This is a genomic window from Synechococcus sp. PCC 7502 (assembly GCF_000317085.1).
Taxonomy (GTDB): Bacteria; Cyanobacteriota; Cyanobacteriia; order Pseudanabaenales; family Pseudanabaenaceae; genus PCC-7502.
In genome coordinates, this window is record NC_019702.1 from 1 (window position 1) to 57671 (window position 57671).

Annotated in this window: 57 protein-coding genes (1 of these 57 running past the window's edge); 23 read left to right on the forward strand and 34 right to left on the reverse strand. The window is 41.2% G+C overall.

Annotated elements, in window-relative coordinates; genetic code table 11:
* The first annotated feature begins 242 nt into the window (after positions 1 to 242).
* Complete coding sequence (gene dnaA / locus SYN7502_RS00005) at positions 243 to 1637, forward strand: chromosomal replication initiator protein DnaA (RefSeq protein WP_015166835.1); 1395 nt, start codon at positions 243 to 245, stop codon at positions 1635 to 1637.
* 20 nt (positions 1638 to 1657) lie between these two features.
* Here the strand turns inward: dnaA and SYN7502_RS00010 are convergent, their stop codons facing one another.
* The 9 genes from SYN7502_RS00010 to SYN7502_RS00050 form a co-directional block, all read right to left on the reverse strand.
* Complete coding sequence (locus tag SYN7502_RS00010) at positions 1658 to 2848, reverse strand: Coenzyme F420 hydrogenase/dehydrogenase, beta subunit C-terminal domain (RefSeq protein ID WP_015166836.1); 1191 nt, start codon at positions 2846 to 2848, stop codon at positions 1658 to 1660.
* 108 nt (positions 2849 to 2956) lie between these two features.
* Positions 2957 to 3595 (reverse strand): glycerol-3-phosphate 1-O-acyltransferase PlsY, encoded by a 639-nt coding sequence (gene plsY, locus SYN7502_RS00015; protein ID WP_015166837.1) that lies wholly within the window; start codon positions 3593 to 3595, stop codon positions 2957 to 2959.
* Positions 3596 to 3624: 29 nt separating this feature from the next.
* Positions 3625 to 4644, reverse strand: coding sequence for a DUF3086 domain-containing protein (locus SYN7502_RS00020; protein ID WP_015166838.1), 1020 nt, complete (start codon positions 4642 to 4644; stop codon positions 3625 to 3627).
* A 115-nt stretch (positions 4645 to 4759) separates the two neighbouring features.
* Complete coding sequence (locus SYN7502_RS00025) at positions 4760 to 5683, reverse strand: NAD(+) kinase (RefSeq protein ID WP_015166839.1); 924 nt, start codon at positions 5681 to 5683, stop codon at positions 4760 to 4762.
* Positions 5684 to 5882: 199 nt separating this feature from the next.
* Positions 5883 to 6356, reverse strand: a complete 474-nt coding sequence (locus SYN7502_RS00030) for a hypothetical protein (protein WP_015166840.1) — start codon at positions 6354 to 6356, stop codon at positions 5883 to 5885.
* 2 nt (positions 6357 to 6358) lie between these two features.
* Positions 6359 to 8869, reverse strand: coding sequence for an HAD-IC family P-type ATPase (locus SYN7502_RS00035; RefSeq protein WP_015166841.1), 2511 nt, complete (start codon positions 8867 to 8869; stop codon positions 6359 to 6361).
* A gap of 67 nt (positions 8870 to 8936) precedes the next feature.
* Positions 8937 to 9356, reverse strand: coding sequence for a hypothetical protein (locus SYN7502_RS00040; protein WP_015166842.1), 420 nt, complete (start codon positions 9354 to 9356; stop codon positions 8937 to 8939).
* A gap of 93 nt (positions 9357 to 9449) precedes the next feature.
* Complete coding sequence (gene lpxC / locus SYN7502_RS00045) at positions 9450 to 10283, reverse strand: UDP-3-O-acyl-N-acetylglucosamine deacetylase (protein WP_015166843.1); 834 nt, start codon at positions 10281 to 10283, stop codon at positions 9450 to 9452.
* A gap of 26 nt (positions 10284 to 10309) precedes the next feature.
* Positions 10310 to 11995, reverse strand: coding sequence for a DUF6930 domain-containing protein (locus SYN7502_RS00050; protein WP_015166844.1), 1686 nt, complete (start codon positions 11993 to 11995; stop codon positions 10310 to 10312).
* A gap of 190 nt (positions 11996 to 12185) precedes the next feature.
* Here SYN7502_RS00050 and SYN7502_RS00055 point away from each other — a divergent pair, with 190 nt between their 5' ends.
* The gene (locus tag SYN7502_RS00055; protein WP_015166845.1) at positions 12186 to 12380 is read left to right on the forward strand and encodes a hypothetical protein; all 195 of its coding nucleotides are present in this window, start codon (positions 12186 to 12188) and stop codon (positions 12378 to 12380) included.
* 98 nt (positions 12381 to 12478) lie between these two features.
* The gene (locus SYN7502_RS00060) at positions 12479 to 12988 is read left to right on the forward strand and encodes a Tic20 family protein (protein ID WP_015166846.1); all 510 of its coding nucleotides are present in this window, start codon (positions 12479 to 12481) and stop codon (positions 12986 to 12988) included.
* Here the strand turns inward: SYN7502_RS00060 and SYN7502_RS00065 are convergent.
* The 3 genes from SYN7502_RS00065 to SYN7502_RS00075 form a co-directional block, all read right to left on the reverse strand.
* Entirely contained in the window at positions 12985 to 13968 is a 984-nt protein-coding gene (locus tag SYN7502_RS00065; RefSeq protein WP_015166847.1) for an ABC transporter permease, read from the reverse strand. The two genes, SYN7502_RS00060 and SYN7502_RS00065, sit on opposite strands and share 4 nt — an antisense overlap.
* The gene (purD, locus tag SYN7502_RS00070) at positions 13965 to 15263 is read right to left on the reverse strand and encodes a phosphoribosylamine--glycine ligase (RefSeq protein ID WP_015166848.1); all 1299 of its coding nucleotides are present in this window, start codon (positions 15261 to 15263) and stop codon (positions 13965 to 13967) included. Before purD ends, SYN7502_RS00065 begins: the two co-directional genes overlap by 4 nt.
* A gap of 71 nt (positions 15264 to 15334) precedes the next feature.
* Complete coding sequence (locus SYN7502_RS00075) at positions 15335 to 15625, reverse strand: hypothetical protein (protein WP_015166849.1); 291 nt, start codon at positions 15623 to 15625, stop codon at positions 15335 to 15337.
* Between the two features lie 385 nt (positions 15626 to 16010).
* Here SYN7502_RS00075 and leuS point away from each other — a divergent pair, with 385 nt between their 5' ends.
* The 4 genes from leuS to SYN7502_RS00095 are packed head-to-tail and all read left to right on the forward strand — an operon-like array spanning position 16011 to position 21371.
* The gene (gene leuS, locus SYN7502_RS00080) at positions 16011 to 18575 is read left to right on the forward strand and encodes a leucine--tRNA ligase (RefSeq protein ID WP_015166850.1); all 2565 of its coding nucleotides are present in this window, start codon (positions 16011 to 16013) and stop codon (positions 18573 to 18575) included.
* On the forward strand, positions 18572 to 19438 hold the full coding sequence (locus SYN7502_RS00085) for a hypothetical protein (protein WP_015166851.1): 867 nt from the start codon (positions 18572 to 18574) through the stop codon (positions 19436 to 19438). The genes leuS and SYN7502_RS00085 overlap by 4 nt, the downstream gene beginning before the upstream one ends.
* 5 nt (positions 19439 to 19443) lie before the next feature.
* Positions 19444 to 20763 (forward strand): helix-hairpin-helix domain-containing protein, encoded by a 1320-nt coding sequence (locus SYN7502_RS00090; RefSeq protein WP_015166852.1) that lies wholly within the window; start codon positions 19444 to 19446, stop codon positions 20761 to 20763.
* Positions 20760 to 21371, forward strand: coding sequence for a molybdenum cofactor guanylyltransferase (locus SYN7502_RS00095; RefSeq protein WP_015166853.1), 612 nt, complete (start codon positions 20760 to 20762; stop codon positions 21369 to 21371). The genes SYN7502_RS00090 and SYN7502_RS00095 overlap by 4 nt, the downstream gene beginning before the upstream one ends.
* Positions 21372 to 21473: 102 nt before the next feature.
* On the opposite strand, the gene pstB is transcribed toward SYN7502_RS00095, so the two are convergent.
* The 6 genes from pstB to SYN7502_RS00125 form a co-directional block, all read right to left on the reverse strand.
* Positions 21474 to 22331 carry a phosphate ABC transporter ATP-binding protein PstB gene (gene pstB / locus SYN7502_RS00100; RefSeq protein ID WP_015166854.1) on the reverse strand — a complete coding sequence of 286 codons (858 nt, stop codon included), beginning with the start codon at positions 22329 to 22331 and terminating at the stop codon, positions 21474 to 21476.
* A gap of 16 nt (positions 22332 to 22347) precedes the next feature.
* Positions 22348 to 23244 carry a phosphate ABC transporter permease PstA gene (gene pstA, locus SYN7502_RS00105; protein ID WP_015166855.1) on the reverse strand — a complete coding sequence of 299 codons (897 nt, stop codon included), beginning with the start codon at positions 23242 to 23244 and terminating at the stop codon, positions 22348 to 22350.
* An 11-nt stretch (positions 23245 to 23255) separates the two neighbouring features.
* A complete protein-coding gene (pstC, locus tag SYN7502_RS00110; protein ID WP_015166856.1) occupies positions 23256 to 24230 on the reverse strand; it encodes a phosphate ABC transporter permease subunit PstC in 975 nt (324 codons plus the stop codon).
* Positions 24231 to 24305: 75 nt separating this feature from the next.
* A complete protein-coding gene (gene pstS / locus SYN7502_RS00115) occupies positions 24306 to 25487 on the reverse strand; it encodes a phosphate ABC transporter substrate-binding protein PstS (RefSeq protein WP_246828946.1) in 1182 nt (393 codons plus the stop codon).
* A gap of 115 nt (positions 25488 to 25602) precedes the next feature.
* Positions 25603 to 26460, reverse strand: a complete 858-nt coding sequence (gene minC / locus SYN7502_RS00120; protein WP_015166858.1) for a septum site-determining protein MinC — start codon at positions 26458 to 26460, stop codon at positions 25603 to 25605.
* Positions 26461 to 26473: 13 nt separating this feature from the next.
* Entirely contained in the window at positions 26474 to 28960 is a 2487-nt protein-coding gene (locus tag SYN7502_RS00125) for an ATP-dependent Clp protease ATP-binding subunit (RefSeq protein WP_015166859.1), read from the reverse strand.
* A 590-nt stretch (positions 28961 to 29550) separates the two neighbouring features.
* On the opposite strand from SYN7502_RS00125, the gene SYN7502_RS00130 reads away from it, so the two are divergent.
* The 4 genes from SYN7502_RS00130 to SYN7502_RS00145 all read left to right on the forward strand — a co-directional run bounded on the left by SYN7502_RS00130 (position 29551) and on the right by SYN7502_RS00145 (position 35921).
* Positions 29551 to 30600 (forward strand): tetratricopeptide repeat protein, encoded by a 1050-nt coding sequence (locus SYN7502_RS00130; RefSeq protein WP_015166860.1) that lies wholly within the window; start codon positions 29551 to 29553, stop codon positions 30598 to 30600.
* Positions 30601 to 30629: 29 nt separating this feature from the next.
* Positions 30630 to 32819 (forward strand): sensor domain-containing protein, encoded by a 2190-nt coding sequence (locus SYN7502_RS18010; RefSeq protein WP_015166861.1) that lies wholly within the window; start codon positions 30630 to 30632, stop codon positions 32817 to 32819.
* Between the two features lie 259 nt (positions 32820 to 33078).
* The gene (locus SYN7502_RS00140; RefSeq protein ID WP_015166862.1) at positions 33079 to 34710 is read left to right on the forward strand and encodes a bifunctional metallophosphatase/5'-nucleotidase; all 1632 of its coding nucleotides are present in this window, start codon (positions 33079 to 33081) and stop codon (positions 34708 to 34710) included.
* Between the two features lie 20 nt (positions 34711 to 34730).
* Positions 34731 to 35921 (forward strand): glycoside hydrolase family 10-like protein, encoded by a 1191-nt coding sequence (locus SYN7502_RS00145; protein ID WP_015166863.1) that lies wholly within the window; start codon positions 34731 to 34733, stop codon positions 35919 to 35921.
* A gap of 8 nt (positions 35922 to 35929) precedes the next feature.
* Here SYN7502_RS00145 and SYN7502_RS00150 read toward each other — a convergent pair whose 3' ends face one another.
* Together SYN7502_RS00150 and thiO are read right to left on the reverse strand one after the other, a co-directional pair.
* A complete protein-coding gene (locus tag SYN7502_RS00150; protein ID WP_015166864.1) occupies positions 35930 to 36499 on the reverse strand; it encodes a TMEM175 family protein in 570 nt (189 codons plus the stop codon).
* Positions 36500 to 36572: 73 nt separating this feature from the next.
* Positions 36573 to 37583: a glycine oxidase ThiO gene (gene thiO, locus SYN7502_RS00155; RefSeq protein ID WP_015166865.1), complete on the reverse strand. Its 1011-nt coding sequence runs from the start codon at positions 37581 to 37583 to the stop codon at positions 36573 to 36575.
* A 125-nt stretch (positions 37584 to 37708) separates the two neighbouring features.
* Here thiO and lepB point away from each other — a divergent pair, with 125 nt between their 5' ends.
* Positions 37709 to 38302 carry a signal peptidase I gene (gene lepB / locus SYN7502_RS00160; RefSeq protein WP_015166866.1) on the forward strand — a complete coding sequence of 198 codons (594 nt, stop codon included), beginning with the start codon at positions 37709 to 37711 and terminating at the stop codon, positions 38300 to 38302.
* Here lepB and SYN7502_RS00165 read toward each other — a convergent pair.
* Together SYN7502_RS00165 and SYN7502_RS00170 are read right to left on the reverse strand one after the other, a co-directional pair.
* Entirely contained in the window at positions 38299 to 38958 is a 660-nt protein-coding gene (locus tag SYN7502_RS00165; protein WP_015166867.1) for a HEAT repeat domain-containing protein, read from the reverse strand. The genes lepB and SYN7502_RS00165 overlap by 4 nt on opposite strands.
* Before the next feature lie 26 nt (positions 38959 to 38984).
* The gene (locus tag SYN7502_RS00170; RefSeq protein ID WP_015166868.1) at positions 38985 to 39185 is read right to left on the reverse strand and encodes a hypothetical protein; all 201 of its coding nucleotides are present in this window, start codon (positions 39183 to 39185) and stop codon (positions 38985 to 38987) included.
* 136 nt (positions 39186 to 39321) lie between these two features.
* Between SYN7502_RS00170 and SYN7502_RS00175 the strand changes: the two genes are divergently transcribed.
* Positions 39322 to 39705, forward strand: a complete 384-nt coding sequence (locus tag SYN7502_RS00175) for a DUF3119 family protein (RefSeq protein WP_144050149.1) — start codon at positions 39322 to 39324, stop codon at positions 39703 to 39705.
* A 6-nt stretch (positions 39706 to 39711) separates the two neighbouring features.
* Here SYN7502_RS00175 and egtC read toward each other — a convergent pair whose 3' ends face one another.
* The 6 genes from egtC to SYN7502_RS00205 all read right to left on the reverse strand — a co-directional run bounded on the left by egtC (position 39712) and on the right by SYN7502_RS00205 (position 45330).
* Entirely contained in the window at positions 39712 to 40485 is a 774-nt protein-coding gene (gene egtC, locus SYN7502_RS00180) for an ergothioneine biosynthesis protein EgtC (RefSeq protein WP_015166870.1), read from the reverse strand.
* A gap of 9 nt (positions 40486 to 40494) precedes the next feature.
* On the reverse strand, positions 40495 to 41049 hold the full coding sequence (locus tag SYN7502_RS00185; protein ID WP_015166871.1) for a shikimate kinase: 555 nt from the start codon (positions 41047 to 41049) through the stop codon (positions 40495 to 40497).
* A 44-nt stretch (positions 41050 to 41093) separates the two neighbouring features.
* Positions 41094 to 41432, reverse strand: a complete 339-nt coding sequence (locus tag SYN7502_RS00190; protein ID WP_015166872.1) for a hypothetical protein — start codon at positions 41430 to 41432, stop codon at positions 41094 to 41096.
* Positions 41433 to 41618: 186 nt separating this feature from the next.
* The gene (locus SYN7502_RS00195; protein WP_015166873.1) at positions 41619 to 42623 is read right to left on the reverse strand and encodes an RNA polymerase sigma factor, RpoD/SigA family; all 1005 of its coding nucleotides are present in this window, start codon (positions 42621 to 42623) and stop codon (positions 41619 to 41621) included.
* 585 nt (positions 42624 to 43208) lie between these two features.
* Positions 43209 to 44048: a photosystem I biogenesis protein BtpA gene (gene btpA / locus SYN7502_RS00200; protein ID WP_015166874.1), complete on the reverse strand. Its 840-nt coding sequence runs from the start codon at positions 44046 to 44048 to the stop codon at positions 43209 to 43211.
* A 208-nt stretch (positions 44049 to 44256) separates the two neighbouring features.
* Positions 44257 to 45330: an isocitrate/isopropylmalate dehydrogenase family protein gene (locus SYN7502_RS00205; RefSeq protein WP_015166875.1), complete on the reverse strand. Its 1074-nt coding sequence runs from the start codon at positions 45328 to 45330 to the stop codon at positions 44257 to 44259.
* Positions 45331 to 45487: 157 nt separating this feature from the next.
* Here SYN7502_RS00205 and SYN7502_RS00210 point away from each other — a divergent pair, with 157 nt between their 5' ends.
* The gene (locus tag SYN7502_RS00210; protein WP_015166876.1) at positions 45488 to 45790 is read left to right on the forward strand and encodes a DUF6825 family protein; all 303 of its coding nucleotides are present in this window, start codon (positions 45488 to 45490) and stop codon (positions 45788 to 45790) included.
* A 14-nt stretch (positions 45791 to 45804) separates the two neighbouring features.
* On the opposite strand, the gene SYN7502_RS00215 is transcribed toward SYN7502_RS00210, so the two are convergent.
* Together SYN7502_RS00215 and xth are read right to left on the reverse strand one after the other, a co-directional pair.
* A complete protein-coding gene (locus SYN7502_RS00215) occupies positions 45805 to 46542 on the reverse strand; it encodes an NnrU family protein (RefSeq protein WP_015166877.1) in 738 nt (245 codons plus the stop codon).
* Between the two features lie 67 nt (positions 46543 to 46609).
* Complete coding sequence (gene xth / locus SYN7502_RS00220; RefSeq protein WP_015166878.1) at positions 46610 to 47395, reverse strand: exodeoxyribonuclease III; 786 nt, start codon at positions 47393 to 47395, stop codon at positions 46610 to 46612.
* Between the two features lie 180 nt (positions 47396 to 47575).
* On the opposite strand from xth, the gene SYN7502_RS00225 reads away from it, so the two are divergent.
* Together SYN7502_RS00225 and SYN7502_RS00230 are read left to right on the forward strand one after the other, a co-directional pair.
* On the forward strand, positions 47576 to 49891 hold the full coding sequence (locus tag SYN7502_RS00225; RefSeq protein ID WP_246828947.1) for a SpoIIE family protein phosphatase: 2316 nt from the start codon (positions 47576 to 47578) through the stop codon (positions 49889 to 49891).
* Between the two features lie 96 nt (positions 49892 to 49987).
* A complete protein-coding gene (locus SYN7502_RS00230; protein ID WP_015166880.1) occupies positions 49988 to 50332 on the forward strand; it encodes a hypothetical protein in 345 nt (114 codons plus the stop codon).
* On the opposite strand, the gene SYN7502_RS00235 is transcribed toward SYN7502_RS00230, so the two are convergent.
* Complete coding sequence (locus tag SYN7502_RS00235; protein WP_015166881.1) at positions 50325 to 51386, reverse strand: late competence development ComFB family protein; 1062 nt, start codon at positions 51384 to 51386, stop codon at positions 50325 to 50327. The genes SYN7502_RS00230 and SYN7502_RS00235 overlap by 8 nt on opposite strands.
* Before the next feature lie 166 nt (positions 51387 to 51552).
* On the opposite strand from SYN7502_RS00235, the gene SYN7502_RS00240 reads away from it, so the two are divergent.
* From SYN7502_RS00240 to rdgB, 3 genes are all read left to right on the forward strand, one after another.
* Positions 51553 to 52449 carry a hypothetical protein gene (locus tag SYN7502_RS00240; RefSeq protein WP_015166882.1) on the forward strand — a complete coding sequence of 299 codons (897 nt, stop codon included), beginning with the start codon at positions 51553 to 51555 and terminating at the stop codon, positions 52447 to 52449.
* Positions 52450 to 52496: 47 nt separating this feature from the next.
* Positions 52497 to 52799 carry a DUF3288 family protein gene (locus SYN7502_RS00245; protein ID WP_015166883.1) on the forward strand — a complete coding sequence of 101 codons (303 nt, stop codon included), beginning with the start codon at positions 52497 to 52499 and terminating at the stop codon, positions 52797 to 52799.
* 65 nt (positions 52800 to 52864) lie between these two features.
* The gene (gene rdgB / locus SYN7502_RS00250) at positions 52865 to 53485 is read left to right on the forward strand and encodes an RdgB/HAM1 family non-canonical purine NTP pyrophosphatase (RefSeq protein WP_015166884.1); all 621 of its coding nucleotides are present in this window, start codon (positions 52865 to 52867) and stop codon (positions 53483 to 53485) included.
* On the opposite strand, the gene SYN7502_RS00255 is transcribed toward rdgB, so the two are convergent.
* A complete protein-coding gene (locus SYN7502_RS00255) occupies positions 53468 to 54298 on the reverse strand; it encodes a DUF1003 domain-containing protein (protein WP_015166885.1) in 831 nt (276 codons plus the stop codon). The two genes, rdgB and SYN7502_RS00255, sit on opposite strands and share 18 nt — an antisense overlap.
* 195 nt (positions 54299 to 54493) lie before the next feature.
* Between SYN7502_RS00255 and SYN7502_RS00260 the strand changes: the two genes are divergently transcribed.
* Together SYN7502_RS00260 and SYN7502_RS00265 are read left to right on the forward strand one after the other, a co-directional pair.
* Entirely contained in the window at positions 54494 to 54733 is a 240-nt protein-coding gene (locus tag SYN7502_RS00260) for a hypothetical protein (protein WP_015166886.1), read from the forward strand.
* Positions 54730 to 55179: an HNH endonuclease gene (locus SYN7502_RS00265; RefSeq protein ID WP_015166887.1), complete on the forward strand. Its 450-nt coding sequence runs from the start codon at positions 54730 to 54732 to the stop codon at positions 55177 to 55179. The genes SYN7502_RS00260 and SYN7502_RS00265 overlap by 4 nt, the downstream gene beginning before the upstream one ends.
* An 18-nt stretch (positions 55180 to 55197) precedes the next feature.
* On the opposite strand, the gene SYN7502_RS00270 is transcribed toward SYN7502_RS00265, so the two are convergent.
* A complete protein-coding gene (locus SYN7502_RS00270) occupies positions 55198 to 55656 on the reverse strand; it encodes a CRR6 family NdhI maturation factor (protein WP_015166888.1) in 459 nt (152 codons plus the stop codon).
* Positions 55657 to 55748: 92 nt separating this feature from the next.
* On the opposite strand from SYN7502_RS00270, the gene SYN7502_RS00275 reads away from it, so the two are divergent.
* Both SYN7502_RS00275 and SYN7502_RS00280 read left to right on the forward strand, forming a co-directional pair.
* Entirely contained in the window at positions 55749 to 56393 is a 645-nt protein-coding gene (locus tag SYN7502_RS00275) for a pseudouridine synthase (RefSeq protein ID WP_015166889.1), read from the forward strand.
* Positions 56394 to 56509: 116 nt separating this feature from the next.
* Entirely contained in the window at positions 56510 to 57502 is a 993-nt protein-coding gene (locus tag SYN7502_RS00280) for a FecR family protein (protein WP_015166890.1), read from the forward strand.
* 20 nt (positions 57503 to 57522) lie between these two features.
* On the opposite strand, the gene SYN7502_RS18015 is transcribed toward SYN7502_RS00280, so the two are convergent.
* On the reverse strand, positions 57523 to 57671 hold the end of the coding sequence (locus SYN7502_RS18015) for a hypothetical protein (RefSeq protein ID WP_015166891.1). The gene runs 595 nt beyond the window's last position; 149 of the gene's 744 nt are visible here — the last part of the coding sequence; its start codon lies beyond the right edge, outside the window — the gene reads right to left on this strand; its stop codon occupies positions 57523 to 57525.

Sequence of the window (57671 nt, forward strand, 5' to 3'; positions counted from 1 at the left end):
TTAGATATAGACAGAAGTTTGCTATATTGCGTTAGATATTTAGTCTAAAATAAAGTTAGAAATTACCTAAATGGGTATTAATCCCATATTTAAGGGCAAAATCATCAAATAAAGTCATTTTTAATACTATTCAAGATTAAATTGTCAAGTTATTAATATGTACCATTATCTTGAGTACGATTATCTACAGTAAGTGCTAGTATTAATCTCCCATGAATCTTATTTGTTTAAGCTAAACCCCTGTGGATATTTCAGTTGAAACCCTATGGACAATGGTGCTTGAGCTATTACAGTCTCAACTTAGCCATCCCACCTTTGAAGCTTGGATTAAAACTGCCACGGCTGAGGAGCTAACCACAGAACGTTTGGTAATCCGCACGCCCCATCCCTTTGCGCGTAATTGGCTCATAAAGTACTACCTACCCAGTATCAGTACCTCGGTGGCAGAAATTTTGGGTTACCCCGTTGAGGTGCAAATCCTATCATCCCAAGCCAATGTCAATTTAGAGCTAGAAAAAGAAGAAGAGCCTAGTGCCGAGATCGCTAATTCTATTAATCAAGTAGTTAGTTCAGAAGCGATCGCCCCCCGTCACAATCATAATCTTAATCCTAAGTATGTATTTTCTCGATTTGTAGTTGGCTCTGCCAGTCGCATGGCTCATGCCGCAGCTTTAGCCGTAGCAGAATCCCCCGGACGAGAGTTTAATCCTTTATTTTTGTGTGGTGGTGTGGGCTTGGGCAAAACCCATTTAATGCAGGCGATCGCCCACTATCGTTTAGAAATAGTTCCCGATGCCAAAATTGCCTATGTTTCCACAGAACAGTTTACAAATGATTTAATTACAGCAATTCGTAAAGATGCGATGCAGGCATTTCGGGAAAATTACCGTGATGTGGATATGATTCTAGTCGATGACATTCAGTTTATTGAAGGTAAAGAATATACCCAAGAGGAATTTTTCCATACCTTTAATGCCCTATATGAAAAAGGTAAGCAAATTATTATTGCTAGCGATCGTCCCCCCACTCAAATTCCCCGCTTACAAGAGCGATTGTCATCTCGGTTTTCCATGGGGCTAATTGCTGATATTCAAGTCCCAGATTTAGAAACTCGCACGGCAATTTTACAAAAAAAAGCTGAATATGAAAATCTGCGCATCCCCTCCGAGGTCTTGCATTATATTGCTGCCAGCTACACCTCTAATGTGCGTGAACTGGAAGGTGCATTAGTTAGGGCTGTCGCCTATATTTCCATCTCGGGTTTACCCATGACCATTGAAAATGTAGCACCAGTTTTAAATCCGCCCAAAGAGCCATTGGAAATTTCTCCAGAATTAGTCCTAAGTGTGGTTGCTGATTTCATGGATGTGGAACTTTCCGAACTTCAGGGTAGCTCTAGGCGGCGAGAAGTGAGTCAGGCGCGGCAAGTGGCAATGTATTTAATGCGTCAACATACTAGCCTCAGTTTGCCTAAAATTGGTTTTGCCTTGGGTGGGAAAGACCATACAACGGTAATGTATAGCTGTGAAAAAATTACTAAACTCCAAGCCAAAGATGCTGATACTGCCCAATTATTAAGGGAACTGAGCGATCGCATTTATTTAATCGCCCAATCGGACAATAGCAAAGCGGTTTAATTTTCTAATGCTTGGGTATTCTAATTTTTAGGTAACTTGTACTGAGCAATAATGCGTTTAGCAAACTCTGGAACATGAGCCTCTAATTTTTGCGGGTAGTTGCGCTTGGTATAAAGATAATTGCGGATGAAGTGGGAATCGATGGAAAAACGACCATACTCTAACCCCTTGGGTCCAATTTTATTGACAACAAAGTTAATAATCGAGGCAACCCACATGGGTAAGGTTGTGGCATTATCGTAAGCGGCTATACCCTGTTGAACGGCACTATGGCGATCGCCACTGGACATAACAGGTTGAGATTCTAGTTGTGACTGCACAGACTCTAGCATTTCTTTACCCGTATCATTTCTTACCACAATCCACTGCCAACCAAAGGGTGCGCCCATATAGCCCACTACTAAATCGGCTAGAGAATTTACATAATCAAAACAGGTCATACAGGAAGGGGCAAATACATCCTTAAGTTCTTTCGTATTCAAACCAAAAAATGGCACCATTTCCGTTGAGCCGTCTTCATGTTTGAAATGCACATTAAAATCCTGCATAAACTCATAACTAACCACCGTACTGGGCGATCGGCTAGTGGTGTCGAGAAATTTCTGTAATCCTGCCCGATTGACATTATCTACACAGGGGGTTCCCAAAACGTAAAGTTTTTCCAGTCCCAATTGTTTTTCTACAGTGCGTAGTGCTTGAATCTGACAACCCACACCAATTACTAGTAATCTTTTCATGCCCGATCTCTCCACCAGTTCTAATACAGATAAATTGGGTGAAAGGGTGGGTTTGTTTACTCTAGCAGCAAGGATTTCCTCTGGAGTGGTAGCAATTATGGGTTTAGGGGTAAAGCGATCGCTATCACTGGCTTGGACACAAACTACACCTTCGACTTTTCCCGAAGTCAGCATTTCTATGGCAATACTAGAGACAATTCCCGTCCATTGCGCCCCAGCGATCGGATCAGTTTTACGGGCTGCTATCATCTCTTGATGAACACCAAAGTATAGCTCCTGCTCGTTATCTAAATTGCGATCGCGCCTATGGGTTTGAACCTCTAGCTCTTGGATATGCTGGGTAATAAATGCACAAGCCTCTTTAACATAATGAATATAATAAGTGTCGCAGAGTCCACATTCACTACATAGAGCTTTAGCAGGGCGATGTTTAACATTAGTTAGGGCTTTAGCTTTAAGATGGGGCGCAGTCATGGGGCGGTTTTTTATTATAGGAGTTACGCATTGACAAAACTAGCATGATGTCGGTGACGAATTTTAGGAGTTTATCGATCATGAGGCACATCAAAAGGAGGAACACTATTACTTAGAACTAGAGGTGGGAAATAAAGCTGGTTCAGTGCCTTGGCGCAGCCTTTGAATATTAGAGCGATGCAACCAAACCACATAGCTACCTGCAACTAAGGCAAAACCCATATAGGAAAGCGGAGACTTGGTAATTATCATTAAGATCGGGGTGGCGATCGCTGCGGTAATCGAGCTAATGGATACAGTCCGCCAAATTGCCATAGTTCCTAACCACAGACCAAAGGCGGCGATCGCTACTAGCCAATTTAGTCCGATTAATACGCCTAAACCTGATGCCACAGCCTTTCCACCCTTAAACCCTAGCCATACTGATTTGGTATGCCCCAATAGAGCCATCATTGCTGCCCCCAATATAAAGTATTCCAGTCCATTGGTCATGTATTCTAAACGCAGCCAAGTACTAATCTCTGGGGCAGACTTCATTAACAAAACCGCAAGTAAACCCTTGAGTAAGTCAACCACAAACACCCCAATGCCTGCTTGCTTGCCAACTGTCCGCCACACATTAGTAGCACCTGTGGAGCCTGAGCCATGTTCACGAATATCAATGCCCGCCATGCGTCCGACTATATAGCCCGTGGGGAGGGAGCCACATAAATATGCTATAGCCAATAGCCCAATTTGTGTCCACATAGTTAGAAATTAAAGGTTAGAAATTAAAATTAAAAATCCCGATCCCTAAAGTAAGTATTTTTAGCAGCAGGATCACGCCCAAATGCTAATAATAAAGGAAATCTCAAGGTATCTATAGAAATAGACTCTTCTGCTTCATCAATAATAATTAAGGGCATTTGTCCCTCTGTAGTCAGGCGATCGCCTTTTAAACACAAAGGATCAGGGTCTTCAAATAACACCACCCCTTTTTCAGGTCCAAAGTTTTCACGATTAAGCCCTAAACAGTCTTGAAATCCCCGTCGCCATTCTCCCAGCCGTTCGGGAGAAGTTGCCAGAATCAGCACCCGAATTTTATCACCGTAGAGCGATCGTAAAATTGATACTGCCGCCGCCGCTACGAGAATATTTTGTAACCTTGTCCCCATAGTGCGAATGGCACCCCGCCCCGCTTGGGCAAAAAACCAATTGCTCACTCGTTCCGCATGGGTAGCCTCAAAGGTACGCCGCAGTTTCCATGTGGGTCCATAATAATCGGGCAGGGTACGATACCGTTCTAAGAGTTGTTCAATTTTTTGTTTTTGATCCCCAAATGCCTGTTCCGTTAGTGAAGGTGGTTCGACTGCTGCAACTTTTTTTAGTTCTGGCTCTGCAACTTTAACGGGCTTAGGCACTAGATTTAGCTTTTCTACGGTGCCAACAAGGTCTTGTAAACTGCCAAGTAAATAATCTTTGAATCCTTGCACCCGCACTGCCACATCTTGGGATGCTCCCGCATAGATAGTTTTCATCTCATTTTGGAGACGTTCATACTTGCGCTGTAAAACAGCAATTTCGGCGGTGATCTCTTGCTTACGGGTTTGATACTCAGTTAGGCTGTCTTGGGTAATTTGGGTGATTGTAGCCTGTAATTCACTAATTTGAGTTTTATCAGCTCTTAGTTGGGCAATTTCAGCTAATAGCTGTTGTTTTTCTATTTGTAATGCTGCTAAAGCTTCTTGATCTGCTAATTGGGCAGAATTTGATTCTAAGGTTTGCTCAGCACTACCAAAATTATTATCTTCGTCCATATTTCTAGGCGATCGCCATTAATTACTCTTCAATCTATGTTGACATAATATGTTTACCTCAGACATTTCTCTGGAATTTTATCCAAAATACTGGATAAGTTTATGACTTCATGAATTAAGACTGGCGATACTTATTTTGATAACGCAAACGGGTACCGCTCCACAGCAGCTTTTCCCTGAGGGCTTGATAAAAAGAATAATTTTCCCTGAGGATGACAAACTTAGCCCAATGGCTGGACATGCCAATATCTACCCTTTGTCCGGGCAAGAGCGAACTAGCCAGCACTCCGTCTGTCCACAGCTTGATACTTGGATCATCATTCAAACTCCAGATACTGACAACCAGCTTAGGCGGTAAAACTATAGTGCGGCTGGATAAGCTCAAGGGACAAATTGGCGTAATCACGATCGCTTCCATACCCGGATGAACTATGGGTCCATTGGCAGCTACCACATAGGAAGTTGAACCCGTGGGTGTAGCAATAATTAAGCCATCCCCATGATATTGATCCACTACTTCGCCATCAATTTCTAGCTCCAATGCCGATGTACTCATGCGATCAGGAGATGCGGGCTTAATACACATTTCATTCAAGCTAAAAAAAACGGAGCTTACCAAGTCACTATCATTAATATTCTTGTCAGCATTAATAATCTTGGCAGAGAGCATCATTCTGGTTTCAATGGCATAGCGATCGCTCAGTAATCTTTCCCATACCTGTTGCGTATCCACAAACTCTTCGGCTGCTTGAGTTAGGAATCCCAAATGTCCACCCGTATTAATTGCTAAAATTGGTACCGATTGTGAGGCTAAGTATCTTGCTGCTCCAAGAGTGGAACCATCACCACCTAAGACCAAAGCTAGATCAATATCCCCCATAGATTGAATAAATGCAGGATAGGGATTATCGTATGCCCCACTTGCTCCCATTAACACATGACATCCTAAGCTTTCTAGTTCATGGCTACATCGCTCCGCCCAACTTTGACTAACAGAGCTATCGGCTTTATAGGCAATTATGACTTTACGCAGTTTCACAGGCTTTGCGGTGAGTTTATCAGTTAAGCCTATCAACTTTTGGGCGATCGCCAATACCACAATTTTGTAAGTTCAGAAATTTATGGCAGTTTTCGAGCAAATTTGCTACAAGAAAAGGGTCACAGGGCAAAGCTCCGTAATGGTTTTAGTATTTTTAGCTGTGACACAACGGATCACAATTTGGTGTAAGTTTAGCAATTTACTCAAATTTATTCCTAAATATGGCAATTATTCTGGGGTGAAGAAGAACTGGTAAGCCCAAAGCAGAGATAACGCTCATGAGTAAATTTGTTCCCACCGAGGCATTATAATCCGCAATTATCCGAGCTGCTGCCAAAAGATTGGGAATTAACACTGATATGAGTAAGCAGATACTAATTGCCCTCGCCCATTCATACAATCGCCATAACCCCACGCCAAGAGCTAGGGGAATAAAACTAACACTCAGTTTGGCAATGTCAGAAAAGAAAGCCACATTTACAGTAATTTCCTCAGATTCAAACTCCGAACCTTGATTACGGATGGTTTCAATAAATGGATTGAGGCTGGGGAGCGATCGCAAATTTTGAAAGCGAATATAAATTAAAACCAAGCTTACAGTAATCATCACCATTGCCAGTAGGCTCACCGCTAGGGGTCGCTCTATTCCACGGTTTTCTTTAGTCTTAGCCATAGTTACGGTTGGGTCAGGGCAATGGGTAACTGGCGCAAAAATTTACTGCATTGGATCATACGCAGTAAGTAGTTGGCGGTAAATGGCAAAAATAGAATTAAAGACCAACCGAGGCGATCGGGAAGGGAAATTTGAAATAGATCGGGTAGCTCCATAATCATTACCGTAGCGCAAACAAAAATGAGAATTCCCAATTTAACGGGGAAAGTGAACTTAAAGATGGTGCGAGGTCGCCATACCGAGATTTGGCAGGTATCCCAAAATACTAACAGGCTATAGATAATGCTAATCATAATCGAAACTGCCTGTGCTTGCCCCCGTCCAATTTCCTTAAAGTCTTCGGGACTGACGGCACTATCAATACTGAGTAACCCCAGACTACCAAAGTAGGCGAGCATATAGCCCAAGGACATAGCTACAGCCCCCACAAAACCAGCAAGGAAGCTATAGCCTAAAACATCCTTAAGGAAGTTATTAATTTTTTGTACTTTCAAAATACCTACAGAAATTAAGATCGTAGGGATGCTCACCAAAAAGAACGTAAGCACCGTAAGTTGACGTGGCTCGATGGGAAATGGGAGTTGCACAAATCCCACAAAGGAAATTGTGAGAATTACCATAATATTTTTGGTGAGATAGAGTAAAGCTGAAGCTAAAATTTTCTGCTTAATCTGATCACCCGCTTCAAATGCTTGGGGCAGAGTGGCAAGGGAGTTATTAAGGAGAATAATATCGGCAACATCTTTACTAATTTGCGCTCCATCGTTCATGGCGATTGCCAGTTGTGCTTCCTTAAATGCAGGCACATCATTAACTCCATCCCCGACCATTGCCACATAGCTACCCTGTTTGACCATGGCTTTAATTAATCGGCGTTTGGTATCTGGGGTAATTCTGCCAAATACCTTACCCTGCATGGCGGCTTTGCCAAATTTACTGGGATCGCATTTATCTAAATCTGACTGGGCAAACATGGTGTCGGGCGTAACCTTAATGCCTGCTTGCTGGGCGATCGCTGCCACCGTATCCACACTATCTCCAGAGATCACCTTGATTTCAATACCCTTTGCTTCTAGATCGGCGATCGTATCAATCACATCAGCACGCAACTCATCCTTAAGCAGGACTAAACCACGGTCTTCTCTAGTTTCTGGAAGGGCTTGGTTATTTTCAGGCATGGACTGACAGGTAACCACCGCCAGCACCCGAATTCCCTGACGGGCAAACTCTAAAGCTAGGGCTTGCGATCGCGGATCGGTTAATAAAATTTCTGGAGAGCCAACGATGATAGTACATCTGTTAAATTGATTAGTAGATTTGTCCTCTAAGGTAATTGCCCCCCATTTCCGCGCTGAACTAAAGGGAACTTCACTTTGCTTTTTTGCCAAACTTTTGGGTAATCCGATAAATGCTTCCATTGCTTTGGCACTGCTGTTATGAGTTCCCACTAGGGCAACATAAAGGGCAATTAATTCCGTAAGTTGAGGGCGATCGCATTGTGCTAGGGGAATAATTTCTTGAACTACCAGATGATTTTTGGTGAGGGTACCAGTTTTATCTGTACACAAAATCCGCACGCTATTCATGGAGTCAACGGCATTAATCCTTTGAATTAGGGTTTGTTGCTTACTAATTTCCACTGCCCCTAAAGCCAAAGCTACACTAATGGAAAGTACTAACCCCGCAGGGACAAAGCTATTCACAATTACCGCCGCATACCTGAGCGTATCAACGGGAGTTCTGCCACTATTCAGACTAGCGATTAAATGTAAAAATCCTGCTACCAGTAAGGCAAACACAAAGATTTCGACGACGGCATTAATCTTCTTTTGCAGAGGGGTGAGCGATCGCTTATAAACCCTTGAGGTTTGGGTGATCTGATTTGCATAACTTTCGTTGCCAATTTTTACCGCCCTAAATAACCCACTGCCAGCACCACAAAAGGAACCTGAAAGGACTGTATCCCCCACTTGCTTATCCACAGGATCGGATTCCCCAGTTAAGAGTGATTCATCCATTTCCAAAGATTCGGAAACTAAGACCTCTCCATCTACGGGTGCGCGATCGCCGGGCTTAAGCTCAATTACATCATCTCTGACTACTTCACCTAAGGGAATAATTAGGGAAACGCCATCTCTGCGTACGGTGACCTGCTGTACAGACAGTAATGCCAATTTATCCAAGGACAGCTTAGCTTTGACTTCTTGAAAAACACCTACAACAATATTACTCAGAATCGTAACGCCTGAAAATAGGGCATCCGTGGATTGCCCCAATGCCGCCAGCAAGCTTAAAATAATGCCAAAGGAAATATGAAATAGGGTAAAAATATTTTCTTTAAATATTTCCCCGTAGGTGCGAGTGGAACGAAATACGACGACATTGACATCTCCACTCGCTACTCGATCTGAGACCTCGGAGGTGGTTAAACCTTGGATTAAATCTGCTGACGATAAATTTTCAGGGATTAAATTTTCAGTAGATAAAGGTGAATCTGATAACGGAGATGCCATTGATTTAATTTTGATTGAATCTTTTAAGTTCGTCTATCTAAAAAAGCTAACAACCTTTTGGCATACATCATATCCACCAAAGCCCGAATACTTGGTCAATAGCTTTTCTCCCTGCATCAAAGTGAGTTATGCACCTGCGGCAATATACCATGTCGGCGTAACCAGCTAGATCTTCAATTGCCCCTCCACACACCGTGCAGTGTTTGCCTACCCATTCATGAATAAAGTTGTTATCAGATGGAATAGCCACAAACGAGATCAGACATTCTTGCAATCTATCGATGGCATCTATTTTCTCAGAGGAGTTTCCCCAGCCCTTAATAGTAATTGAGCGCATCTCAGTTAAGTGAGTTTCTGCTTGAAGCAACAATTTGCGTTTATGCTCAGTATCAACTAGCGTCATTCTCTTGCAGATCGAAAGAATTGCATCGTTCTGTCCTGAAATAGCGAATATAAATTTTGTTAGTGGTTCGTTTAGGTCAAGCATGGGAGGAACATACGTATATTAATTGGATAGCTTTGAAATGAAGAACTAGGTTGTATATATTTCTCTCTGAATTATGAACGTAAATATATAAAACTAAATAAGGTTATGTAATGCTTGAGCAAATTGGGTATGGAGATGATGGCTCGCTTTAAAGGCAATAATATGTGCTTGGGGCAGAAATCCTAATAAACTTAAATCTCCGATCAGGTCTAACAGTTTATGGCGACAGGCTTCATTTTCAAATCTGAGGGGTGGATTCAGCCATTTTTGATCATCACAGACGATGGCATTTTCTAAACTGCCACCTTTAATTAGTCCCTGCGATCGCAAATACTCTATTTCCTTTACCATCGTAAAAGTTCGGGCAGGAGCAATATTCTGAGCAAATTCTGCACTCAAATTTTCCAAATTAGGACACCAACTAAACCACTGCTGGGCGATCGCTTGGGCGGGAAACTCAATGCCATAGGTAAATCGCAGTCGATCACTGGGTACAGCCATGACGAAACTATCACCTTTATAAACAGAAATAGGAACTTGAATTGGTTTTAAGTCGGTAGCGATCTCCGATTGTGCAGTAATTCCTGCTGTAGCGATCGCCTGCACCCAAGGCAAAGCTGACCCATCTAAAATTGGTAACTCCCCGTGATCAATTTCGATCCGAGCATTGTCTATACCCATACCCACCAAAGCCGCCAATAGATGTTCTACGGTGCGAACAGTTTTATCCCCGTGACGCAATTCCGTTGATAAAAGTGTTGATGCCACTGCTTGCCACTGGGCGGGAATTAATTGATCATCAATCACAAAATATCTGCCCGTATTTACTGGAGCAGGACAAACTAAGACTGTGGCTAGTTCCCCACTATGCAAACCCACACCCTGAAGGCTAAATGCCGTGGTGATCGTATTTTGACTTCTTGGCATAGTAAAAATTAACAGAAAAAATAAAATCAAAAATCCAGATCAAAAATATCCGCAGTCTTAAGTACACCTAAGTCTAATTCCGATGGCTCAATTAATGCAACCTCATAATAAGCAAGAATATGATTGAGACTAGGTTTACCCTTTGTTGCTCCCGATACCCCCATGGCAATAACTACACCACAAATCCCCTCAGTTTGCTCACAGCGTCGTAACCACCTTTGCCGCATTTCCCGATCAGGGGGATAATCATCTTCGCTAAATTCACCAAATAAATGTAGTTCGTCGTTACCCATAACCAAAAGCCCTAATTCAGAGCGATCTCCCATATATTCCGCAGGGTTAAAACAAATTCCCCTAATTCCGCCCAGAGCAAGGATTTGATCAATCAGTTCTAAGGCTTTAGGACGTGATGTTTGTAACAGTAATACCGAAAAAGCATCTCCAGTACGGGGAAAAGCTTTGCTTGCTAATAAACAGTAATTGAGCTTCTGCTCTCGCCATAAATCCACGCCTTCCCATGAAATTCCTAACAACTTGACCACAGTGTTATCTGGTAATAGGTCTTGGTGAATTACAGTTTCCCCCTCATCTTCGGCAATTTGTTGAATCTCCGCTTCTAAATCGGGAGCAGTTTTGACGGTTACACGCAATTCCTGATTAGGCTCATCCAGTTCTGAATTCTGATCCAAAGTCTGAGGCTTAATTTTATAGGAACCCTTAATTACTCCATATTCGCCCTTTTCTAGCTGAGCTTTATGACTGGCAATAAACATATTTAAGCTTTGCATTGCCACAGTTAAAGGAATAGCTTCCTCTTCGTATAAGAATGGTCTACCACCTTCAAGGGGGTCTAAAATCCCAAAAATTGGATGCACATCATCCTCAGTGTCATTATTATTAACTAAATTATTAGGTAACCAGCCTTGATTACGAATTGCCCAAATTTCATGTTCTGATAAGGACTCATTGGATTCAAATAACGTAAACATACATTCTTGGTGCAGGAATATCTCTTCTAGATCATCATTTTCATCCTCAGCCACTAGCTGTCGAAAGCGCACAAGGGAACTGCGGGAAAGGTAAAAAATTACACCCCTCTCCATGCCCAAATGCCCCATGATCACTGCATACAGGGTACCTATATCCCACCGATTAATTTCGATCGCCAAAACTTGATGATCCCACATATATCGCCAGGGGCTACTACGCCAAAGTAGGTTTGCTTGGTGATATAGAGCCTTTGCCTGAGATGCTGGTACCGTAGGTGGAGGAGCTTGGTTGTGCTGCACTAAATTCTCAAAAATTTCATCAATCATCGGTAAATGATCAATGTGTTCAACGCAAATATCTAGGCTTTGTAAAACTCCCCGTAAATAAAATTGTAAAGAGCGATCGCGCACCAGAATTTTTTGAGGACGACTAGGCTTACTCGGACTTTGGGGACGCTCCATTGCCTGTAATAATGCCCGTACAATTGCCTCATTACCGACCCTAGGCTTGACTATATCCATAGAACGCACTACTCCCATGGTGCCATCTACCCAAAGAATGTACTGGGGTTTATCTTCTTGGGTATGATCAGCAATATGAATGAGGTTACTACCATCTTGCTCATAGATTCTTGGCAGCGATCGCCGATCACCCTCCCACACAGAGTTAGATTGGGGAATTTGTTTAAGACGACGAATGGTCGAATTTTTAAGGGCTGTCATCAAGAACTCCGAACAAAGCGAACTGCAAATAGCTGATGGGATAAAAGTTTTAGAAATACTTTCGCATTACTATATTAAGCAACCATGCACACAAAAACTAACTTCACCAGTTAACATAGTTAAATAGTCAAAAAGTACGTAATTAAAAAGTAAGCAGCTAAACACTAATCACATAATCATACTTAAATCTATGGACGAACTTAAACCGATCTTGCAAGAGCTAACCCTCCAACCTACAGCATTCCTCGGTGGTCTAGTTGCGGGCTTTCTGAGACTTGACTTAAACGAAGACCCCCTTAAAACTTGGCTTAGTCAGCAGGGAGTAGCCACAAAATCTACCACCACTCCAAAACAGTCAGGTCCGCAATCCATATCCATCGATTAGCAAAAACTCACTGGAATTCATCCTAGAACTGTCGAATGGACTGTCAAACGTAACCTTGCCCGTGCAATTTAATTAATAACTAATTAATAATATCAATAATGACTATCCGTGGCTCAGCAACCTTAACCGATAAACTTTGGGGTTCCTTACTTTATGCCCTGCCTATGGCATCGGTGGTCATACCCTATGGACTACCGATATTTAACCAAGTTCCCTATATTGTTTATCCTTTTCTGCCTTTCATTGCCTTACTAGGGGTATTAAATATTCAAATCATTCCCCAACTGATTTCTGTGGATGTGTTGGTGTTTCTATGTCTGTACTTTTTTGTGGTTAGAAATATTAAAATCTCCCACTTTATTAGGTTTAATGCCATGCAGTCAATTCTTCTCAGAATTATCTTGATCCTAATTCAAGTAATTAGTAGTCTATTGGCTCCAGTGATTGGCAGTTTAGGGGCAATGCAGTTTCTAGTTGAGGTTTTTGCTAATACAATTTTTATGGGAATGACGGCTGCCTGTGTCTATGCGGTGGTGCAAACTATCCGTGGTGCCTATGCCGAAATGCCGATTGTATCTGATGCTGCCTATTACCAAGTTCCCTACTAATCCAGTTCTTCTAGGCGAATTCTTGGATCAACGGCTTTTAAGAGTAAATCTGCCAGTAGGTTACCAATTACCAGCATCAAAGTACCAAGGGTTAGTCCCGCCATGACTAAATTCACGTCCTTTTGCTGAACTGCTTGTAATAGAAGTTTACCGAGTCCGGGTAGCCCAAAAAAGTATTCCGTAATAAACGACCCGCCCAGTAAGCCTGAAAGTTCAAAACCCAATAGCGTGATTAGGGGATTAATAGCATTGCGTAGGGCATGGACATAGATCACCTTATTTTCAGGTAATCCCTTAGACCGAGCCGTTTTGATATAGTCTTGGCGCAATACATCGAGTAAATTTCCCCGCATTAAGCGTTGCAGTCCCACAAAGCCAATTATCGTTAAAGTAAATACAGGTAAGACTAGATGATAGCCAATATCAATAATTTGACCAAACCAATTGCGATCGCCAAAATCAATGCTAGTCAGACCGCCCACGGGGAATAATGAAGTACTTTGGGCAAACATTAATACTAAAATTGCCAAAATAAAACTGGGAAACCCTTGGATTATATAGCTGACAACTTGAATGGTTTGATCTAGCTTAGTGTTTTGCTTAACTGCACAAAATATCCCCAAGGGAATAGCGATCGCCCAAGTAGTAACTAAAGAAGCAAGTGCCAAAATTAAAGTATTCCCCGCCCTCTCACTCACAAGCTGAAATACAGGGGCATTACCTTGGCAAGTTCGACCCAAATTACCCTGTAAGGCACTGCCAAGCCAGTTGCGATATTGGATCAAAATTGGCTGATCATAACCTAGCCTCGCTTTTTCGGATTCAATAAACTCCTTAGAAGTAGATGGGTTGAGCTTAACATCGGTAAAACAGTCTCCGGGTGAAAGCTTCAGCATGACAAAGCTTAAAACTGATACGAGGAATATGACTAAAACCGCTTGTCCTAGTCGTTTAAGGATATAGGCGAAATTATCATTCATGGTGATTTAATGTTTAGCACCTTTGGTACTTCTATTACCCCAATATCACGGCGATAGTTTGCTCCATCATAACTAATATGACTAACAGCCCGATAGGCAGTGGCGATCGCTTCATTGAGTTCCTTCCCCGTAGCACTTACGCCTAATACTCTGCCCCCATTCGTGACGAGGCTTTTATCTTTGATTTTAGTACCAGCTTGAAACACTGCTGCCCCGTTTTCTTCAGCCTTTTTAATGCCTGAAATTAATTTTCCGCTTTCCGTGGTTTCAGGATAGCCCGCACTGGTCATAACTACACACACTGAACTGCCGGGTTTCCAACTGATGGGTAGAAACTGCCCTAGTCTTTTTTCCACACAGGCTAGTAATAAATCTTCAAGGGGTGAATTCAGTAAGGGTAAGATCGCCTGGGTTTCTGGATCACCAAATCTGGCGTTAAATTCAATGACCTTGGGCTTACCTTCGGGAGTAATCATTAAGCCCGCATACAGACAGCCACAGTAATTTATGCCGCGATCGCGTAAAGCTGCAATGGTTGGTTCCAAAATCGTAGTTTGAATTTCTGCCATTAACTGGGGGGTAGTAATTACACTAGGGGCATAGGCTCCCATGCCACCAGTATTTGGTCCCAGATTACCTTCTTTAAGCCTTTTGTAGTCTTGGGCAGGAAGTAGGGGACGAATTGTGTCTCCATCCGTAACCGCAAGGATTGATACCTCTTGTCCCGCTAAATATTCTTCAATTAAAACCCTTTCCCCCGCCGTACCAAATTGTCCCGTAAACATTTGCTCGATCGCCCCTAGAGCCTGATCCAATGTTGTAGCAACCGTTACCCCTTTCCCACTAGCCAACCCATCAGCTTTAATAACAATAGGAATACTTTGCGATCGCACATAGGCTTTTGCCAACTCAGGGTCTGTAAACGTGGCACTGGCAGCCGTAGGAATCCCCGCACTGATCATTAATTCCTTAGCCCAAGATTTACTAGATTCAATTTGAGCGGCAACTTGAGTTGGTCCAAATACGGGTAAATTCGCATCATGAAAGTAGTCCACAATGCCCATGGCTAGGGGTAACTCAGGTCCAATCACGGTTAAAGCTACGCCCTGTACCGATGCAAACCGCCTAATTCCTTCAAAGTCACTCACAGCAAAGGATAGATTTTGACATTTGGGCATAGTGGCAGTTCCACCATTACCCGGAATACAGAGAATTTGGGTGACTTTTTCCGATTGGGCAAACTTCCATGCAAGGGCGTGTTCTCGACCACCACTACCTACGATTAAAACTTTCAAGTCTGTACCTATGTGCTGATTTAATATTTGCTGATTTTAAAATGCTGATTAGGCATAGATTATAGCAAGGTTCAAAACTCAAATACCCAAATTATCCAGCCTTTTTTCGCAACTGTGATTACATACTGGGAAGATAGACGGTTGATGATTTTTTCTACTTCTGCCCAGGTTGTACATACTCTAAATATGCTGTAGGTATGATTTTCATAGTCTAAAGCGGCAATGGGTTTATCTAGGTCGGGCAGTTTCACATGGCGATGGCGAACTTGAGCAGGAAGAATTACAAAGCGATCGGTATTGGTACCAAGACGAAACAGATCGGTATTATTGAAATTGTCACCTAAGTCAGAAGCTTGAGTCATAGATAATCATTATTAACTTTTAACTCATTTATAATTGCACCGATCTGGGTGGAATCTAGTAAGAATTTATGCTTTAGTAGTGAAACAGTTCATAGGCTAGATCGCTTAACTGGAAATCTATCGGATTGGGATAGTCTCGTTTCTGATAGTGATCAAGAGGGCTGAAACAACTACAAGTTTTACTAGTTCTTCAAAGGGAAGTCTTTCTTGGCTGAGATTAAAGATGGCTTTGTCTAAGATAGTCAAGCTCGTGCTACTTTATGTCCGTTAGTAATGGCATAACTTCTGGCTGGCACTTAAAATCATCAGGATTGGTTAATCTGATAAACTAGCAAAACCGAATCTACTTATTAAAGTAAAAATCTAAAGTAAAAATAAATTTCCGATGGAAACGAGCAAGTACAATCCCCAAACTATAGAACCAAAGTGGCAGCAAATCTGGAAGGAGCAGCAATTAGATCAAACTCCTGAACCGTCGGATGATCGCCCTAAATTCTATGCTCTTTCTATGTTTCCCTATCCATCGGGAAGCCTGCACATGGGACATGTTAGAAATTACACAATCACCGATGCGATCGCTCGTTTTAAGCGCATGAGTGGTTATCGAGTTCTACATCCTATGGGTTGGGATGCCTTTGGTTTACCTGCGGAAAATGCGGCAATAGATCGAAATACTCACCCTGCTACGTGGACTTTCCAAAATATCGAGCAAATGCGATCGCAACTTAAACAGATCGGACTTTCCTACGATTGGGATCGAGAATTGGCAACCTGTGCCCCCGATTATTATCACTGGACACAGTGGTTATTTTTAGAGTTTTTAGGTGCAGGATTAGCATATCAAAAGGAAGCCACGGTAAATTGGGACCCCATTGATCAAACAGTTTTGGCAAATGAACAGGTAGATAGTGATGGTCGATCTTGGCGATCAGGTGCAAAGGTGGAAAAAAGAAAGCTGCGCCAATGGTTCTTTAAGATTACTGACTACGCTGATCGCCTACTTCAAGATTTAGACCAACTGCCCCACTGGCCCGAACGGGTAAAAACCATGCAGGCAAATTGGATCGGTAAATCCATTGGAGCCGAACTTACCTTTCCCATAGTCCAACCTTCGGAAACAGCAGCAAAAATAACTGTATTTACTACTCGCCCCGATACTATATATGGTGTGAGTTATGTGGTGCTTGCGCCTGAACATCCTTTAGTTAAGGAAATTACTACAGCAGAGCAGAAGGATCAAGTAGAAGCGTTTATTACTGCCGTGGCTAGTATTAGTGAAATCGATCGCACCGCCGAAGATAAGCCCAAACAAGGAGTCTTTACAGGTGGCTATGTGATTAATCCATTCACAAATCAAGAAGTTCCGATCTGGATTGCTGACTATGTTCTCCTTGAGTATGGCACTGGGGCAGTGATGGGAGTTCCAGCCCATGATGTTAGAGACTTCGCTTTTGCTAAACAATATGGCTTGCCAATTCAGCAGGTGATTATCTCTAATTCTCAAACAGAAGTAAAAGAACTAAAATCTGCCTATACTGAAACTGGCATTATGATCCAGAGCGATCGCTTCAATGGACTAGATTCAGTCACAGCCAAAACTAAAATTATTGAATATGCTGAAGCCAATAACTGGGGCAAAGCTCGCATTCAATATCGGTTGAGAGATTGGCTAATTTCCCGTCAAAGATATTGGGGTTGTCCGATTCCAATTATTCACTGCCCTGATTGTGGTATTGTCCCCGTACCCGATCAAGACTTACCCGTGGAATTGCCTGAAAATGTGGAACTGACAGGAAGAGGCGGATCACCCTTGGCACAGTTATCAAGCTGGGTGAATGTTAAATGTCCAAAGTGCGGAACCCATGCCAAACGAGAAACCGATACCATGGATACTTTCATTGATTCCTCTTGGTATTATTTACGCTTTACCGATGCTAAAAATCCTAAAGAAGCCTTTACCAAAGCAAAGGTGAATGACTGGATGTCTGTGGATCAGTATGTGGGTGGAGTTGAACACGCTATTTTACATTTACTATACTCACGGTTTTTTACTAAGGTTTTGAGCGATCGCCACCTTCTGAATTTTAATGAACCATTTCAAAGACTCCTAACCCAAGGGATGGTGCAAGGGCTAACCTATAGCAACCCCAAAAAGGAAGGTAAAGATAAATGGATTTCTTCAACCCTAGTCAATCCTGCTGATCCCCGTGATCCAGAGACAGGTGAACCCTTGGAAGTTGGTTATGCCACCATGTCTAAATCTAAAGGTAATGGCGTATCTCCACAACAGGTAATTGAGAAGTATGGAGCCGATGTGATGCGAATGTTCGTTTTATTCAAGGCTCCCCCCGAGAAAGATTTAGAATGGGATGAAGCAGATGTAGAAGGACAATGGCGGTTCTTAAATCGAATTTGGCGATTAGTTACAGAATTTGTTGAAGCTCAGCCTAAGATTACTGATATTCCTGATAAAAATCTTAAAAGAGCCATACATACTGCCATTAAGGAAATTACTGAGGACTTAACAGGAGATTATCAGTTAAATACTGCTATTTCCGAACTGATGAAGCTCAGTAATGCCCTGCAAGATAGTTCCGATAAGGCATCTTTCACATTCAAGGAAGGAATTGAAACTTTATTAATTTTGCTAGCTCCTTTTGCTCCTCACATTGCCTGTGAACTTTGGTCAATGCTGGGTTATCAGAACACAATCCTGACCCATAAATGGTTGGTACATGATCCTAATGCTTTAATTGTGGATGAGATTACCCTCGTCATTCAAATAAATGGCAAAGTTCGAGGTAGTATTCAGGTTCCTTCAGGAGCGGATAAGACAGCTTTAGAAGAGTACGCCCGCAATTCAGAGGTTGCTCAAAAATATTTAGAAGGGAAAGAAATTAAAAAGGCGATCGCTGTACCGGGGAAACTAGTAAATTTTGTAATTTTATGAAAAATAATGGTTCTAAAAAGATTAGTCCAACCTTAGAATCCTTAAATATATTTTTCAAGACCTTGGGACTCATAGTTTTCTGTGGAGCAATAATTCCTTTTGTAGTGATTTGGTGGCTTTCTCGCAGTTTAGAGCAGGCAATCATCCTAGCTTTAGTCTTTGACATAATGGCGATCGTGCTTTTTTTGGGATCGGTCAAATCTAAAATTGTACAATCGGCGGTAATTCCTGCAATGGTTACAACTAGTATTGATAACTATCCCCGACTTGATCGCAGCTATCTGGATAACTATACTCAAAGACTGGAATCTTTAGGATTTAAGCATTTAGGAGATATAGGTCTAGCGGGAGAACAAACCAAACTGAATACAGGTGTAGCAAGAATTTTCTGGCATCCCGAACATAACTGTTTATGTGAAATCGGGCAGAATTTTTCTGGAACAGACTCTAATAAAGATGTACCTATGCGTTGTGTCTTTGGCAGCCTTTTTGATAAAGCTTGGACATTGGCAACTTCTAACATGGCTAATGTTAATGGCATTGTTTATATGATGCGCCGACCTAAAAGTTTATGGCAAAGGTATCCTGAATATGGTCTTGCCGAAATCGAAAGTTTATTAAGAAAGCATTTGGACTTGCGAGAAGAAATATCAAGTACTCTCAATTTAGCGGTACAAGCTAATTTAACCTTAGAAGATTACATTCACCATGAGGAAGATCAAGGAGTTCAACGTCATTATGCACTAGAAAAAAAGAATATTCTAGTAGGACTAATAGAAGCCTATCTATTTGAACTCAAGCCTAAATTTGAATGGCTAGGGGACTATGCTAAATTTGCTAAAAGGAATAAAAAGCAAGGTTAAAATTAATGGTTAAGATCGTAAGTTGTAAACCCCTTAGAGTCCAAACTGTCTATGATATTGGGGTCGAAAAGGATCATAACTTTATACTAGATAATGGCTTAGTTGCCTCTAATTGCTTTAACAAGTCCCACAGTGTTGCCTACGGCTATGTCACCTATCAAACTGCATACCTCAAGGCAAACTATCCTGTGGAATACATGGCAGCGTTGCTATCTTCCTCCAGTGGCGACCAAGATAAAGTCCAAAAATATATTGCCAGTTGCAACAACATGGGCATAGAGGTTTTACCTCCAGATATTAATGAATCTGGTATTGACTTTACCCCCCGTAATACCAAAATCATGTTTGGATTGGCAGCAATTAAAAATCTAGGTGAAGGGGCGGTACATTCTATCCTTGAAGCAAGGGAAGTTGGCGGTAGTTTTAGCTCGTTAGCTGATTTATGTAGCCGAGTGGATGCAAGGGCATTGAATAAAAAAGGATTGGAAGCATTAATTCAAACTGGGGCATTTGATCGCCTAAATTCCAATCGCCATCAACTAATTAGTGACCTAGAAGTAACCGTGGAATGGGCTTCCCGTAAGGCTAAAGATCAAGCTAGTGGGCAAGGTAGCCTATTTGATATGTTGGGCGGTGAAGCCGAAAAAGTCATTTTTGATGAAACTCCCGCAGGCATTCCCGTTGAAGACTATCCACCCCAAGAAAAGCTGCGCATGGAAAAGGAATTATTGGGCTTTTATATTTCCGATCATCCCCTCAAAATTGTCAAATCCTCAGCCGCCGTCATTGCTCCCATTAATTTAAGCGATATGGAAGAGTATGTGGGTAGAACGATTACAGCTATTGTCCTTGTCACTGATATTAAGGAAATTGTCACGAAAAAAGGCGATCGCATGGCAGTAATTCAAATTGAAGACTTGACGGGTCGGGCTGAATCGGTAATTTTCCCCAAGACCTACGAGAAAGTACGCCTAAATTTACAAAAAGATGCCCGTCTCATGATTTGGGGTAAGATTGATCGCCGAGATGAACAGTCTCAATTAATCCTTGATGATCTACAACCCATTGACTCGGTGCGCATGGTTAAAATCCATTTAAGTTACGAGGATGCACAGGAATCACAAAAACTCTACGCCCTCCGTGAAATCCTACGAGAGCAGAAAGACCCCGAAGAAAATGGTAAAGTCCCTGTTATTGCCTCCATTGGCGAATCATCTCAACTGGTGCGTTTCGGGAATCAATTTTGGGTCAAGGATGAAATCTTAACCGTTGAGGCATTACTTAAAGCTAACTTTCAGGCGCAAGCAGATGGATTAGTAAAATGATTTTTGCTTCTTCAGGAGTTTCTTTGGGAGCGATCGCCCTAGCAGGGGGAAAAAGCTCACGCATGGCTACAGATAAGGCACTACTAGAAATTAATGGTAAGCCTTTATTACAAAAAGTTTGTGAGGTTGCCCAAGCCTGTGGAGCCAATCCGATTTTAGTGATCACCCCTTGGCAAAAAAAATACAAGTTTCTGAATTTGCCGCTGGAATCTAAATTTATCCATGAACCTGCTCCTCAAAGTCCATTATCAGGATTTACTCTAGGTTTATCTAACTTAAAAACCGATTGGGTACTATTACTCGCCTGTGACTTACCCCAGTTAAAATCCGATGTCATTCAAGCTTGGAGTCAAAATTTAGCAAATTTGCCTTCACAAGCGATCGCCTTTTTACCTAAACATAGCAAAGGCTGGGAACCACTATGCGGATTTTATCGTTGTTCTTGTCTAGAAAGTTTAGAAAGCTATAGACAAAAAGGTAAATATTCCTTCCAAGACTGGCTATATGCATCTAGGGTGATAGAAATTCCCCATGTTGATCCTGAAATGCTCTTTAACTGTAATACTCCAACGGAATATGCTCAGGTTAAAAATACTTTCAATAAATAGGCAGAAAAAAACAGCTCTATTAGAGACTGTCAATAATTTTATTTATCAACGTTAAATAAAACCTGCGATCGCTAAATAATCCCTTGAATTAACCCAATAAACCTAACCAAATAAACCAGCTACATAATCTCTAGTTGCAGAGTTAGAAGCATTTGTAAAGATTTTGGCGGTTTGAGCATACTCCACCATTCTGCCAATACGACTTTCATCGGTATTAAAGAAAGCTGTGTAGTCAGATACCCGTGATGCCTGCTGCATATTATGGGTCACAATCACAATGGTTAGCGAAGTGCGGAGTTCTTGAATTAGTTCCTCAATCTTTAGGGTCGAAATTGGATCAAGGGCAGAACAAGGTTCATCCATTAATAATACTTTTGGTCTAACCGCAAGCGATCGGGCAATACAAAGACGTTGCTGTTGACCACCAGACAGCCCTAATGCTGACTTTTTCAGCTTATCCTTAACTTCATTCCACAGAGCCGCGCCTTTTAGAGCAGTTTCGACAATTTCATCTAGTTCTTCACGATTTTTTTTAAGTCCTGCAATTCTAACTCCGTACAGAATATTATCATAAATACTCGTAGGAAAGGGGTTGGGCTTTTGGAAAACCATGCCGATTTGGCTACGCAGACGATTAATATTGACATTAGGTGAATAGATATCTTGACCAAAAAACTCAACTTTACCGTCAATCTTGATCTTGCTTTCTAGCTCGCCTATGCGATTTAAAGACTTCAACAGTGTAGATTTTCCACAACCAGAAGGACCAATCATCGCTGTAACTTGGTTTTGCTTAAAGTCAAGGTTTACTCCTTGAAGTACTTTTAAGGTGCCATAGTAAAAGTTCAGGTCTTTAACTTGAATAGCTGGTACCGTGATGTCAGTAACCAGATCAGAAAGCTGAATCACTGTTTCAGTAGAAATGCTTTTAGGGTTAGAAGGTTTATTAGGGTTTTGCATAATAGCTAAAGGAAAACTAACGAGTATTTAGGCGATCGCGAGTAACTAGGCGAGATACCACGTTAACTGTAATTACTAATATCAGTAGCACAGCCGCAGCAGTCCAAGCTAATTTGTTTTGTTCGGGATAAGCAGATGTAGAATATTGGTAAATTAAAACAGCTAGAGATGGAGCAGGGTTAAATAGACCTTGGGGCCAATCTTGACTGGATAGTGCCGTGAATAACAAAGGAGCAGTCTCCCCTGCAACACGAGCCACAGCCAGAAGCACACCAGTGGTAATACCAGGTAAAGCTGCAGATACGACAATTCTAAAAGTAGTCTGAAATCGATTGCCACCCAAGGCAGCAGATGCCTGACGTACACTTGTAGGAATTAACTTTAAAGCCTCTTCTGAAGTTAGAGTAACGATTGGCAACATAATGGTAGCGAGGGCGAAGCTTCCTGCTAAAGCCGAAAAACTCTTGAAGTTAGCAACAATCACGCCATAGGCAAACACACCTACAACAATAGATGGGACACTACTTAAAATTCTAGTCGCAAATCGGACATAACCAGCCGTTTTAGGTTGCTCTTTCCCAAATTCTGACAAGTAAATCCCAGCCATTACGCCAAAAGGAATAGCCGCCAAAGAAGCAACTCCAACCATTAGCAAGGTTCCCAGAATGGCATTAGCAAAACCATTTTTAACATCCTGTTCGCCTACTGCTGCAGGTAAGGATGTAAAAACATCAAAACTTAAGTAGGGTAAACCTTTAAAGAATATTTCAATTAAGATTGAGCCTAGCGGTATTAATGCCACACCTGTTAAGGCAAAGGCAAGAACTGTCATAAATAAATTGAAGTTCGACCTAATCACTGGCAACGGCACGGTGAGTTCAATTAACTCGGATTCCTGAACTTGATTGCTCATTAAATTATTACCTAATCCTTAGTAAATAGTTGAACTAATAAAACTGCACCAATATTTACAATCAGAGTTAGTGCGAACAAAATTAGCCCCAAATATAAGAGCGCACCCGGATGTAAATCTCCCGCCGCTTCTGCAAATTCATTGGCAATTACCGCAGGAATACTGTAGCCAGAATCCAATAGGGAAGCACTAATCTGGGCAGTATTACCAATTACCATTGTTACTGCCATAGTTTCACCCAATGCACGTCCCAAAGCCAACATAACTGCTCCTAAAATACCAGGAGAGGCAGCAGGTAAGATTACCCTAGTAATTGTTTCCCACCGAGTTGCACCTAAGCCCATAGACGCACTACGAAACTCTGCTGGCACCGCTATTAATACATCTCTAGAAATAGAACCTACAGTCGGTATGATCATAATTGCCAGTAATACCCCAGCCGTCATGATATTAAAGCCTGAAGATTCGGTACCAAATAAAGGAATCCAACCCAGAGTGCTATGTAAAAATTCTTGAAAAGGCTTAATAACTGGGACAAATGTAAAAATGCCCCACAGACCGATAATCACACTAGGAATAGCTGCAATTAGTTCAACCGTATAGGCAATAGGCATCCGCACGCTTTTAGGAACAAAGTTTTCGCTGGTGGTTAAAGCGATCGCAACCCCCACAGGTGTAGCAAGTAAAATAGCGATCGCTGAGCTAACTATGGTGCCGTAAATGTAAGGAGCAGCCCCAAACTCATCAGTACCAACATTCCAGTTAGTATTAAAGATAAATTGGGGTCCAAAGTTTTGGATGGCAGGGAAGGCACGAAAGGCAACGACCACTATCACAAATAGCATCATTGCCAGCATTCCTAGACCAAATATTTTGACTAAGATCGTGAATCCATTTTCGAGGATATAACCTTTAGTATCAAAAACATTGATGTTGACTGCATTGGCAGCTTGGTCGGAGCTTGAGGATTTAGAATAACTTGCCATCAGCAATTTTTCCTTCAGGGTGATTTACTTTATTTAGGGACTGAAATTATTTGCAGCCCCTAAAATTTTTAATAACTACTTAACAGAACTATTGACCACTTGAATTACTCTTTTAGCTACTGCCTCTGGAATTTGGGTATATTCAAGAGAGCCATTAATTTTTTGTCCTGAAGTCAAAGCCCATTGAATGAACTTTTTAATTGCAGGTGCTTTAGCTGCATCATAGTCTTTGGAAACTAACAGCCAAGTTAAGCCCACAATTGGGTAGCCATCGGTTGGATCACCTTCAAACACTCTGAAATTTTCAGGGAACTTAAAGGTTGCTAAAGCTTTATTAGCATTACTTAACTCTGGAGTAACATACTGACCCTTTTTATTTTGTAGAAGGGCAGTCTCTAGATTACCATTTTTAGCATAGCTGTATTCTACATAACCGATCGCTCCAGCAGTTTGTTTAACTACACCAGCTACACCAGCATTACCTTTACCCTTAAGAGGACTAGCAACCCATTTCGGAGCTTGACCAGGTCCTACTAATTTACGGAATGAGGGATCAATGGCAGAAAGGTGGTTAGTAAAGATGAAGGTGGTGCCACTACCATCGGCACGAACAGCAAGTCTGATAGGCAAGTCAGGAAGATTAACTCCAGGGTTATCCCTTACCAGTTTGGCATCATTCCACCGCTTAATTTGTCCTGTAAAAATAAGGGGAAGAGTGTAGCGAGAAAGTTTTAACTTTTCTACTCCGGGCACGTTAAAAATTACGGACACAGCACCACCAGCGGTAGGAACTAAAATCACGCCTTTACTCACCGCAGCGATTTGTGCATCAGTCATGGCAGCATCACTACCCCCAAAGTCCACGGTACCTGCGGTAAATTGTTTAATCCCACCACTACTACCAATACCTTGATAGTTAACTTTAATATTTGGATTTTGCTTGGCAAATTCAGCAGCATATCTTTGGTATAGAGGCTCAGGGAAAGTTGCCCCTGCACCATTTAAGGTCACGGTCTGAGCACTGGCTGCCATTGCCGTTCCAAATACCACTGAAATAGCTACGGCTGAAGTCGTGACAAGACGACGTAAACTTGAAGTGAAAAAGATCATATTTCCTAGTCCGTTGGATTTTTTGTGTGATTTTTTACAAGTAATCTCTAAATCTAAGACTACAGCGTTGATGACCGCCCCAAGGTTAATAAAGTCACAAGATATGGTTAAGGCATGGTTAAGTTTTGATGATACCGTTATCCACAAACAATTTTCAGATTATGCTCACCACAACTTAGTGAGTAAATCCCCGTGCAAAATAAAAGTGACACACTGTATAAGTTCTGACAAATGTTACAGATTTATCCCAATTTTTATAGTTCTACCTAGAAAAACTAGCAGCAGGGGTAATGCAAATAATAGGATTCCCCTTACGACTTACATGGGCAATCTCAGGAGAGAAGCTAGTAGTTGGCGAGTCCACCCGAGCCACGAAATCAGCAATGCGTAACTGTGTCGCATCTAAATGTAAAGCCATAATTACAGCCTGAGCATTTCCCTTTGCCCCAGCATGTGCCACACCTTTCAGTTTTCCCCAAATTAAAATATCCCCTGTGGCAATTATTTCTCCGCCCGCATTGACATCCCCAAAGATAATAATGCTGCCATTGTGACGAATTTCCACTCCCGATCGCACCGTCATTTTTAGATACAAGGGATCGTCTTGGGGGGATATTTCAGGATTTACGGGAGTTTTGGGACTTTGATCTACGGATAAACCAGCCGTGACCGCAGAGATCGCCGTTTGACGACGAAATGTGGAAACACTATGGAGAACTAACCCTTGGGTTTGGAGAATTTCCGTAATATCTTGAATTTGTCTGACATCTAAAAGGCGATCGCCCGCTTGCAAATAGACTAAAGTTCCCGCAGTCAAAGTATCCGCCTGTGCCGTAATTTTTTGCTGGAGTTGCTCTAGTAAATCAGTCCAAGTTAAGGTGGTATGGCTAGAACCATCAGTATCGGTCAGTTCTTGCTCCAATGGCAGGATCAGATTTAACTTATCATCAAGGGTTTTGAACCTAATTTGCGGTACTGAAATTTGAGGTGCTGAGGGGGCAGGTTGAATCAGTTTATCGCTTTCAATTATGGTTTCCAGTAAAAAATCCTCCTCTCCTCCTTGATCAGGTATTTTGCCAAGGTCTTGAGGGGGATTAGTTAAAGTTTGCTCAGAGTTCATTGAAAAAGTTAAATTAGGCAGAGGGCATGAGTTGTAAAGGGCTATCCGCAGGGGCGATCGCCGAGGGTTGCTCTACACAAATTACCTTACCATCATCATCCACATCTACAATTACCGATGCGCCATCTCTAACCTTACCTGTGAGAATTTCTTCCGATAAAGAATCCTCAAGTAAGCGCATAATTGCCCGACGTAAGGGTCTAGCTCCATAGCTTTGGTTATAACCTTCCCGCACTAGTAAGTCTTTGAAGCGTTCAGTGACAGCAAGGGTAATATTTTTCTCCTTGAGTCGCTTGTAAACTTCATTAAGCATGAGTTCGGCAATCTCTCTAATTTCTTCAATCTTCAGTTGTCTGAAGACGATGATTTCATCAAGACGGTTAAGAAACTCTGGGCGGAAGTATTGTTTTAGCTCTTCATTAACTAGCGATCGAATTCGAGTATATGCGGAGTCAGCTTGATCTTCAGCAAAGTCAAAGCCTAAACCACCGCCACCTTTTTCAATGACCTTAGAACCAATATTGGAGGTCATGATAATTAGGGTATTTTTGAAATCTACGGTACGTCCCTTAGAATCTGTCAATCGTCCATCTTCTAAAATTTGTAAGAGTAAATTAAAGACATCAGGGTGAGCTTTTTCAATTTCATCAAATAGAATCACGGTATAAGGGCGACGACGGACAGCTTCAGTTAATTGACCACCTTCGTTATAACCCACATAGCCGGGAGGTGAACCAATGAGCTTAGAAACCGTATGCCGTTCCATAAACTCAGACATATCCAACCTGACCATTGCCTCTTCCGAACCAAAGAAGTAGGCGGCTAGAGCCTTTGTTAACTCAGTTTTACCAACACCTGTGGGTCCTGAGAAAATAAAACTAGCGATCGGACGGTTAGGATTCTTAAGTCCAACTCTGGCACGACGAATGGCACGGGAAGTAGCTTTTACGGCTTCTTCTTGTCCGATTAAGCGTTGGTGCAGAGTTTCCTCCATTTGCATCAATTTCAGGGATTCAGATTCGGTGAGCTTACTTACAGGTACGCCAGTCCAAGAACTAACGATATGGGCAATGTCCTCTTCTGTGACCACTGGTACCACATCATCCTTAGTGGTTTCAGCTTTTTTAGCTTGACTCAAATTGCGGATTTCCTGCTTAATCTCTAGCTCGCGATCGCGCAGTTTAGCTGCCTTATCAAAGTCTTGAGACCTCACAGCATCATCTTTATCTTTCAGCAGTTGTCGTAGTTCCTTATCCAGTTCCTTAGCCGCAGGGGGGAGTTGTGAATTCAATAATCTGACTCTGGAACCAGCTTCATCAATTAAATCGATCGCCTTATCGGGCAGAAATCGATCAGAAATGTAGCGATCAGATAACTTAGCCGCCGCATCAATTGCTAGATCAGAAATTTTGAGTTTATGGTGCTGCTCATAGCGTTCCCGCAACCCAAATAGAATTTCGATGGTTTCTTCGACACTTGGTTCACCAACCATAACTGGCTGAAAACGTCTTTCCAATGCCGCATCTCGTTCAATGTGTTTACGATACTCATCTAAAGTCGTTGCCCCAATGCATTGAAGTTCACCACGGGCTAAAGCAGGTTTCAGGATATTAGCGGCATCGATCGCCCCTTCCGCAGCACCAGCCCCAATTAGGGTATGAACCTCATCAATTACCAAGATCACATTATTAGAAGAACGAATTTCATCCATAATCTTTTTCAAGCGTTCTTCAAACTCACCTCGATATTTGGTACCTGCTACTAACAAGCCAATGTCAAGGGTTACTACCCGCTTATCTTGAAGAATGTCGGGAATATCACCACTGGTAATTCTCTGTGCCAATCCCTCAGCGATCGCCGTTTTACCAACACCTGGTTCACCAATTAAAACTGGATTATTTTTAGTTCGCCGTCCCAAGATTTGAATCACACGCTCAATTTCTTTTTGGCGACCTACCACTGGATCAAGTTTGCCCTCCATCGCTAATTGGGTTAAGTTAGACCCAAATTCATCCAAAGTTGGGGTTTTTGTGCGTCCACCACCACCACCTGCGGAAACTTCAGCAGTTTCGCCTAACATTCTAATTACTTGAGTACGAACTTTCGACAAATCTACGCCAAGATTTTCTAGAACCCTTGCCGCTACTCCTTCCCCTTCACGAATTAGACCTAGGAGTAAATGTTCTGTCCCAATGTAGTTATGTCCTAACTGGCGAGCCTCTTCCAGGGAAAGCTCTAGAACTCGTTTTGCCCTTGGGGTAAATGGGATTTCCACTGCTACAAAGCCTGAACCACGCCCAATAATTTTTTCGACCTCAATTCTTGCATCCTTGAGGTTAACTCCCATAGACTTGAGGACTTTGGCGGCAACGCCTGTTCCTTCTCCAATCAGACCCAATAAGATCTGCTCTGTGCCAACGAAGTTGTGTCCGAGGCGGCGAGCTTCTTCTTGAGCCAGCATGATGACCTTAATTGCCTTTTCTGTAAAGCGTTCAAACATGGCTTTGTTCCCACTACTTGCTGCATTCGATAGAATTCAGTATAACAGCCTATTTTCTAGGTTAGGGGTAGATTATAGATCGGTTTTGGTTAGGTTAACCGAATTAATGACTAATCTTAGATTTTAGGAATTAAATCTTGGGATCATTACCTATCAGCATTATTACTTAATTATTTACGGTTAAAGAAATCTAGAATTAAATCTGGAACAATTGCGATCGCTACACCAATTTATACACTAAACAGCATCTTCATCAGTCTGACCATTGGATAGAATTTCACAAATACTGCTCTATAGAACGCTTTTACCTAACTCTTAATTCATTTTGACTGGGAAAGAATGTATTTAAGACTACTGTAAGAAGCTGATCACTAAGGATAGGATTAATCAAGTTAATTCTTGGTTGATCTAGTAATTACCATAGGTAGTCCAAGCAAGTTGATTACATAAAGTAACAAAGTAGCTTATTCGGTAATTTATTCAAACAACTTATTTCAGACAACTTAATTAAAGAGTTAGCGAATATTTAAGCTTTTAGTCTATGTGCGTAGCTAGTAAATAACAGACAAATAAACAATTAGGAAATTAAGATGAAAACAATTGTCTATCTAATGCACAGCAGTAGCGAACAATTAGATTTATGGTTGCAAAATCTATCATCTCAGGATATTGAACTTGTTAATATTTCTCCTACGGATGACCTTGTTAATGTAGTCGAAAAAACTCCATCTAGCAGCCTGCCCAGCCTAATTTTAGTGGAAATGAGTATTCAATGTCCTGAGAGTAATTTGCTCCAGGCAAGTAAAGTAAGCAGATGGTGTAAAGATAATCAACCTTCTATTCAGATTGTCTTCTTGACTACTCGCAGCGAATCAGAGCTTACAAAACTAGAACAGCGTTGGGCGACAAAGCAAGGATCTATGTGCATATTACCAAGACTTGATCAAGAAAATCTTAGCTCCCAAATTAGTCAGATTTACGGATATTTAAATTTAGAAGTACCGATCAAAATTCCCGATGTGGTTCCAGAAGTTTTGATTCCAGTGACCACAGATATTTCTCAAGACATTTCTAACCAATGGCTGGATAACGCCAAGTTACTAATTGAGAAAAAGGATTTTGCAGCAGCAATGAATCAACTAAAGGAAATCATTAAAAATAATAAAGAAAGTGTAGATGCTTACTTATTATGTGGAGAAATCTTTACCCATCTTAAAAATCTTGAAAAGGCAGTTCAAGCGTATTCTGAGGCAATAAGTATAGATCCAAAGTGTGCAAAACCCTATTACAAAAGGGGTGTAACATACAATAGCCTGAAAAACTATCACGCCTCGATCTCTGACTTTAATATACTCATTAAGCTAGAGCCCAATTATCCTGAAGCATATAATGCCCGAGGATTGGCTCGCAAGGGGTTAGGTGATATTGAGGGGGCGCGCTTAGATTACAACCAAGCCATCAAAATCAACCCCACTTATGCCGAAGCATACTTAAATCGAGGGATGTTGCTATATAGCGTCGGCGAACAAACGGGGGCTCGCAATGACTATGAGCAAGCCGTAAAGCTCGACTCCCAGTATGAAGGTAGCTATTTTTCTTGGGCAAATAACACTGAGATGAAAGGACTTTCAGTATTTTGATAGCCTCCTAATTACACCATGAGATCACTATGAATCTGTCAAATAATCAACCTAGTCCTGATCAACAGATTCAACACTTTAGTAAGCTGACTCAGCAAAGTTCGATGAAGGTTTTTGAGTGGGGAAACTCAAAGTTTCGAGCGATCTTTGCAGGTGCCGCATTTGGGATGGCGATCATTAATTTAGATGGGAAAATTATTGAAAGTAATTTAACTTTGCAACAGATGCTTGGATATGCCGAAAATGAACTATTTGGGGTTTCTCTGACTGATCTAATTCTGCCTGAAGATATTAATGATGGTTTTGAGTTTCTGACCGATTTCGCAATTACGGATCACCACCGCATAGACAAGCGTTGCATTTGCAAGCTAAACCAAGTTATTTGGGTGCGCCTGACCATTTCATTAATTCGCAATATTGATAATTCGCCTCATTTTTTCATTGGTATTTGTGAAGATATTACCATTCAAAAACAGGCTCAGGAAATGAGTCATAGTGCTGAATTACTGCAGGTGATTTTAAATAATATCCCCCAATTAATTTTCTGGAAGGATCGCAATTCCATGTATCTGGGCTGTAATAAAGTCTTTGCAGATGCTATGGGCTTAACTTCTCCCGAACAAATTATTGGGATGTATGATTACGATTTGCCTAGTATTACTTTTGCCGAAGCTGAAAAATATCGAGCAGTTGATCTGCAAATTATGGAAAGCGATCAAGCTCAACTGGGAATTATAGAATCTCAGCCAAATTCCAATGGTAAAGAAATGTGGGTGGAACGCAATAAAATTCCGATTCATAATAGTTCTGGAGATGTAATTGGAATTTTGGGTACGCTTCAAGATATTACACTCAATAAACAAGCAGAAATCTCACTCAAAACATCGTTATCCAACCTTCAAGAAGTCCAAGCAAAACTGAAATATGATGCCTGCCATGATTCCCTAACGGGTCTTTACAATCGGTTTTGGCTAATCGAAAAGCTGAAGCAGATCATGGGTAAGAACAGTTTGTACGCTGTACTATTTATCGATCTCGATCGCTTTAAGGTAATTAATGATAGCTTAGGGCATTTAGTTGGAGATGAATTACTGAGACAAGTTGCCCAGAGACTACAAGAGTGTCTAACAAAAAATAATTCCACAGTCACTAGGCTTGGTGGCGATGAATTTATCCTACTTTTGGAAGATATTGATGATTTACCGATCGCTACTAATTTAGCAACCCAGATTCAATCACAATTGCGGCTGCCATTTAATCTCCATAATTACGAAATTTATATTACCGCCAGTATAGGGATTACGTTTGGGATAAAGACATATCAACAACCTGAGGATATCTTAAGAGATGCTGATATTGCCATGTATCAGGCAAAAAGTAAGGGAAACGGTCGCTATGAAGTTTTTAATCCTGAAATTCTAGCGGGATTGATGGAACGGTTAAGCCTTGAGAATGATTTACGCAGAGCGATCGCCAACCAAGAATTTTTTTTAGACTATCAACCTTTGATTTCCTTATCCGATCAGAGTGTGTGTGGATTTGAAGCGTTAGTCCGTTGGCGGCATCCAGCTAAAGGCATAATTTCTCCCAACCGATTTATTCCCATTGCCGAGGAAACTGGTTTAATTAACCCCTTAGGCTTTTGGATTCTGCGTGAAGCCTGTCAGCAAGCTCAATTTTGGCTTCAAGCATTTTATCAACAGTCACCGTTCAGTATTAATGTCAATCTCTCGCCTATGCAACTGAAGCAACCAGATTTAGGATGTCAAGTTAGACAAATTCTTGCTGAAACTGGCTTACCTGCTTCATGTTTAAAGTTGGAAATTACGGAAAGCTGCATACTAGAAACCGATAGCTCACAACTTATAATCCTCAATCAATTAAAAGAAATGGGAATTAAGCTTTGCATTGATGACTTTGGAACTGGCTATTCTTCCCTGGGGCGATTGCATGAGTTTCCCATTGACACCTTAAAAATTGATCGCTCATTTGTCAAGCGCATTGACTCTGGAAGCACAGAAATTATCGAAATGATTTTGGCTTTAGCTAAGGGTTTGAATATGAATACAGTAGCTGAAGGCATAGAAAACTTGGAGCAACTGCACAGGTTAATACAACTGGGCTGTCACTATGGGCAAGGCTATTTATTTGCACAACCACTCGATCTCCACGCTTCAACCCAATTTATTCGGAAATTTGCCAAAAAAAGTCTGACTTGATTGCATTCTTGGTCTTTATTACTTGGTCTTTTTATCAAATGCTCTCAAAGTTACTTTTCCGAGGCTGTGGAAAATAGTTGTGAGTCAGTGGGAAACTGCGATCACTTTGGCAAGCAATTCAGGATCAAGCCTTATCAATACTTTGACTAGAAATTGGGGACTAGAAATTTTGGGATCAAGCAAATTATGGCAAATTATGGTTTATTGGGTTTAGGTTGTTCTACCCATATTTAATCCAATGTTTAGCTGAGGCATAGTCATGAAAAAGTATGCGATCGCTTTTGTAATTACCCTATTGATCACCCTAGTTTTTGCGCCCTTTGCTAGTACCCAATCCCGAACAGTAAATGTCAAAATACTAGCATTCAATGATTTTCATGGCAATTTAGAACCCGCTAACCTAAGCGTAAAGCTCCCCGACCAAACTACGGTTCCTGCTGGTGGGGTGGAATATTTAGCATCTCACATTGAAAAATTACGCAACACTAATGCCAATACGATAGTAGTATCTGCTGGGGATACCATTGGAGCCAGTCCTTTACTTTCAGCTTTATTCCATGATGAGCCAGCGATCGCCGCATTAAATAAAGTCGGTTTAGATTTAAATGCTGTGGGTAATCACGAATTTGACCAAGGGGCATCGGAACTATTACGAATGCAAAATGGTGGATGTCATCACGATGGTTGTCAGGTAGAACAATTTCAGGGAGCTAATTTTAAGTTTCTAGCCGCCAATGTAATTGATAAAAATACGGGTAAGACCATCTTTCCTGCTTACCAAATTCGAGAATTTAACGGGATTAAAATCGCTTTTATTGGGATGACATTGGAGGGGACACCAAAAATTGTTTCACCATCTGGGGTAGCGGGACTAGAATTTAAAAATGAGGCAGATACGGTTAATGCCCTAGTCCCAGAGTTAAAAAAGCAGGGAATTAAAGCGATCGCTGTCCTATTACATGAAGGTGGATTGACCACAGGTGGCTATAATGAATGCCAAAATATTTCGGGGGCGATCGTTGATATTGTGAAACGTACCGATCCAGAGGTGGATTTATTTATTACTGGACATACCCATCAGGCATATAACTGTGTGATTGATCAACGCTATGTCACCAGTGCCTTATCCTTTGGGCGGCTAGTTACGGATATTGACCTGACCCTCGATCGCACCACAGGAAATATAAGCCAGATCAAAGCTAATAATATAATTGTTACGCATAATTTACCAAAGGCGGCAGCTTTAACTAACTTAATTGCTAAATATCAAGCTGTGGCTATGCCCTTGGCTAGTCGCAAAATTGGCTCCATCAAATCAGATATTAGCCGTGCTGTTAATATTGCGGGAGAGTCTCCCTTGGGTAAAATCATTGCCGATGCTCAATTGGCTGCTACTAGAACTGAAGGGACAGGTAATGCCGTGATCGCCTTTATGAATCCAGGGGGAATTCGGGCGGATTTAACCTATGGGGATGGTAATATCACCTACGGACAGGCTTTTACTGTGCAACCTTTCGGCAATAGTTTAGTCACTATGACGGTAACAGGGGCGCAAATTAAGCAAATCTTAGAACAGCAGTTTGATAATCCTGTGGTGGGACAAAATCGAATTCTGCAGGTATCCCAAGGATTTAGCTATACTTGGACTGCTAACGCTCCCCTTGGTAATAAAGTCAGCAATATGAAACTCCATAATCAAAATATTGATCCCACGGCTGACTACAGAATTACTGTCAATAGTTTTCTTGCTGATGGCGGGGATAATTTCACGGGGTTCAAAGAAGGGCGCGATCGCTTGGGTGGAGTCTTGGATTTAGCTGCCCTAGAAGCATTTCTTCGGGTTAGATCGCCCTTAGAATCAAGTTCCAGCCCACGGATTACGGTTAATTAGTTATTTAAGTTATTTCAATCATGAAAAAATGGATCAAGTCATTAATTCTCATCTGTTCTGGTTTAGCGATCGCTTTACTCCTGAATCTGGGTTTAAACCTACCGATTTGGGGGCAATCCTTACCAGAACTGCGGGGAGTATGGCTGACCAATGTTGATAGCGATGTACTTTTATCTCGTTCTAATTTAGAGCAGGCAATGGTGCGTTTGCAACGACTGAACTTTAATACGATCTATCCTACGGTTTGGCATGAGGGCTATACCCTTTACCCCAGTGAGGTTTCAGCAAAATCCTTTGGACAGTCAATTCGTCCCGATCCCCAACTGCAAGGGCGAGATATGTTAGCTGATGCGGTGGAAATGGGACATAACAAAGGGCTAACGGTAATTCCCTGGTTTGAGTTTGGCTTGATGTCCGAGGAAAATGCCGAATTAACAAAAAAATATCCCCAATGGCTAACAACGCGTAAAGATGGCTCTAGTGTGTTTGTCTATGGTGATCACGGACAACATCGGTTTGTGTGGCTTAATCCTTTACGTCCCGAAGTCCAAAGCTTAATTGTGGATTTAATTACGGAAATTGTTTCTAAGTACGATGTCGATGGCATTCAGTTAGATGATCACTTTGGTCTGCCTGCGGAACTCGGCTACGATGATTTCACGATCGCTCTGTATAAACAGGATCATAACGGGCAGCTTCCCCCAGATAATCCTAAGGATTTGGAATGGACAAGGTGGCGATCGCAGTATATTACCGACCTCATGGTTAAAGTTAAGGTGGCGGTTAAAGCTGTTAAACCTAAGTGCATAATTTCTCTTTCCCCCAATCCCAAGGCTTTTTCCTACGAAAATTATCTCCAAGATTGGCACCGTTGGGTCAAAATGGGACTTTTAGATGAGCTAGTAATTCAAGTATATCGCTCGGATTTGGCAGGGTTTGAGAAAGAATTAATCAGTTCTGACCTAGTGGAAGTGCGCCAAACTATACCCGTGGGCATTGGCATCCTGACGGGTTTACGCACCCAAAAAGTCGATATGCAGCAAATATCAGCACAGATTAAATCTACTCGCAGTCGAGGGTTTCAAGGCTTTTCTTTTTTCTTTTATGAGACCCTTGGTAATCGAGATGGAGCATTTAAAAATTTATTATCCGCCAAGAGCGATCGCCCCCAAATTAGTCCGCAGATTAGTTCCCAAATCAGTAAATCTTAAGCCTTGAATTATAAAACCTTCTCAATGCGGCGATCGGGAAGAAACCAAATAATTGCCACCAGCACATAGAGCGAAAATCCCAGCCAAGAATTAACAAAGGATAATAAAATCCCCAAGGCATAAATTCCTAAGGAAACCTTACCTTTTATATCTTTACCGATCGCAATCGCCAAGGTTGATCCTGCACCGTGATGGGAAATTAAAGTAATACTCAAAATCGTGTAAGCGATCGCCGCAAAAAATAGAACCACGCCATACATGGCAACAGGTAGAGACGCAAAGTGGTTTTCCCCTGTCCACCCAGTCACAAACGGAATTAGGGATAACCAAAATAGCAGATGTAAATTCGCCCATAACACATGACCATTTATCCTTTCCACCACTTGAAATAGATGGTGATGGTTGTTCCAGTAAATGCCAAGGATGATAAAACTGATTACATAACTTAAAAATACGGGAAATAAGGGACTCAATGCGGTCAAGTCTTCACCGTGGGGAACTTTTAATTCCAGCACCATAATCGTAATAATAATTGCGATCACCCCGTCACTAAATGCTTCTAATCTTCCTCTATCCATAGTGGTAAACCATGCCCGCTAATTAATACCGAGATTTTAAGGGAAAGTAGAGTTAAGAGCGAGTTTATTTAATCTATTTAAGCAAATCAGCAATTAGGCTAGCGGTCACAGGGGCAAGTAAAATCCCATTGCGATAATGTCCCGTGGCTAAGATCAGATTACTATACTTAGGGCAAATTTCTAAAATCGGGATTTCCTCGGGGGCATGGGGACGAAACCCCCACCAAGTTGATTGAATATTCATGTTGGCGATCGCTGGATAGAGGCGAATAGCATTATTTAGTAAGGTCGCAATCCCCTTCGCCGTATTTCCCGCTAAAAATCCCACATCTTCTACACTGGCACCAATAATGATCCTGCCATCGAGCCGAGGCACAATATACACATCATCACTAAACAGGACGGTTTTCAAGCTGCGATTTGGATCAAATACTGACAACATCTGTCCCTTGCGGGGTGATATGGGTAATGGGATTAACTCCTTTGTCCATGCCCCCGTTGCCAAAATATAGCGATCTCCTTGTATATTGCCTTGACTGGTAACTAATTGGGTAACATGGTGATGATCAGTGGCAATGCTATAAACACTAACCCCTTCCAAAATTTTGACAGAGTTTTGGCGTAGAGCCGCTAATAAAACTTGGGCTAAGGCACGATTATCAACTTGGGCATCCTGATCAAACCATAGTCCTCCGACCACATTATGACTTAATCCCGATTGCATCGCTTTAACTTGCTGGCGATCGCAATACTGAGGCAGATTCTGTAAATTATGTTTCCAAACTAAGACTTCATTCATATAAGGCGACAAAATTCCACATTGCCAATAGCCACATTCCATCCCCGTTAAGCCTTGTAGTTTACTAATCCAATTTGGGTAAAGACCCCGACTGCGTAGTGCCAAATCCAATAAATTTCCCGATAATCGCTCCGCTTGAGGTGCTAACATCCCTGCCGCCGCCCAAGTTGCCCCCATGCCACAGGTATTACGTTCAATAATCGTTACTTCTGCCCCTACCAGCGATAATTCCCATGCGATCGATAAACCAATAATGCCGCCGCCAATAATTAATACATCAGTCATTTATCACCAAGAAGCTAGTACAATTTTTGGCAAAGGGTCTTCACCTTAGTTTTATCTTTGGTTTTATCCTTATAAATATAAATTTAAATACAGTTAAATATAAATCTACTTACTAATAGAATAAATTGGAACAGCAAAAAAATTTCGGGTCTTGGTGGGCAAGTCAAAAAGAAAATATCCGCACAATTGTAATTGCAGTGATTGTGGCGATTTTACTCAGAACATTTGTCATAGAACCACGATATATTCCATCTGCATCCATGGAACCCACCCTACATATTGAAGACCGCATCATTGTAGAAAAGGTGAGTAATTGGTGGCGATCGCCCCAGAGAGGAGAAATTTTAGTTTTTTATCCGCCAGAGTCGCCATTAATTGAAGATAATACCAAGGCATATATCAAGCGTGTCATTGGTTTGCCCGGTGAATTAATATCTATCCATGATGGACAAGTATTTATTAATGGGAAGCCCCTAAATGAACCCTATATTCTTGAACCCATAGACTATTACCTACCTGCTAATCCTCTGAATTCAGCGATCAAAGTTCCTGAAAATACCTATTGGATGATGGGCGATAATCGCAATAATAGTAACGATTCCCACGTGTGGGGATTTCTCCCTGAACAAAATATTGTCGGTAAAGCCATAGTGCGATTTTTCCCATGGGATGGACGCGCAGGTATTCTCGAACATCCAAGCTACGAACCTAATAATTAGCCTAATAATATCTTGGCAATTTCTGATACCTGTGACGCAGTGTCCTCAGTTAACGTTTTCAGACTAGCGATCGCAGGCTCTGTCCCAATATTTGCGAAAGCCTGTGCCAAACGGTGACGCACTTGCCAGTCTGGATGCTCCACAAGGGGTAATAATAAATCCAAGCTCCTTACATCCCCCAATTCACCCAATGCCCCAATTGCTGCGATTTTAACTAGATCATTAGGATTATGCGCCAAAGCATCTGCTAAAAGCTCAAAACCCCGTTGATCCCCTAATTCTCCCAAAGCCGCAATAATACTAAACTGCATCATCCAGTCCGTGGTATTTCGATAGGCATTAGCCAAATGGGTAAAGGCATCAGTCAGCTTTAAGGCTCCAATGGCATCCGCCGCCGCCGCCCGCACATCTATTTCTGGATCAGTTAATAGGCGGTCACACAAAATCTGACCAGATTGCTCTAAATTATGATTGCCAATGGTTGCTAATTGACTGACAGCATCATAACGAATTCTAGTATGGGGATCGCTAGTAGCAATAGCTACAAATTCAAACCTTTCCGCTACAGCTAAACCCCTACTTTGAGCCAAAGCTTGCATGCGATCGCCGTAATTATCAGACTTAAGCTGGTTACGGAGCAAGTCAATATCTATCATTATGTGATTTTGTGCTAATAAGTACACTAATAAGCTAAGGTTTCTAGGGTTTCACGCAGATAGCTAGTTACCAGTTCATCAATGCGATCGGAGTTTAGCTCCTGTTTCTGATCTTTACCGTAGGTTTCTGCTAATCTAGTGCGTCTCCACTTTTCAAAACCACTGCTACCTGCAATTACTTGCTTAAGGGATTCCCAATTTTTGGTGTCTGGCTGGGTGAGATTCATATTTAGCTTTCCTCTGGCTAGGTTTAGGCTAACTCTTAACTATTTTAATAACTGTTTACTTGCGAGATTTACTTTCGAGATAATGTTAAGAGCTAATGTAAATACTAGCACCTTCTTTCCTGAAGTATTTGTAACTATGAATGCAGTCCAAACTTCTTTGCGTCCCAGTTATGCTATACCCGCCGTAGTTGGCATAGTTGGCATCGGGCTATGGTTTCTCAAATTTTGGGCGATCGCTGGCTTTTTGATCCTATTTAGCCTATTTTTAACTTTTCAAACCGCCACATTATTATTGGTTTTTACACCTACAGCCTTAGATATTTATCGTAATCGCACTTTAACTCGACAATTTCCCTACCAAGACTGGCAAAATTGGCAGATTTTTTGGCAACCAGTTCCGATCCTGTTCTATTTTAAGGAAGTTAAAAGTATTCATTTTTTACCAATAATTTTTGATGCCCATGCCCTGAAAGCTAACCTTGAACAACACTGTCCAAAAGCCATAGATCAAAAGTTATAAATCAAACTAGAGATCAATAAAGCTGGGGCTAAAATCGGGGGCGATCGCTAAAATCGTATTCCCCGCTAAACTAATCCAGTCTGAATGCTCAAATAACGGCTCCGAAGCAATCAGCATACTATCCACACTGCGTAACCAATACAAAGAAGGAATGGGGGTACGACTGGCACAACGACTGGCAACTAACTGCTTACCATCACTGACAATCAGATTTAAGGAAGCATTAACACTGTACTTATGACACAGGTCGATTACCGCTGCCAAAGTTTCCTGTAGGGCTAAAACCATGGAGCCAGAGTTGTGGATAAGATTTTGAAAAAATAAAGCTAAAATATGCTCCGAATCAGTATTTCCAGAAATATTTTGATAGTATTCGTCCTTTAATAAAGAGCGCAGGGGACGATAGAGCGATCGGTGAAAATCCTCAATATAACCATTGTGAACGCCAATCACATCTCGATGGCTAAAAGGTTGGCAATTGGCTAAATCCAGAGACTGTCCGGGGGTGGCACTGCGAATATTGGCTAAAATACAGTTCGATTTGATATATCGTCCCAAGTGTAAAAGATTAATATCATTCCAAATGGGTAAAGTATTTTTATAAAAAAAAGGTGGCTGGGCGGGAGCATACCAACCAATGCCAAATCCATCGGCATTTAATAGTCCTGCCGTCATTTCTTGGGGCTGATAGCTTTGTACCGTTAGTGAGTGCGTAGTCTTACTTACCAAATGCTCAAGATAGATCGATTCCCGTCCCAAATAGCCAACTAAACGACACATTAATTTTTCCTATGAATTAATAGGAAATCTTAGTTGATCTGGGTTAATTTTTCTGGCTAAATCCGCTACAAGGCGATCGCAAACTTTTTGGGGTGAGTCATCGGTATCTATTACTAGGCAAACATCAGCTTGGGCATAGAGGGAACGTCTTTGTTCATAAAGTTTAGTCAAAGTTGCCAATGGATCGGCAGTTTCTAATAAAGGACGAACATGATGACTAGAACGCAGCCGATGATATAGCTGTTGCATAGACACATCCAGCCATACTACTAGCCCATTCCGTAAGTGTGACCAGTTCAAGCGATCAAGGACAATCCCACCACCCGTAGCCACAACTAGTCTTGTATAGGCAGAAACTTCAGATAACACCTGATGCTCAATTTGACGAAAACCTGATTCCCCAGATTCAGCAAAAATTTGGGCAACGGTACGTTTGGTACAAGCCTCTACTAAACTATCAGTATCCACAAATCTGTAATTCAATCTGTCGGCGAGCAGTTTACCAATGGTAGATTTTCCTGCCCCCATCATGCCAATTAAATAGATGTTTGTCCCATCTAGCATATTTACGTTACTTATTAACTTACCTACCAAACTAACAATTAGAACTAGCGATTAGACAAATGCCGACTCAGTAGTTGCTTTTCTAGGGCGGCAATCCGTTCGTAGGCATAGGTCAATTGGGCAGATAGCCTTCCAAGTTGCCATTCACAGGGAATCTGCTGATCGCCTTGACAAACATGGGCATTATCTTCATCAATAATATCCTTATGGGCAAAACTATACTCTAGGGTTTCTCGTTGTAGTCGGTTTATAGAACTTGCTTCATTGGTTATGCCATTACTTACAAGGGCAGCAATAATCTGCTTAGGCATAGCCTCGATAACGTGATTGAGGTGACGTAGCTGATCTCTAAGTTCAAAAATTTGAGTTTGCAAGTCGTTCATAGCGATACTTCCCTGATAAGGATTCCTATATATTAGTTAACCTATTTGGAAAATACGGCGATCGCAGAATTATTTAAGTTTTAACCTAGATTTAAAAAAGGAGTTTGGGGCAAAGCCCCAACTGAGGGTGCAGCCCTCAAACTCCCTTCAATCCGTACTTAATAAATTTGAGTGCGTAAGTTACTATTAGCTGGCAATAATATATTCCTGAACCCGTTGACGACGTTTGCGTAAAGCATCCATTGCCTGACGCTCTAATTGGCGCACCTGTTCACGGCTCAAGTCCATGCGCTTACTGATACTAGCTAAGGATAGTTCTTGACCATCTTCTAAGCCATATCGCAAGATCATTACCTGTCTTTGTTTAGGACTAAGTTCAGATAGTAGTGACTGTACCCCATCACGCAGCGACTCATTCAAGGCATAGGTTTCAGGAGAATGCCCCTGATCCTCAAGTAAGTCAGCAAGCTCAGTATCTTGATTATCGCCAATGCGTAAATCCAGGGATATCGGTTGACGTGCCAAAGATAAACATTCTCGCACCTGTTCTGGCTTAATTTCTAAAGTTTCAGCTACTTCTGCAGCTGTTGCTACTCGACCTAAGTCTTGAGCAAGTTGGCGTTGTGCCTTTTTAATCTTATTAAGCTTTTCGGTGATATGAACGGGTAGCCGAATGGTACGAGCCTGTTGAGCGATCGCTCTGGTAATTGCTTGTCTGATCCACCAGTAGGCATAGGTGGAAAACTTGAAGCCCTTAGTTGGGTCAAATTTATCCACAGCCCTTTCAAGCCCTAGGGTTCCCTCTTGGACTAAATCTAAAAGTTCCAGATTACGTTTTTGATACTTTTTAGCTACGGACACTACTAGGCGTAGATTGGCTTCAATCATCTTACGTTTAGCTCTGGTTCCTTGCTTCAGGGCATCATTTAAAGCATTCGGCTCAAGCCCCACAGCCTGCGCCCATTCCTCTTGGGTAGGTAGGCGATCAAACTGCTCAGATAGGGTTTCTTGGGTGGTGATATATCCCATCAAATGCTGAACCTGCTTGCCATATATAATTTCCTCCTCGTTAGTAAGCAGAGGAATTTTCCCAATCTCATGCAAATAGGTACGCACCATATCGGCAGATAGAGTGCCTTGCTTGGCTTTGGCTGGTGATTTTATGGACTGTGTCAGCTTTTGTTTAGGCATTGTGTTAACTCCTTACTGAACTCCTTATTCAGATTCAGCAGACTAAAGAATTGAAAATCATTATGTAACTTGCTTGTGTTAGTTTATTTTTTTGCAAACCGTTTAGTTTTGTAAACTTTATAAGCTTAATTGTAATTTGTGGTCAGGTAATCGATTATGATAGCTAGTTATTTTTAAATAGCAATAGTTTTGTATTAATTATTATTACAGATTTATGCAAAAACTCAACATTAGATTTCATAGTTATTTGCGCCTTATTTTTTAAGTATTTACACTCATTGCATAGAAACTACGTATAAACTGACATTACCTTTTCTGCTATTACGCCATTAGGTAAAAATCAGATGCCTTAAATCCGAATATTTTTTTTAAGATTTAAGGCTATGACGAAAACATGGGCAAGTTTGTGCCATAAGTTTATATATTTACTAAATTTTTAGTTGCCAAATTTTAGCTAATTAGATAAGAACAACTAGCGATCGCTGATATTCGGGCTGAATTGACTGCTATCAAACTCTATTACACTAAGACTGATTGACCTAGAAATAAGTTTAAATAAGGCTTTCTTAATTTAGGTTTATTAGCCTATTTAGGATGCCATTCTTGAATAATCTTAGGTGAATTAGGTTTGCTTAGATGAGTTGCCTCGACAAAACGAGTGACTCGATTGGGATCAATAGATTGATGAATCTGCCCGTTGCGCTTTAAAGAGCTAGAAACAATTACCCCGTTAGCATACTTGAGGAGTTGGGCAACATTTTCGGCGGTGGCACCCGAACCCACTAAAAATGGTACATCTCGACAGGCGATCGCTGCTTCTTGCAAATCTTGATGGGTAGGAGCATCACCTGTGGCAAAACCCGATAGGATAACTCCGTCCGCTAAACCTCTATAAATAGCGTCATGAATGGCTAAGGTTAAATTGGGAACCGAAATTGGGTGAGCGTGTTTGACAAGAACATCAGCAAAAATTTTGACATCACAGCCTAGTTCTCGGCGATAGCGTAATAGTTCGTAAGCGTTGCCTTCGATAATTCCTTGATCCGTTGCCATTACTCCAGTTAGGACATTAACTCGGATAAATTTAGCACCAACACAGGCAGCGATCGCCATTGCCGAAAGAGCATCATTGCGTAAAACGTTAATCCCTACCGGCACATCGACCATTTGCATAATACGTTGTACGACCAAGGTCATCGCACTAATTACGGCTGGATCAACTCGACCACTGGTAAAAGGGGCATCAAAAAAATTCTCTATGATAATCCCATGTACCCCTCCTGATGCTAGGGCAGTTGCCTCCTGTTCGGCTCGATCAAGTATGTGTTTTAAGTTCCCTCCCCAACGAGGCGAAGTGGGTAAGGGTAGAAGGTGTACAACACCTATAACAGGATGGGAGTTATCAAATATTTGGTTCAGATCCACACGCTTGGTTATTTAAGAAGATACCAATTATTGCTTTACTGTACCTTGATTGGGTACACAAAATCTTAAGTATCAGCAAAAGTCATCGGTTATTTTTAATTAGTTTTTAAGTAATCACCTATACAAATATTAAGGGGAGAAATATTTAGGGGAGATGTGCTGCCCCCTAAAGTTAATTAATTACTAGTTGAAATATCTAGTTAAATTACTAAGCAAGTTTATTGGCGATCGCCTCTGCCATTTCTTGAGTACCAACGGGGGTAATCCCAGCTTTAGCAAGGTCATAGGTAACGCTTGTTCCTTCGTTAATTACGTCCTCTACAGCTTGTTGCAGGCGATCAGCAGCCTCAATTTCGTTTAAGTGTCTGAGCATCATTACTCCCGACAAAATTAGGGCGGTGGGGTTAACCTTATTTTGACCTGCATATTTGGGAGCAGAACCGTGAATTGCCTCAAATACCGCAATATCAGTGCCAAAGTTACCACCGGGGGCTACACCTAGTCCGCCAATCATGCCCGCACATAGATCGGAAACAATATCTCCATACAAGTTGGGGAGAACCAAAACATCATAGAGTTCAGGCTTCTGCATTAGCTGCATACACATATTATCGACAATGCGATCGTCAAACTCTATATTTGGGTAGTCCTTTGCCACATCCTTAGCTACTTCTAAAAATAGACCATCGGTAAATTTCATGATGTTGGCTTTATGCACGGCTGTAACTTTTTTACGACCATTAGCTTGGGCATAGTCAAAGGCAAATTTCACGATGCGGCGACTACCCATATCAGAAATAGGTTTTACCCCGATCGCCGAATGCGGCACTATTTTTTTCTTGGATAAATTCTGCAAATATTCTAAAGCTTGTTCTGCTTCGGGCGTACCTGTTTGAAATTCAATACCAGCGTAGAGGTCTTCGGTGTTTTCTCTGACAATTACAAGATCGACATTTCTAAATGCACTTTTGACCCCATCAATGGATTTAGCGGGGCGCAGATTGGCATAGAGGTCTAGTTCTTTACGAATTGCGACGTTTACAGATCGAAAGCCAGAGCCTACGGGTGTAGTAATTGGTCCTTTGATGGCGGTTTTTGTTGCCTTTATGGACTCAAGCACATGATCAGGAAGTGGAGTTCCGTACTGCTCCATCACATCCACCCCAGCATCAACAACTACCCAGTCAATTTTTACGCCTGTAGCATCTATCGCTGTTTGTGTAGCTTTTGCTACTTCTGGTCCAATTCCGTCGCCTCTAACTAAAGTTACTGAATGTGTCACTGAATTTACCTAATGTTTTCAAAATCATACCAATCAAGCCCATATTAATTTAGAACGGGTTGGTAAAATCGACACATAAAACACAGAAAATAGAATCTAAATAGACAAGAGAATCTCAGTGTATTATTAAAATAAAGTAACATTTCATTAAGTAATTATGAGCAATCCTTTAACTCGCGCCTTTTTCATTGGTAGAGCCACCGCCGAGGCAATAATTGAACAAGTGGAAGATACCTTAACTGATGCTTTGAGTGCCTTTGGTAAGTTTGATGCTGAACAAAGGGAAAAATTAAGAACTTTTACGGAAACAGTTTTAGAAAAAGCAGATTTAGCAGAAGGACAAACCGTAACTACAACGACCACTCAAGATGTGGATTTACAGGAAGTTATAGACAAACTGCGGGCTGAGGTTGCTAATTTACGCTCAGAACTGCAAGAGTACCGTAATAACCAAAACTAATTTACCAATTCAAACTACCAATTAATTTGAGCCGCCCCAGCGATCGCCACTGGATGCAATAACCGAAATGCTACTACGGCGATCAATACGCCAATATAGGCGGGACGTAGAAATTCCTGCCACTGAATTTCTTGTTTTCCTTGCCATACTGCCAAAAACGGGATGACCGATGTTCGATTTTTAATTTCTAAAAAAGCTGCCCCAAATCTTTGCTCTAGGCGGCGATCGCCATGCCAAACCCCAAATAAATGATGCAAAATCAGCCCTGTTGAAGCCACAATCATAAAGCTAGAGCCAATCCAGAGGGTGTGAGCAATGCACCAAATCACCTGTCCTACCATCTGCGGATGCCTCGAAATTCTAATAATGCCTGTTTCATATAAATGGACTTGAGGTTTTTGGATGGCGGCAATTTCCAATAGATTAAAGGTAGCGGGATAGAGAAAGATAAAAGAAATTACGGAAACCACGGATACTAGTGTTTTGATCCCAGTTACATCTTGAACATTCCAGAGGATAACGCCATCGTAGCGATGATTAAAGAAGTAAATTAGCATTACCGTAGCTAGGGTTAAGCTCACCAAGGCAAAAATTACTCTGTATGCCCTTGCTCCAATTTTTGTTTCTGCTTTTGCCCTTAAGGCTGCTAACCCACTGTGGGCGATCGCAAACCCTAAAATTAAGCCCAACATGATCAGGTGTGATGAATATTCTGAGATCAAATCTGATAGAAAGTTTAATGAAAATGGCATTAATTAATGATTAGTTAAGAATTAAAAGTAAATTTAGCGTTAATTTCAATATGCCACATCTTCCCATCTATAGCTCTACAATCACAGGAGTATGGTCGCTGGGCTGAGGATTTTTACGGGGATTAATATCAATTTCACAACTTAGCGATCGCTCATATAAGTCCTTAGTGGCATAGTGATGATCAATGCGCCAGCCATGATTACGCCGAAAGGAACCTGCCCGATAATCCCACCAGCTATAGTGTCCTTCCCCGTCATAAAACCTTCTAAAAACATCTTTAAATCCCAAATCTAAAATACTTTGCAATGCCGCTCTTTCGGTGTCCGATGCCATGATTTTTGTTTCCCGCTTGGCTGGATCATGAATATCTATGTCCTCAAGGGCAATATTAAAGTCGCCACAAATTAAAATGTTGGATTCATGCTTAAGGGTTTCTTCTAAATAGGATTTTAAAAGAGCTAACCACTTTAATTTATATTCATATTTTTCCGAGGCGATCGCCGAACCATTAGGTACATATAGGTTAACAATCCTGACATCACCAATTACGCCAGAGATTACCCGTTTTTGCAGATCAAACTCTGGATCAACATTTTTTAAGACTGCCGAAAAACCATTGCGAATCCCAGTTAATTCCTGCCGAGCAATTAAAGCTACACCATTATAGGACTTCTGCCCGTAGATATAGACAAAATAGCCTAACTCTTCCAATGGAGCTAAAGGAAAATCAGCATCAGATACCTTTGTTTCCTGTAGGCACAGCACATCAAGATCGGGACGACTTTCTAACCAGGCGATCGCTTGATCTAAACGACTCCGAATTGAGTTAACATTCCAAGTGGCAATTTGCATTAGTCTATATCTTTAGCGTAATTTTGAGCGTGATCGGCTATTTTAGAATATTCTGAATTTGCAACCTATGGAATGGGAAATTTTACTGTCAGACACTCCTAAGATTTTTTCTCAAGTTTATTATTAATAATTTCATTAGCAACATCCTCTATGAATCCTCTAAAGCCCGCGACTACCCTAATGAATAATCTTAAATATCCTCAGAAGTTTTTGGTAATTAGTCTGATTTTTTCACTGCCAATGGTATTAATGCTGTACTTATTAGTAACAGAAATTAATAGTAGGGTTGAGTTTGCCCGTAAGGAAATCATAGGAAATCAATATTTGCGCTCTTTAAATCAAGTTTGGAAATATACACTTCAAGGCAAAGTTGCGATCCAAGACAAAGATTCTAATTTTAATCAATCTCAAATTGCAGAGTCATTAAAAAATTTGGAATCTGTTAATCAGAGCTTAGAATCTAAACTACAAACCACAGAAATTTATCGAGAGCTAACAGATGTTACTAAAACTCTAAGTAAAATTGATAATAGTCAGAATGCGTTTATTTACCAGATTCAAATCAATACTATTAAAAAACTAAGATCACAAGTAGGAGATACATCTAATTTAATTCTTGATCCAGACTTAGATACCTATTATTTGATGGATACAACATTACTAAGGTTGCCTGCTATTCAACAAATATTAACTGAAATTGAATTTATTACCAGAGAAACTAGTAATCGTGGGTTCTTAACTGCCAGCGAAGAATCAAGGTTAAATCAGCTATCAGCTCTTCTAAAAGAACAAAGTCAAACTCTCAATACAAACCTCAATAATTCTTTTAAGAATAATCCTGCCAATAATTTATCACCTAAACTTGGAGCGGATTTAGGAAAACTTTTAGATAACTTTAAACAAATTAGCCAAGACCTAGATCAAGCTGTCGCTAAAAATAAAACTCTCAGTTTTACTGGAATTGATATTATCAAAAATTCCAATCAAGAATCATTTAAATTTGCAGATAAAACCCTAGATCAACTAGATATTTTACTAAATTATCGTATTAATAGTTTTATTCATAAGCAGATACTAATATCTCTATTTGTTGTAACTATTTTATTGGTAGTAGCCTATTTATTTGTTGGCTTTTATCAATCGGTAATGCAAACAGTCAGGTGCTTGGATGTCGCTGCTAAACGTATGACTAATGGTAATGCTGGAAATTTAGAAACTATTAGCTTAGATACTAAGGATGAATTGGGAACAGTGGTTGAGGCGTTTAATCGTATTGCAGTGGCATTGGTTGAGGCTATTAATTCTGCCCGTAGTTCAGAGGTTAAGTATCGTAGTATTTTTGAAAATGCGATCGAAGGAATTTTTCAAACCTCTCCCCAAGGTGAATATGTCAGCGTTAACCCATCCTTGGTAAAAATGTATGGTTATGACTCCGCAGATGAATTAATCAGTACCTGCACCAACGTAGAACATCAGCTTTATGTTGATCCACATCGCCGTCAGGATTTTGTTAATCTCATGGCTAAAAATAATCAGGTGATCAAATTTGAATCGGAAATTTATCGTAAAGATCGCAGTACAATTTGGATTTCTGAAGATGCTCGTGCAGTAAAAAATGAGCAAGGGGAATTACTTTACTATGAAGGTTCGGTCAGAGATATTAGCGATCGCAAAGCCGCAGAAAAATCCCTACAAAAAGCCAATCTATCCATAATTTTGCTCAATGAACAGCTAAAAGCTGAAAATATGCGTATGAGTGCGGAACTCTCAATTTCTCGACGACTACAACAAATGATCCTGCCTAGGGATGAAGAGCTAAAGCAGATTAAGGAATTAGATATTTCTGGCTATATGGAACCAGCAACGGAAGTAGGTGGTGATTATTATGATATTTTGGTGGAAGATGGGGGGAAAATTAAAATTGGGATTGGGGATGTTACTGGACATGGACTGGAAAGTAGCGTCCTGATGATTATGGTGCAGACGGCGGTGCGAACTCTACTGGTTAATAATGAAACTGATCCGATTCGCTTTTTGAATACTCTCAACCGTACTATTTATGATAATGCTCAACGCATGGAGTCTGGGAAAAATCTCACCCTTTCTCTGATTGACTATGAATGCGGTAAATTCACCATCAGTGGACAACATGAGGAAATGATTATTGTGCGAGCTACCGGTGAAGTTGAAAGAATTGACACAATCGATTTAGGCTTCCCCATTGGCTTGGAACCTCATATTGGGGATTTTATTAATAAAACTGAAGTAGAACTGAATGAAAATGATGTGGTTGTACTTTATACCGATGGGGTTACGGAAGCAGAAGATATGGAAAAGGAACAGTACGGCATAGATCGACTTTGTACCGTGGTCTTAGAACATTCTCATCTTAGTGCCAACGACATTCGCCAAGCCGTAATTGACAACTTGCGATCGCACATTGGAGAACAGCAGGTATTTGACGACATTACCCTATTAGTGATCAAACAGAAATAATCTGAAAACCGAAGGTGATACTATTAAGTGGATTGAGATTAATTTAAGATTAAATCAAACGAGATTAAATGAGATAGAAGTTACCTCTTTAAAACTATGGAACTTTGGGAGCAGGTCAGTCGGCAACGGGTGCAATACATCATCGATAGCTATGAACTTGATGGTGAAGATGGTGAGGATTTCAATGACTATTTAGAAGAACTACTAATTGCCTATGCGCCCCCACAAATTGAATTAGCGATCGTGGAAACCATCGTTGCCAGTTGGCTTAAATTGCCTTCAACCAAAGGGATAGAATTTATGGAGCAGGCACATGAACGCTTGAAGGCTTGGGAAAGTAACTTTCAAATAACTATCACCCCTTCACAATTTCGTCAGATTACTGGACTTGACCCTACTCCAGTATTTGGTCAGTATCGCAATAATTTTTGTCTTAGCTAGGTAATTCTAGGTCAAGCTGTTTACGGCGATCGCGGGGAACCCACACTAACTCACCCCTTAGTACCTGTTCTAAGGCATCCTGCACAACCATAGCCACATTTTGCCAGTTTAGGTCAGTAACCTGTAAGATATCCTGCAATTCAATTATGGCTAATTCCTGCTCATGGGAAAATCTATCGGCGGGAATTGGTGGCAAAAAACGGGATGGGGATTTTAAGATTGTAATTACTCCCTGTCTGACGGTGACGAGAATATCCGATGACAACTCGGTGCGGGCGCGTTCTCGCCAATACTTTAACCCACTTTCACTAGTGGCATACATTGGAGGTAAACGATTCAGAGCATAGGCTGAGACTTCTTCTAGGGTTACACGCTGACTTAAATTATCGGCAAGCTTGCTAATCTGTCTCTGTGCGACTGAAGCTACTAAATTTTCTAAGGTATTAACAAAATTCCAAGAAGCAGGTGCCATATAGGAGGCAAACTCTTTCATCTCGGTCATTTGGATAATGTTATCACCAACGAGGGGGCGAGAAGTTTTAGCTTTCCATGTTAACTCTTCGGAGTGACGTTTAAGGTAATCAGAGACAGTGGAGGCATCACGCAAAGCTTTGCTTTTATAGGTACTATAGGCAACTGCTCCTTTGAGCTTGATCTCCAATAGTGCCTTTTCCACAGCATCGGGAACATCACGCCAACGCAGATCAGAGATACCTAAAATTTCCTGTAATTTTAATAGCGATCGCTCTTCACGCTCTAGCTCACTGTCAGGGAGGGGGGTATTATCTTTGAGGGAGTCTTTTTTAACACCAATTAGTCCTTTGCTAATGGTTTGAGCTATTTCCTGTTTCATGTCCGTGTGGGCGCGCTTTTGCTGCTGGATATAACCACGGCGGGTGGTGGCATACATCGGAGGAAGACGGTTTAAGGCATAGGCAGCCACTTCATCAAGGCTAGGTTTAGCTTTGACCGCAGAAGACAAGCGGGAAATTTGGGCTTTGATCTCTTCTACGACTAATTCTTCGATCGCATTTCGACAACCTTGGATCGCCATTTAAAACAAGTTTTAGGGTAAGGTGTTTGATGATTAATTGTACAAGATTAAACCTAAGATTTTTAAGAGCTAAGATTTTCCCTAAGACTTAAGGTTTCTTAGCTTTTATGCTCACTTTTATCCTCGAAATATAATCGGGATTAAATAATTAGAATTAAATAATAATATGGAAAACTTGAAAACTCAGTTAAATAACTTGCTTCAAAAAGCTAAGGGCATATTTACCCAACTGCAAGAGCGATTACCTAAGTCCATGCCTGCAAAACCTGTAACCGCAAAACCAACGGCTTCCTCTCCCCTTGGCGATCGCATTCGAGCAGAATTGTTAGAGGCTGTAACTTTTATCCAAAATAGATTATTGCCTACGGTGTTAGGCTTTGTGGCTAAGGTGGTTGATAAAATCGATCCTCCCCTAAGTTCAGTAGTTAATAAGGTTACGTCTAATCCTACGGTTATTAACGCTGGGCAAAAATTACAAGCCACCAGTCTATGGCAAAAGTCCTCCATAGCTTTGGCTCCAATTTGGCGATCTCTGACAGAAACCCTAAAGCCTGTATCGACATCTGAAAGTGTTAAACCAATTTTGGCAAAACCCGTTGGTACCTTTGCGCTGGTTTTAGTTTTGACCTTTTTATTATCCCTTAGACCTCATCCTGTAGCTTCTGTGGCAGTTGTGACTCCGATCCAACCAGTCCAAACGCAGCCCAAGCCCTTAACCGAGTTAATTCCTGCGGAAAGTGGTGATGCTCCGATTTCACCTGAGAAAGTATTAGTTAGCAGCATTCAGGCACAGGTTGTGGATATTTCCAGGTCCTACGGTGAGGCTTTAATTGGTGGAGTGCAGACTAATTTTAGGTTGGGTAGATTGATTGTGCAGTTATCAGATGCTTGGTATCAACTTAGTCCCGAACGCCAAGAACAGTTAGTTACGGATTTAGCAGAGCGATCGCAAACTTTAAGCTTCAAAAAATTATTTCTAGTGGATGTCGATCAACACCTACTGGCAAGAACATCCGCCATAGTTAAAGAAGGTAGTGCCGAGATGATTATTTTGCGCCGTTAATTATTTTTAGTTCTAATTTTTCTCTAACTTCTTGTCTAATTTTAAAGATGGCAGACCCCAAACCCAAAGAACAAAAAGATCAACAGCATCCTCTATATCGGGGCGATCGCACATTGGTAAATGATTTAATGCGGGTGGAGGCACCAACTGAGCGCAACCTCGCTGATCTTGCCCGACTGTGTATCAGGTATAGAGGATTTCCGGGGGCAAGGGATATTCAAACAGACTTGCTCAAGGTTTTACAAAAGTGGCAATTTTCGGAACCAGAATTATTTGCTCAAACTCGTAAAATCCATGCTGAATCAAAAGTCTATGGTTCGACCAAAGATGGTAGAGATGATTGGGCTTAACATCCTTTGATCCTTTTTTTAATTACAACATTTAATTAAAACACTCTAGTTAAAATATTCATGAAATGCTCAAAACACTAATTATTGCCAGTAGTAATGCGGGAAAAGCAGCCGAATTGCAGGAGCATTTAAATAAATTTTCCGATCAGCTTGATAGTGAATCTACATTTGATTTGAGATTTGATCTTAGGCTTAAGCCCCAAAATATTGAGGTAGAGGAAACTGCAACTACATTCCTTGCTAATGCTCACCTCAAGGCATCTCAAGTGGCGATCGCTACTCGGTCATGGTCTATTGCCGATGATTCGGGTTTAGAAGTAATGGCACTCAACGGCGCACCAGGGATATTTTCGGCAAGGTATGCTAATTCTGATTCTGAAAGGATTAAACGACTTCTAACCGATATGGAACATCAACCTAATCGGCTGGCACAATTTGTCTGTGCGATCGCCATTGCTGATCCCAATGGAGACATTAAAGCTGAGGCGGTGGGAATTTGTGCGGGTGAAATTATCGATGCGCCCCGTGGTCATAGTGGCTTTGGCTATGATCCTATATTTTATGTGCCTGAATATCAGCTAACCTTTGCGGAGATGCCCCCAGAGTTAAAAGCTCAAATTAGTCACCGAGCCAAGGCAATGGAGATTCTCAAGCCTCAAATTTTACAATTATTTTCGAGATTGTAGTTCTGATTCTAGCAATTGCAGATGATTACCTAGGTCTTGGACTTCTTGTAAAATCATTTCAATATTCACTTCATTTTTGAGATTTACTTTATAGTCAGCTTCACTACGGATGCGATCGCGGATGGCTTTACGGTTTTGACTCATCACGATTAAAGGTCCTTGCAATGCCACAATAATTGCTAAGAGTAAATTAAAAAACACGAATGGATAGGGATCAAAAGAATCACGCAGGATAATTGGAGAATTCACTAGCATCCACACCAAGGTTAAGCCACCCAAGGACACAATAAACATCCAACTACCATTGAGTTCGGCAACTCGGTCGGCAAGGCGATCGCTCCAACTTAAATTCCGTTCTATTTGTTCTTCAATATTCACCGTTGCCCGTTGGGACAGTAATAAATTGGTCTCCCGGAGCCTCTCTGCCATAGTCCGCAGAATTGTCATTGCTACCCGTGGTTCGGCATGGATATAACTAGCTAACATTTCTCTAGTTAATTGTAATAGTTCCACATCCGTGGCAGCGATCGCACTGGCACTGCGAGGTTTATCATCAATTAAAGCCAGTTCTCCAAAGTATTCACCCCGAATTAAATCCTTCAGAGATATGGATTCGGAGGTATTGTCAAGCACGGAAATATTCACACAACCCCGTACCACAACGTACATGGTGTCACCAATATCACCTTGCTTAAAGATTACTTCCTTGGCTTTGTAGCTTTTGACATTAACAGCGTATGCCAAAAAACTGAGGTCTTCACTACTCAGTCCCTTAAATAGAGGGATACTTTGGAGCAGGGCATTTTTATTCATAGATGTTCATCGACACAACCATCCATGATTTTGACACTTGTGAAGCACTTATATGGAACCTTCTGTATTTTTGAGGCTTGTATCATGAATAGGTGGATTTGGAAGATGCGATCGCTTTTGGCTTATTGACTTGCAGTAATTATCGGTTTTGAGTAGATGATAAAATAGAAAAACTATGTACAGAACTTAGTAGCTATGATTACTCAAACAATGGTACAGCCGTCCTTCTGGATCGAGGGTGGTATTCAAATCCAAAAGGTGCGGGGCTTGAATCTTTTTAAGTTTAATCATGAACTGCAAACCCGTCTCGAAACTTTGATTGATCTGCAAAAAGCCAACAATCTTAATTCCAATGATATTGCTGAATTGGCGGGACTTACAGAACTAGATCGCATTTTTACTCTCATGAATGCTCGGATTATCGCTGAGTCATGAACATTCCCATTGCCAGTCGTCAACGTATTCGCCAACGTGCAAATTTTTTATGTGAATACTGTCATTCGCCTGAGGAAGCTAGTGCCTCCCTCTTTACCTTTGACCATCTTATGCCCCAGTCCCTTGGTGGTAATGATACTGAAAATAATCTAGCTCTTGCTTGTCATCGCTGTAATGGTCGGCGCTACAATTTCATAAGTGGACTTGATCCTGAAACTCAGTTTATAGTTCCGCTTTTCAATCCTAGGCAAAATAAGTGGTTAGATCATTTCATCTGGTCTGATGATGCTCAAAGAATTTTAGGTATCTCTGACATTGGACGTGCCACAGTCAAACGTCTGGATATGAATGACGATGATCATGATGATGGTTCTATTTTACGCGCCCGCCGTCTTTGGACTCGGGGTGGTTGGCATCCGCCCAGTAGCGATTTGCAAAACGTTTAACAATTAAATCTGGTTTATTTACAGGAAATCAAAAAACTCTTGATCAATTTCGTAGCCTAAAACCTGAGTCATTTGCTGTAATTTCTCAGTACTGTCTATGCCCTGTGTCTTCAACCAATTAGAGATAATAAATATCTTTTGCATAATAAAAATCTGCATAGCCTCAAAGTTATACTCAATGCCTGTAGTAGCATGAAATTCGTGGGGAACCAGCATTGCTGCATATCTGCCTAGCTCGCCATCCTTCCAATCTAAGATATAGGGTAGCCAAGGATAGGTAGCATCTAAACGAATAAACCATAACCGCACTTCGGGAATTTCTGATAACTCCCTAGGATCGCTGGGATCACGATCATAGAAAATCTTGAATTGAACTGGATCATCAGTAATTGTATTGGTAATTTTAGCTATGACTAACTGAGCGGGGGTAATATCTAGGTTGGAGATCGCAGTGTGATTAATATTAATCGTTGGCATTTATTCTTAGTCTGACTTTTATATTGATCTTAGTTACTGATCCTAATTGATGAAAAGCCCAATTTTGCATTTACTCAAATTTCTCAAATGTAATGACCTATCGCTACTTGTTATTTAATAAGCCCTACGGTGTTTTAAGCCAATTTACTGATTCCAATAGCGATCGCCCCACCCTTAAGGACTATATTAATGTGCCATCGGTCTATGCCGTAGGAAGGCTTGATCAAGATAGTGAGGGATTATTACTATTAACAAACAATGGGGCAGTACAGCATCAATTAAGTGATCCTAAGTTTGATCATCCTAAAACCTATTGGGTTCAAGTCGAAGGGATTCCCACTCCAGAGGCGATCGCTCAACTACAACAGGGAGTGGCTATTCAAACCTATAAAACTCGACCCGCCCAAGTTAAATTTTTACCCGAATCCCTAAATATTCCCCCCCGCCAGCCACCCATTCGTTTCCGTGCTGCCATTCCTACTATATGGCTAGAAATCACCTTAACAGAAGGAAAAAATCGCCAAGTTCGTCGTATGACCGCTGCCGTAGGATTTCCCACTTTAAGACTAATTCGAGTAGCGATCGCTCAACTTACCATCAATAGTCCAGAAGTTGGAGAGTTAGAGGTTGGTCAATGGCGAGATTTAACCCCATTAGAGCTAAAGAGTATTTTAGGTTCTGTTCACAAACCAATACAACCAAATCAAGCTAGAAGAAAAAACACGCATAATTACTAATAATTAGGATGCAATTAGTGGCAGAGTATCGATTAGATGCCCTATTAAAAATTTCAGTTATGATCGTAAGATTTCCAGTAAATACTGCAAGAATAAAGTGTTAGTAAATTAAGCACATGATATATCGTCAAGGGTTAAAGTTATTGGTATTACTCGGGATTTTACTTATTCCTGCCTGTGTGAGTAATCCGCCCAAGCCCTTTAGCTCTGAACCTATTCCCAGTGAAGCAATCGGGGAGATTACGGAAATAGCAGATCGTCCTGTATCAATTCGGCTGGTGCAAACTAATCAAGATATTGTTGCCAATCTCGGCAAAGTTATTAAGCTGGAAGAGCCAGTTCGGACTCAAGGTGATGCCTTAGCCCAAATCACGTTAAAAACTGGAGTCGTAATTCGGATGCAGGGTGATACCCTTGTAACTATTAATGCAGATAATAAAATCGACCTTGCTAAGGGGAAAATTTTAGTTTGGGTACCTGCGAATACAACTGCCCAGATCAAAGTTAGTGGAGCGATCGCCTCTGTTAAGAATGCCACAGTTTACATTAACTCAGCCCAAAACTTGCAGATCATAGGCTTACAGGGAACAACCGAGGTATTACCCGTAAATGCACCCATAAATGCAATAGATGCCTCAACTACATCAAATACGCCTAAACTACTAGTGCTAAAAGCAGGGCAGAATCTCTTAATCAGTCAGGATGGCAAATATTCCCCTCCAAAAACTTTAACCACAGAAGATTTAAAAACTCAATTTAAACAAATCAAGCTTCTATCTGGTTTTAACAGTAGATTGGGCAGCCAAGAGATCATCTCCACTAATCTCAAAATTCCCATTAGTCCCACTGACTTTGTAATTCCTCCCAATCGTCCAACTCCACCTAAACCCAGCCCTGTGTATTATCAGGAACCTTATTACCCTGTGGAGAAAACTACTCAGACTCGGAGATCGCCTGCTACTTCACCACCTACCCCTGTTGAGGTTACGAATAAAGCCCCACAGGAAATCCCCCCTGCCCCTGTGCAATCTCCTATGGAACCTGAAGTTGTCCCCAATGACACCCCACCTCAACCAACACAGCCCGAAGAAACCGAACCATCAAATTAATTGGGAATTTATCAGAAAATCTAAAAGTTATAGCCAAAACCAACCAAAATTCCTAAATCTGTTGTCCGCAAAAAAGCCAGATTAGCTGCCACATTAATTGTGAACCTGGATGATATAGGAATGTCAATTCCTCCCGTAATCATTGGACCAACATTGCTATTTAAACCCG

Coding starts and splice junctions, on each gene's coding strand:
- SYN7502_RS00010 (WP_015166836.1), bottom strand. CDS start 2,848: ATGACTGCGCCCCATCTTAAAGCTAAAGCCCTAACTAATGTTAAACAT.
- plsY (WP_015166837.1), bottom strand. CDS start 3,595: ATGTGGACACAAATTGGGCTATTGGCTATAGCATATTTATGTGGCTCC.
- SYN7502_RS00020 (WP_015166838.1), bottom strand. CDS start 4,644: ATGGACGAAGATAATAATTTTGGTAGTGCTGAGCAAACCTTAGAATCA.
- SYN7502_RS00030 (WP_015166840.1), bottom strand. CDS start 6,356: ATGGCTAAGACTAAAGAAAACCGTGGAATAGAGCGACCCCTAGCGGTG.
- SYN7502_RS00035 (WP_015166841.1), bottom strand. CDS start 8,869: ATGGCATCTCCGTTATCAGATTCACCTTTATCTACTGAAAATTTAATC.
- SYN7502_RS00040 (WP_015166842.1), bottom strand. CDS start 9,356: ATGCTTGACCTAAACGAACCACTAACAAAATTTATATTCGCTATTTCA.
- lpxC (WP_015166843.1), bottom strand. CDS start 10,283: ATGCCAAGAAGTCAAAATACGATCACCACGGCATTTAGCCTTCAGGGT.
- SYN7502_RS00050 (WP_015166844.1), bottom strand. CDS start 11,995: ATGACAGCCCTTAAAAATTCGACCATTCGTCGTCTTAAACAAATTCCC.
- SYN7502_RS00055 (WP_015166845.1), top strand. CDS start 12,186: ATGGACGAACTTAAACCGATCTTGCAAGAGCTAACCCTCCAACCTACA.
- SYN7502_RS00060 (WP_015166846.1), top strand. CDS start 12,479: ATGACTATCCGTGGCTCAGCAACCTTAACCGATAAACTTTGGGGTTCC.
- SYN7502_RS00065 (WP_015166847.1), bottom strand. CDS start 13,968: ATGAATGATAATTTCGCCTATATCCTTAAACGACTAGGACAAGCGGTT.
- SYN7502_RS00075 (WP_015166849.1), bottom strand. CDS start 15,625: ATGACTCAAGCTTCTGACTTAGGTGACAATTTCAATAATACCGATCTG.
- leuS (WP_015166850.1), top strand. CDS start 16,011: ATGGAAACGAGCAAGTACAATCCCCAAACTATAGAACCAAAGTGGCAG.
- SYN7502_RS00085 (WP_015166851.1), top strand. CDS start 18,572: ATGAAAAATAATGGTTCTAAAAAGATTAGTCCAACCTTAGAATCCTTA.
- SYN7502_RS00090 (WP_015166852.1), top strand. CDS start 19,444: ATGGTTAAGATCGTAAGTTGTAAACCCCTTAGAGTCCAAACTGTCTAT.
- SYN7502_RS00095 (WP_015166853.1), top strand. CDS start 20,760: ATGATTTTTGCTTCTTCAGGAGTTTCTTTGGGAGCGATCGCCCTAGCA.
- pstB (WP_015166854.1), bottom strand. CDS start 22,331: ATGCAAAACCCTAATAAACCTTCTAACCCTAAAAGCATTTCTACTGAA.
- pstA (WP_015166855.1), bottom strand. CDS start 23,244: ATGAGCAATCAAGTTCAGGAATCCGAGTTAATTGAACTCACCGTGCCG.
- pstC (WP_015166856.1), bottom strand. CDS start 24,230: ATGGCAAGTTATTCTAAATCCTCAAGCTCCGACCAAGCTGCCAATGCA.
- minC (WP_015166858.1), bottom strand. CDS start 26,460: ATGAACTCTGAGCAAACTTTAACTAATCCCCCTCAAGACCTTGGCAAA.
- SYN7502_RS00125 (WP_015166859.1), bottom strand. CDS start 28,960: ATGTTTGAACGCTTTACAGAAAAGGCAATTAAGGTCATCATGCTGGCT.
- SYN7502_RS00130 (WP_015166860.1), top strand. CDS start 29,551: ATGAAAACAATTGTCTATCTAATGCACAGCAGTAGCGAACAATTAGAT.
- SYN7502_RS18010 (WP_015166861.1), top strand. CDS start 30,630: ATGAATCTGTCAAATAATCAACCTAGTCCTGATCAACAGATTCAACAC.
- SYN7502_RS00140 (WP_015166862.1), top strand. CDS start 33,079: ATGAAAAAGTATGCGATCGCTTTTGTAATTACCCTATTGATCACCCTA.
- SYN7502_RS00145 (WP_015166863.1), top strand. CDS start 34,731: ATGAAAAAATGGATCAAGTCATTAATTCTCATCTGTTCTGGTTTAGCG.
- SYN7502_RS00150 (WP_015166864.1), bottom strand. CDS start 36,499: ATGGATAGAGGAAGATTAGAAGCATTTAGTGACGGGGTGATCGCAATT.
- thiO (WP_015166865.1), bottom strand. CDS start 37,583: ATGACTGATGTATTAATTATTGGCGGCGGCATTATTGGTTTATCGATC.
- SYN7502_RS00165 (WP_015166867.1), bottom strand. CDS start 38,958: ATGATAGATATTGACTTGCTCCGTAACCAGCTTAAGTCTGATAATTAC.
- SYN7502_RS00170 (WP_015166868.1), bottom strand. CDS start 39,185: ATGAATCTCACCCAGCCAGACACCAAAAATTGGGAATCCCTTAAGCAA.
- SYN7502_RS00175 (WP_144050149.1), top strand. CDS start 39,322: ATGAATGCAGTCCAAACTTCTTTGCGTCCCAGTTATGCTATACCCGCC.
- egtC (WP_015166870.1), bottom strand. CDS start 40,485: ATGTGTCGTTTAGTTGGCTATTTGGGACGGGAATCGATCTATCTTGAG.
- SYN7502_RS00185 (WP_015166871.1), bottom strand. CDS start 41,049: ATGCTAGATGGGACAAACATCTATTTAATTGGCATGATGGGGGCAGGA.
- SYN7502_RS00190 (WP_015166872.1), bottom strand. CDS start 41,432: ATGAACGACTTGCAAACTCAAATTTTTGAACTTAGAGATCAGCTACGT.
- SYN7502_RS00195 (WP_015166873.1), bottom strand. CDS start 42,623: ATGCCTAAACAAAAGCTGACACAGTCCATAAAATCACCAGCCAAAGCC.
- SYN7502_RS00210 (WP_015166876.1), top strand. CDS start 45,488: ATGAGCAATCCTTTAACTCGCGCCTTTTTCATTGGTAGAGCCACCGCC.
- SYN7502_RS00215 (WP_015166877.1), bottom strand. CDS start 46,542: ATGCCATTTTCATTAAACTTTCTATCAGATTTGATCTCAGAATATTCA.
- xth (WP_015166878.1), bottom strand. CDS start 47,395: ATGCAAATTGCCACTTGGAATGTTAACTCAATTCGGAGTCGTTTAGAT.
- SYN7502_RS00225 (WP_246828947.1), top strand. CDS start 47,576: ATGAATAATCTTAAATATCCTCAGAAGTTTTTGGTAATTAGTCTGATT.
- SYN7502_RS00230 (WP_015166880.1), top strand. CDS start 49,988: ATGGAACTTTGGGAGCAGGTCAGTCGGCAACGGGTGCAATACATCATC.
- SYN7502_RS00235 (WP_015166881.1), bottom strand. CDS start 51,386: ATGGCGATCCAAGGTTGTCGAAATGCGATCGAAGAATTAGTCGTAGAA.
- SYN7502_RS00240 (WP_015166882.1), top strand. CDS start 51,553: ATGGAAAACTTGAAAACTCAGTTAAATAACTTGCTTCAAAAAGCTAAG.
- SYN7502_RS00245 (WP_015166883.1), top strand. CDS start 52,497: ATGGCAGACCCCAAACCCAAAGAACAAAAAGATCAACAGCATCCTCTA.
- rdgB (WP_015166884.1), top strand. CDS start 52,865: ATGCTCAAAACACTAATTATTGCCAGTAGTAATGCGGGAAAAGCAGCC.
- SYN7502_RS00255 (WP_015166885.1), bottom strand. CDS start 54,298: ATGAATAAAAATGCCCTGCTCCAAAGTATCCCTCTATTTAAGGGACTG.
- SYN7502_RS00260 (WP_015166886.1), top strand. CDS start 54,494: ATGATTACTCAAACAATGGTACAGCCGTCCTTCTGGATCGAGGGTGGT.
- SYN7502_RS00265 (WP_015166887.1), top strand. CDS start 54,730: ATGAACATTCCCATTGCCAGTCGTCAACGTATTCGCCAACGTGCAAAT.
- SYN7502_RS00270 (WP_015166888.1), bottom strand. CDS start 55,656: ATGCCAACGATTAATATTAATCACACTGCGATCTCCAACCTAGATATT.
- SYN7502_RS00275 (WP_015166889.1), top strand. CDS start 55,749: ATGACCTATCGCTACTTGTTATTTAATAAGCCCTACGGTGTTTTAAGC.
- SYN7502_RS00280 (WP_015166890.1), top strand. CDS start 56,510: ATGATATATCGTCAAGGGTTAAAGTTATTGGTATTACTCGGGATTTTA.